The sequence below is a fragment of the Collimonas sp. OK412 genome, from assembly GCF_900112135.1.
GTDB classification, from domain to species: Bacteria; Pseudomonadota; Gammaproteobacteria; order Burkholderiales; family Burkholderiaceae_D; genus Collimonas; species Collimonas rhizosphaerae.
Map to the genome: position 1 here is coordinate 1 of NZ_FOLC01000018.1, position 57,671 is coordinate 57,671.

At 56.3% G+C, this 57,671-nt stretch carries 37 protein-coding genes and 1 pseudogene; 4 read left to right on the plus strand and 34 right to left on the minus strand.

Annotation, left to right across the window (positions count from 1 at the left end; translation table 11 throughout):
* A partial coding sequence (locus BM062_RS17625; protein ID WP_139220094.1) for an RHS repeat domain-containing protein occupies nt 1-11,051 on the minus strand: 11,051 nt, incomplete at its 3' end.
* 405 nt (nt 11,052-11,456) lie between these two features.
* On the opposite strand from BM062_RS17625, the gene BM062_RS17630 reads away from it, so the two are divergent.
* From BM062_RS17630 to BM062_RS17640, 3 genes are all read left to right on the plus strand, one after another.
* On the plus strand, nt 11,457-12,635 hold the full coding sequence (locus tag BM062_RS17630) for a tetratricopeptide repeat protein (protein WP_092399214.1): 1,179 nt from the start codon (nt 11,457-11,459) through the stop codon (nt 12,633-12,635).
* A 90-nt stretch (nt 12,636-12,725) separates the two neighbouring features.
* Nucleotides 12,726-13,319, plus strand: a complete 594-nt coding sequence (locus tag BM062_RS17635) for a hypothetical protein (protein ID WP_092399216.1) — start codon at nt 12,726-12,728, stop codon at nt 13,317-13,319.
* A gap of 33 nt (nt 13,320-13,352) precedes the next feature.
* The gene (locus BM062_RS17640; RefSeq protein WP_139220095.1) at nt 13,353-13,730 is read left to right on the plus strand and encodes a hypothetical protein; all 378 of its coding nucleotides are present in this window, start codon (nt 13,353-13,355) and stop codon (nt 13,728-13,730) included.
* 28 nt (nt 13,731-13,758) lie between these two features.
* Here the strand turns inward: BM062_RS17640 and BM062_RS17645 are convergent, their stop codons facing one another.
* The 28 genes from BM062_RS17645 to BM062_RS17780 form a co-directional block, all read right to left on the minus strand.
* Nucleotides 13,759-14,583 (minus strand): sigma-70 family RNA polymerase sigma factor, encoded by an 825-nt coding sequence (locus BM062_RS17645; protein ID WP_092399220.1) that lies wholly within the window; start codon nt 14,581-14,583, stop codon nt 13,759-13,761.
* A gap of 7 nt (nt 14,584-14,590) precedes the next feature.
* Nucleotides 14,591-15,202 (minus strand): flagellar type III secretion system pore protein FliP, encoded by a 612-nt coding sequence (fliP, locus tag BM062_RS17650; protein ID WP_092399339.1) that lies wholly within the window; start codon nt 15,200-15,202, stop codon nt 14,591-14,593.
* Between the two features lie 248 nt (nt 15,203-15,450).
* A complete protein-coding gene (locus BM062_RS17655; RefSeq protein ID WP_175501063.1) occupies nt 15,451-15,810 on the minus strand; it encodes a flagellar biosynthetic protein FliO in 360 nt (119 codons plus the stop codon).
* A 138-nt stretch (nt 15,811-15,948) separates the two neighbouring features.
* Complete coding sequence (locus tag BM062_RS17660; protein WP_254785133.1) at nt 15,949-16,287, minus strand: FliM/FliN family flagellar motor switch protein; 339 nt, start codon at nt 16,285-16,287, stop codon at nt 15,949-15,951.
* 27 nt (nt 16,288-16,314) lie between these two features.
* Entirely contained in the window at nt 16,315-17,229 is a 915-nt protein-coding gene (locus BM062_RS17665; RefSeq protein WP_092399226.1) for a FliM/FliN family flagellar motor switch protein, read from the minus strand.
* A 60-nt stretch (nt 17,230-17,289) separates the two neighbouring features.
* Nucleotides 17,290-18,543 (minus strand): flagellar hook protein FlgE, encoded by a 1,254-nt coding sequence (locus tag BM062_RS17670; RefSeq protein ID WP_092399228.1) that lies wholly within the window; start codon nt 18,541-18,543, stop codon nt 17,290-17,292.
* Nucleotides 18,544-18,579: 36 nt separating this feature from the next.
* Nucleotides 18,580-18,975 (minus strand): flagellar hook assembly protein FlgD, encoded by a 396-nt coding sequence (locus BM062_RS17675; RefSeq protein ID WP_092399229.1) that lies wholly within the window; start codon nt 18,973-18,975, stop codon nt 18,580-18,582.
* Nucleotides 18,975-19,823, minus strand: coding sequence for a hypothetical protein (locus BM062_RS17680; protein ID WP_092399231.1), 849 nt, complete (start codon nt 19,821-19,823; stop codon nt 18,975-18,977). Before BM062_RS17680 ends, BM062_RS17675 begins: the two co-directional genes overlap by 1 nt.
* Entirely contained in the window at nt 19,820-20,338 is a 519-nt protein-coding gene (locus tag BM062_RS17685; protein WP_092399233.1) for a hypothetical protein, read from the minus strand. Before BM062_RS17685 ends, BM062_RS17680 begins: the two co-directional genes overlap by 4 nt.
* The gene (locus tag BM062_RS17690; protein ID WP_092399235.1) at nt 20,335-21,681 is read right to left on the minus strand and encodes a FliI/YscN family ATPase; all 1,347 of its coding nucleotides are present in this window, start codon (nt 21,679-21,681) and stop codon (nt 20,335-20,337) included. Before BM062_RS17690 ends, BM062_RS17685 begins: the two co-directional genes overlap by 4 nt.
* Nucleotides 21,678-22,427: a FliH/SctL family protein gene (locus BM062_RS17695; protein WP_175501064.1), complete on the minus strand. Its 750-nt coding sequence runs from the start codon at nt 22,425-22,427 to the stop codon at nt 21,678-21,680. Before BM062_RS17695 ends, BM062_RS17690 begins: the two co-directional genes overlap by 4 nt.
* Nucleotides 22,428-22,492: 65 nt before the next feature.
* Nucleotides 22,493-23,164, minus strand: a complete 672-nt coding sequence (locus BM062_RS17700) for a hypothetical protein (RefSeq protein ID WP_092399239.1) — start codon at nt 23,162-23,164, stop codon at nt 22,493-22,495.
* The gene (gene fliF / locus BM062_RS17705) at nt 23,161-24,636 is read right to left on the minus strand and encodes a flagellar basal-body MS-ring/collar protein FliF (protein WP_092399341.1); all 1,476 of its coding nucleotides are present in this window, start codon (nt 24,634-24,636) and stop codon (nt 23,161-23,163) included. The genes BM062_RS17700 and fliF overlap by 4 nt, the downstream gene beginning before the upstream one ends.
* A gap of 53 nt (nt 24,637-24,689) precedes the next feature.
* Nucleotides 24,690-24,950, minus strand: a complete 261-nt coding sequence (fliE, locus tag BM062_RS17710; protein WP_254785134.1) for a flagellar hook-basal body complex protein FliE — start codon at nt 24,948-24,950, stop codon at nt 24,690-24,692.
* Between the two features lie 41 nt (nt 24,951-24,991).
* Nucleotides 24,992-25,435 (minus strand): flagellar basal body rod protein FlgC, encoded by a 444-nt coding sequence (gene flgC / locus BM062_RS17715; protein WP_092399243.1) that lies wholly within the window; start codon nt 25,433-25,435, stop codon nt 24,992-24,994.
* Between the two features lie 9 nt (nt 25,436-25,444).
* The gene (flgB, locus tag BM062_RS17720) at nt 25,445-25,828 is read right to left on the minus strand and encodes a flagellar basal body rod protein FlgB (RefSeq protein WP_092399245.1); all 384 of its coding nucleotides are present in this window, start codon (nt 25,826-25,828) and stop codon (nt 25,445-25,447) included.
* Between the two features lie 29 nt (nt 25,829-25,857).
* Nucleotides 25,858-27,006: a flagellar basal body P-ring protein FlgI gene (locus BM062_RS17725; RefSeq protein ID WP_092399247.1), complete on the minus strand. Its 1,149-nt coding sequence runs from the start codon at nt 27,004-27,006 to the stop codon at nt 25,858-25,860.
* Nucleotides 27,006-27,584, minus strand: a complete 579-nt coding sequence (locus BM062_RS17730) for a flagellar basal body L-ring protein FlgH (RefSeq protein ID WP_092399343.1) — start codon at nt 27,582-27,584, stop codon at nt 27,006-27,008. The genes BM062_RS17725 and BM062_RS17730 overlap by 1 nt, the downstream gene beginning before the upstream one ends.
* 8 nt (nt 27,585-27,592) lie before the next feature.
* The gene (gene flgA / locus BM062_RS17735) at nt 27,593-28,612 is read right to left on the minus strand and encodes a flagellar basal body P-ring formation chaperone FlgA (protein ID WP_175501065.1); all 1,020 of its coding nucleotides are present in this window, start codon (nt 28,610-28,612) and stop codon (nt 27,593-27,595) included.
* Nucleotides 28,613-28,622: 10 nt separating this feature from the next.
* Nucleotides 28,623-29,420: a flagellar basal-body rod protein FlgG gene (flgG, locus tag BM062_RS17740; protein WP_092399251.1), complete on the minus strand. Its 798-nt coding sequence runs from the start codon at nt 29,418-29,420 to the stop codon at nt 28,623-28,625.
* A gap of 54 nt (nt 29,421-29,474) precedes the next feature.
* On the minus strand, nt 29,475-30,227 hold the full coding sequence (locus BM062_RS17745) for a flagellar hook-basal body protein (RefSeq protein WP_092399253.1): 753 nt from the start codon (nt 30,225-30,227) through the stop codon (nt 29,475-29,477).
* Nucleotides 30,228-30,267: 40 nt separating this feature from the next.
* Nucleotides 30,268-32,319, minus strand: a complete 2,052-nt coding sequence (flhA, locus tag BM062_RS17750; RefSeq protein WP_092399255.1) for a flagellar biosynthesis protein FlhA — start codon at nt 32,317-32,319, stop codon at nt 30,268-30,270.
* A complete protein-coding gene (locus tag BM062_RS17755) occupies nt 32,319-33,434 on the minus strand; it encodes an EscU/YscU/HrcU family type III secretion system export apparatus switch protein (protein WP_092399257.1) in 1,116 nt (371 codons plus the stop codon). The genes flhA and BM062_RS17755 overlap by 1 nt, the downstream gene beginning before the upstream one ends.
* Nucleotides 33,434-34,204, minus strand: a complete 771-nt coding sequence (locus BM062_RS17760; protein WP_254785136.1) for a flagellar biosynthetic protein FliR — start codon at nt 34,202-34,204, stop codon at nt 33,434-33,436. Before BM062_RS17760 ends, BM062_RS17755 begins: the two co-directional genes overlap by 1 nt.
* A 31-nt stretch (nt 34,205-34,235) precedes the next feature.
* Nucleotides 34,236-34,601, minus strand: a complete 366-nt coding sequence (locus tag BM062_RS17765; RefSeq protein ID WP_371326602.1) for a flagellar biosynthetic protein FliQ — start codon at nt 34,599-34,601, stop codon at nt 34,236-34,238.
* Nucleotides 34,602-34,941: 340 nt separating this feature from the next.
* Entirely contained in the window at nt 34,942-36,192 is a 1,251-nt protein-coding gene (locus tag BM062_RS17770; RefSeq protein ID WP_092399261.1) for a glycosyltransferase family 9 protein, read from the minus strand.
* Nucleotides 36,193-36,575: 383 nt separating this feature from the next.
* Nucleotides 36,576-37,502, minus strand: coding sequence for a hypothetical protein (locus BM062_RS17775; RefSeq protein WP_092399263.1), 927 nt, complete (start codon nt 37,500-37,502; stop codon nt 36,576-36,578).
* 357 nt (nt 37,503-37,859) lie between these two features.
* Entirely contained in the window at nt 37,860-39,110 is a 1,251-nt protein-coding gene (locus BM062_RS17780) for a glycosyltransferase family 9 protein (RefSeq protein ID WP_175501066.1), read from the minus strand.
* Nucleotides 39,111-39,196: 86 nt separating this feature from the next.
* Between BM062_RS17780 and BM062_RS17785 the strand changes: the two are divergent.
* Nucleotides 39,197-39,619: pseudogene (locus BM062_RS17785) on the plus strand (transposase); the annotation flags it as partial.
* A 309-nt stretch (nt 39,620-39,928) separates the two neighbouring features.
* On the opposite strand, the gene BM062_RS17790 reads toward BM062_RS17785, so the two are convergent.
* The 5 genes from BM062_RS17790 to BM062_RS17810 form a co-directional block, all read right to left on the minus strand.
* Nucleotides 39,929-40,528, minus strand: a complete 600-nt coding sequence (locus BM062_RS17790) for a hypothetical protein (RefSeq protein ID WP_092399269.1) — start codon at nt 40,526-40,528, stop codon at nt 39,929-39,931.
* Nucleotides 40,529-40,555: 27 nt separating this feature from the next.
* Nucleotides 40,556-41,119: a hypothetical protein gene (locus tag BM062_RS17795; protein WP_092399271.1), complete on the minus strand. Its 564-nt coding sequence runs from the start codon at nt 41,117-41,119 to the stop codon at nt 40,556-40,558.
* 308 nt (nt 41,120-41,427) lie between these two features.
* Entirely contained in the window at nt 41,428-41,661 is a 234-nt protein-coding gene (locus BM062_RS17800) for a hypothetical protein (RefSeq protein WP_092399273.1), read from the minus strand.
* Nucleotides 41,661-56,057 (minus strand): LysM peptidoglycan-binding domain-containing protein, encoded by a 14,397-nt coding sequence (locus tag BM062_RS17805; RefSeq protein WP_092399275.1) that lies wholly within the window; start codon nt 56,055-56,057, stop codon nt 41,661-41,663. Before BM062_RS17805 ends, BM062_RS17800 begins: the two co-directional genes overlap by 1 nt.
* Nucleotides 56,058-56,208: 151 nt before the next feature.
* On the minus strand, nt 56,209-57,627 hold the full coding sequence (locus BM062_RS17810) for an MFS transporter (RefSeq protein ID WP_371326603.1): 1,419 nt from the start codon (nt 57,625-57,627) through the stop codon (nt 56,209-56,211).
* Nucleotides 57,628-57,671 lie beyond the last annotated feature (44 nt).

A 57,671-nucleotide genomic window follows, 5' to 3' on the forward strand; every position in this document is an offset into this window, starting at 1 on the left:
GTATCTTGCAGAAGGCGATTGTCAGCGTCGAACTGGCTGGCCTTGTTGTAGATGACGGTGCTGCCGTTATCGGCATATTCAGAATAATTCTGCACCCGGCCCAGCAAATCGTTGCCGCGGCGCGAACGCAATACGCCGTTGATCCGCACATCTTCCAGGTAACCGTCGCTGGTGTAGTCGTATGCCTCGCTGTGGCCGTCGGCATAACTGGCGCTGCGCCGCTGACCGGCAACGTCGTAGCCGATCTGCACGCCATTGGCGCCCAGTCCGATGACGCCGTTGCTGAGCTGCCCCATGGTCAGCACAAAACGGTTCTGGCTATCGTACTTGTACCAGAAGTCTTGCGTTGCCGGAGCGCCGCTGATGGCGTCGTTGTAACTGCTCAATACCCGGCGGCGATTGCCGTTGGCATCGTACTGGTACTGGATGTGCGCCTGCGGATCGACATAGTCGACAACCCGGTTCAGTTCATCGTATTTGATGTCGGCCAGCTGGTAGTAAATCCGGTTTGCCGGCGCGTCGGCTGTGGTGTAGGACTCGCGGGTACGATTGCCCTCTTCGTCATACTCGAAATACGACAGCATATTGAGCGCATGGTCGGTGGTGCTCTTCACATAGCCGTTGGCATAATAACTATAGTCGACATTCTGACCGGCAGTCGAACTCTGGTTCTTCAGGTGCGCGGCATAATCGTAACTATACGTCACCACGTGGCCACCAAAATCCTGATGGCTAGTCGTGTGCCCGAAGTAGTCGGTCTTGTCGCTGGCGCTGCGCGAACCGGTGTAGCTGGTGACTTTCACCCAGCCGCCCACCGGCAGGCTGCCGACGCCGAGGATGGTCTGGTCGTAGCTATAGGTGTAGGTGACCTCTTGTCCAGCATAACTGCGCGTGCGGATGACCCGGCCATCGGGGTCATAGTCGGTGGTTTCGCGCTGCTGCATCGCGTTGGTGTGGCTGATGCGGTTGCCCAGCGTATCGTAAGTGTAGCTATCCACTGACGATACGGCTGTTGGGCCAGGATTACTCGCAGTGCCAGGCTGACGGGCCGCATGAACAACCTGGATCAACCGTCCTGCCTGGTCATAGGTATTGGACGTGACGCGTGTCAGCTCATCGGTCGCTGTGCGCAGATCGCCAAAAATGTCATAGGCATTTGTCTTGCTCCCGCCGTCGGCGTGAAACTCTTTCGTGATCCGGGTATTGTTGCCTGTTGCATCGCCAAATCCGGCGAGCTGCGTCATGCTGTTCAGGTTGCCGTTGGCGTCACGTACGCCAACCAGGTGGCTGGAAGCATCATAGTAGTACTGGGTAGTCGGCGTCGCCCGGATGATAGTGCCGTTTTCCAGCGTCACATTGGTTTCAGGGGCCTGCTTACTGACCAGTTGACCCATCGTGTCGTAAGCCAGCATGACGCGGTTGCCACGGCCGTCGATTTCGGAACTGACATCACCGAATGCATTGTGGACCTGGCTGCGATGGATGGCGGCCTGGGTATTGGGGATGTCCGGTGCGGTATTGTTCAAGCCGGTAACCGTCCATTGCAGCTGCCGCACAGCGCCATTGCGGTCGGCGCCGATTTCCAGTGTCCCTTGGGCGCGCGGATTGCCGCCCGACACGGCGACCGGCTGGCCGCTGGCATCCAGCAGGCTGTAAGCATATTCCAGGCTCAAGCTGCCGCTGGCCGGACGAAGCGCATCGACATTCCAGATAAAACTGCCGCCCGCTGTTCTCGACAAGGTGACGCTGCTGTAAGCGCCGGTAGAACCGGCGTTGCGATACTGCAGCACCAGTTGCGCGGCATTCGCCACCGGCGGACTGAAGGTAATGGTGGCGGGCTTGGCGTCGTTCTGGTGCGACAACACTAGGCGATCTGAACCTAGCTGCAATGCGCCATGTGCGGCATTGACAATGGCGCCGCCGGCATCCATGGTCTGGTAATTGTAGTCAACCACATAATTGCTAAAACGGTCAGGCACCAGGCCGCTGGCATCCCAGTTGAATTGCTGGTGGACGGCGTCCCAGGTCAGGTCGGCGCTGCCGCTGGCGCCGCCACGCACCGAGTAATTCACATGCATGGTGGCGGCATTGGCCGGCTGGCTGCCGAAGGCGACGTTTTCCGGGAGGCTGGTCCATGAGGTCAGGTCTGAAACCCAATCGCCGGCAACCAATGAACCGCTGGCGCGATTGAGCATGGTGCCGGTTGCATTGGCGCCGGTATAGGTTTCGATCGAGTACTCATAACTGCCGCTCCAGCCGATGGTCGATATCATGAACCAGCCGGGGGTGTAATGGCTGACCAGGCCGGTGCTGGCGGCGCCAACCACCTGCGTGGTCCAGGCTTCGCCCGAGCCGACATGACGGTAGCGGATCCGCATCGAATTGGCGGCAACACCTTGTTGCGTGATATTGAGTGTGTATTCCGGCCTCACCAAATTGTCCCTGGACAGGAACGCTTGACCGCTGCCGCCAACCGGCTGCGCCTGCTGATACATGCTTGGCGTCGTGCTGCTGGTGTTAAGAGGGCCGGCCTCCGAGTTCAGCACGGTGCCGTCGGCCGCCAGGGCGACGTATTGGAACAGCCAGTTGCTATCCGGCCAGCCGCTCCAGTCGGCGCTAAACCAGCCCGCTATTACGCCTCCATTGCTGTTTTTCATCGGTTGCGGAGTAAACCAGGTCCACGGCTGGTTTGTGCCGAGGGGACGAATCATCGCGATGATCCGATCGGTCAATGGCGACTGCGCCTGGAATTGGATCACAGGTGTGGTGTTGGCCGCGCCAGTGGCCGTGTCATCGTACGAATACGTGCCCGAGGCATGATTCGGCATGGCAATGGTGGTTCTGGCGATCAGGAACTGGCTATTTGGCGCTCCATCGGGGGTGTCCTGGTACACCTCGACCACCAGCGATGTTGCCCCGCTTCCCGCCGTTGTCCAGGAGGCGTGAGATTGCGTAAACGTGAGTGTCCCGGTACTGGCGGAAACAGCGGCAGCATATTCCCCTCCGTTAATCTTGACGTGGAGATTGCCACCGCCATAACGCAGCGAGGGAGGTACCGTGATGCTGTAAGAACGCGTAAATACCGTCGGCTGGCCGACGGTATCCATCGTTTCTTTGGTGCTCCTGAAACTAAAATTCACGGTTTCCATCTTGCTAATCGCGACTGCCCCCTGTACTGCAGGCGGCGCCGTCGCCTTGCTCTCGGTCGCTTTGGTCGGCCCCAGGGTCACACTACCACCACTGAAATTGCTGCCGGCCTGTTGTGTCAGGAACTCCTGTATCGTGGCCAGGTTGTGAGCGCTCTGCATGGTCGGCTGATAGGTGTCGACCAATTGGTTGCGCCGGTCGTAGACACTCACCGTCATATGGATGCCGCCAGCGGCAATCGCCGCCTGCACCACAGGATCGGCAGACACACCCTGCGTTTGGCTGATCGCCAGGATCTGCGCCAGTGTCATAGTGCGCATGTCGGCGCCGGCCGACTGGATCAGGACCGTGGCGTTGCCGCTGGCGTCATACAGGTAGACCTTGGTGGCGCCGTCGCCGGCATTGGTTTTCCAGAGTCGGCCTAAGCTGTCGTATTCGGCAAATTCTGCCGTGCTGCCGTTGATGCCCTTGCCGACGACTTCACCATAGGCGTTGTAACGTACTTGATGGGTGTCACTGCCGACAAATTGCTGCTTGCTTGGGTCCCCACCCACAGCCGTCACTTGCTGCCGAGATAGCTCATGATTAGTTGCATCATAAAGAATCACGGTGGCGTCCCAGCGGTTTCCACCATCGGAATTTTTACTTAAGACGCGCGCCTCAGTGACATTGCCCACCGCATCGTAGAAGTATTCGTAAGAGCCGTCGACGCCCTGCGTCGACTTGCGGCCCAAATGACCTGCGACATCGTAGGCGAAGTTGGTGACACGGTCATCCGCGCTGTTCTTGCCACGCACAATCGATTGTTGGACGTTGCCCAGGCCGTCATACACCGTGTCGGTGGTCGGTCGCACCGAGGCGCCCTCAAAATCAATAAAACTGGCGCCTTGCGCCCGCGTCTGCCGTCCCATCGCATCAAAAATCCAATCGCTGACATCACCGTTGGCTTCGGTTTTTTCGATGACATTGCCCAGGCCGTCATAGGCGTAACGCGTGGTCGCGGCGCCCGTGGCTGTCACTAATCCCCCAGATCCATTGATACTGGAAGTGACCAGGTTGAGCCTGCTCTGCGTCAGCAAACGATTGACAGGGTCGTAACTGGAAGTGGTGATGCGATCATTACTGTTGCTGCCGGCATTCTGTGCCAGCTGGCTGACAACACTGTCAGTAGTAGGCACAATAGATAGCCGATTGGCGTAACGGTACTCCACGGTGACGCTGTCATTCTGGTCGCGTGTCCAGACTGTCAGATAGTTTTCGGCGTCGACTTGCGCGATCTTCTTGCCCACCTTGTTATAGTAGGACAAGGTTTGATTACCCATGCCGTCGCTCTCGACAATCACATTACCGAGTGCATCGTATATACGCGAAGTCGTAATCGAACCGGTATAGATGTTCAGGCTGGTGCCTCCGATCGGCCGCTGCGCAAAGGTAGCCCCATCGATCAACGTTTGCACCTGGCGATTGCTCTTGTCGTAGCTGTAATTCGTCTGCCGATAATTGTTTTGGTTGACGGCAGTAGGCAATGTGCCGCCGGCCGGCAAAACCACCGCATCGCCATAAACCCGGGTGCTGGTCATATTGCTGGCAGCATCGTAGCTCCACACCGACAGCGTGCCGGCGGCGCTCAGCTCGGCAATCTTGCGGTTGGCGGCGTCGTAGTACCAACTGGTGCGATTGCCATTGGCGTCCGTGTAGGAAGTCTTGTTACCTGCCGCATCATAGGTCCAGTGCTGGGTCGGACTTCCAACCGACCATCCCTTGGCGTCGCGGATCGTGACCGCATCGCCGCTTTGGGTGATCAGGCGGTTATTCTGATCGTAAATGTAGTTGGTGGTACGCTGCTCCGGCAACCCTGCCGCTTCAATCATTTGCGTACGGTTGCCGCGTGCATCGTAACTGTACTGTTTCACGACAGGCACCAGTACCCCGGCGCTATTGCGCGAAGCGATCGGCAGGGTTTCGCTCAACAGCAGGCCGCGGCCGTCGTAAGTGCTGGTGGTAACACCGCCTACCTTGTTTTGATAACTGATGCGGTTTCCCGCGCCGTCATAACCGAACAACTCGAAATTGCCCTCCGCATCTGTACTCTTGACCAGACGATCGTTCTGGTCATATTCCAGCTTGGTAGGCGCATCAGCCGCGCCGGCAGTCAGCGCAGGCTGGGCTGATGTCGACAACGGGCCGTTGACCGGTGTCGCGTAACGCACCACCAGACTTGGCTTGCCCGAGGCGGTATAACTGGTCTGCGTGGCATAACCCAGCGGATCGATCTGCAGCACGACGTGGCTGTCCTGGTCGTAGTAGAAGTAACCGGCATTGCCCAACGGATCGATGATCTTGACTGCATTGCCGAAAGCGTCGTATTGCGTCGTCGTTACCGCATACTGCGGCGTCTTGCCGTCCGCGCCGTCATTCAAGGGTACGGACGTGGAGACTTTTCTGCCCAGGGAATCGAATTGCTGGGTCGTGGTGTAGCCGCGTTCGTTGGTGATGCTGATGGCGTTGCCCATGGCATCGTAGCCATAGATGACGGTGCCTGAAGCAGCTGTGCCGGCGGCCTTGGTTTGCTGGATTACTCGGCCGGCGGCGTCGTACACATAGACCGTAACGCTGTCATCCACTGCAGGAGCGGTTATAACCGGGATAGCGACGGATTTCGCATATCTGACGGTTTGCGTCACATACCCATTGGCGTCATAAATCTGCTGCGTGACAGCGCCCATGGCGTCGACGCTATAGATTCGCCGATTGGCCGCGTCGTACACATAATTGCTTGTTTGATCAGCACTGCTGGAAGAGACTGCGGCCAGATTCGTCGTTGCCGTCAGCGGCCCTGTCAACAGGGTTACATAATCAGTCCGGCGCACCACGTTATTGTTGTTGTCGTAGCCAATCTGGCTGGCTGCCCCCGCCGCATTGGCGGTATAAATCAGGCGATTGGCGCTGTCGTAGACATTCACGATGTGCCCATCGTGGACAGGATCAGCAATGCTTGCCAGTTGCTGTGCCATATTCACCATCGTCGCCGGCTGCCCCACCGGGATCGTCTTGGCATAGGTAATCCGTTCGACGCTATTGCCGTTGCCGTCGTAGTGCTGCTCGACGACCGCACCGCTGGCATCCACGATGTAAATCGCACGCCCCAAGGCATCGTAGGCAATCTGCGTAATCCTGTCGTGCGCTGCATCGGTGGCTGGCGCCGGCACCGTTGCAGCACTTGCCTTGAGAGCGGCAAGATCGTTTGCGCCAAGGCGTGTCGCATAAGCGAGCCGTTTGACGACATTGCCATTGGCGTCGTAGCTGTTCTGCGTCACGGCGCCAGTGGCGTCGATGATCCACGTCAAGCGGCCGTCGCGGTCGTAACGACGCAACTCTGTCGCGTCCGTTGCATTGCTCGCCAGCCTCGATTGGATGTCGGCCGGCACGGGTGCCGCCGACAAGCCGGCGAGGCTGATCGGTGTCGCGTATCTGGTGGTTTGCAGGACACGGCCGTTGGCGTCGTACGTTGTCTGCGTCACATCGCCTTGCGCATCGACAGTGAAGGCCAAATGGTCATTTGCATCGTACACATAACGCGTCACATTGCGGTTCGGATCCGTCACCGTGACCGCATTGCCTTTTTTGTCGTAACTGGTGTTCGTCGTCAGGTTCAAACCGCTGGGATCGACATGCTGTTCGATGCGACGCCCCAGGTTATCGTAGACATATTGCGTTACCGTGCCGCCAGGGCTGGTCACGGTCAATACGTTGCCGCTACCGTCGTAGCTATATTGCGTCGTCAGCTTCAAGCCGGCTGGGTCGAGCGTCTGACTGAGCGCCTGCCCTTTCAGGTTAAAACTGATCTGCGTGGCCACGCCATTGGCGTCCGTCGTCACGACTTGCTGGCCCTTGGCGTCGTACTGGTATCGCGTGATCAGGTTCAAGCCGTTCGGATCCACCTGGCGGGTGAGCACACGATTGGCCGCATCAAAGCTGAAGGCTGTGATCGTGCCCCTGGCATCGATGGTGCTGATCAGACGATTGGCGTGATCGTAGGTGCCGCTAGTGGTTGTCAGCGGGGTTACTGTCGACAGCAGGTTACCGTTCTTGTCATAGCTGTATTGGGTCACATTGCCCAGGCCGTCAGTGACGCTCTGCGTCTGGCCATTGCGGGTCTTGACGGTCGTCACCACCACGCCTTCCGGCGTGGTCAAGGTGGTGCTGCGCGCCGTCGTGCTGTAGCTGTAGCGCGTCACATTGCCCAGGCCATCGGTCTGCGTCAGGGTGCGATCAAACGCGTCATACGTCGTCGAACGCTGCGCATTCAACGGCTCCACCGTTTGCACGATTCGCCCCAGGCGATCATAGCTCTGGCTGCGCACGTTGCCGTTGGCGTCCACGCTGCGGATTATCCGCCCGAACGCGTCGTATTGGGTCGACGTGGTCGCGTTCACGCCCAGCGGATCGGCGACGGTTGCGACTACCAAGCCGCGCCGGTCGTAGCTACTGGTTTGCGTCAAGGCGTGAGTCGCATCGATATTGGTGGTGCTGGAGACCCGCTCGCCAAAGGCATCGTAGCTATACGTGGTGATGTTCTTGAGCGCATCGGTGCTGGTGGCCAAGGTGCCGTTGGCGTTGTACGTAAAACTGTTGACACTATCCAGACTGCTGTTGCGCACGGCGTTCAGTGCGCTGGTCAATGCTGCGCTTACCAGCCCGCCGGCCAGGCCGCTGGTGCTGATCCGAGTACCGTACTGCACCGTGGCGACCAACTGGCCCAGGCTATTGTATTGTTTCTCCGACACCTCGCCCAAGGCATTGACTGTCTGTGTCAGGCGATTGTCGACGTCGTAGAAGAACAGGGTTTTATTGCCGTTCTGGTCGGTCGTGCTGGTGCGCCGTCCAGCTGCATCATAGGTATGGGTCAGGCCATAGCTGGTCCAGATGGCGTCGATCTGCGCCTGCGTCTGGTTGCCCGTCAGCTGTGCATTGCCTTCAGCGCTCAACTCTCCCGTCAGACGGCCCTGGATGTCATAACGGGCACTGATGGCGCGCACATCGCTGGTGCCTGCGGCACGGATAGTCTGGCTCAGGTTGCCGGCGTTGTCATACATGTACTGCGTGACCGTGCCTTCCGCATTGGTTTGCTGCTTGATGCGGTTCAAGGCGTCATAGTCTGTCGCCGTCACATGATCGTCGGCGCTGGCCGCAGGACGTACGTCAGCTACCGTCGTATTGGCCGCTACCGCTGCCGTCACCTTGTTGGCGTAACGCACGGTTTTAACGACATTGCCGTTGCCGTCGTAGACCTTCTCGGTCAGATAGCCTTCGCCATCGATTTCTCCGGCAATCTGCCCCTTGCCGTTTAACAGCAGTTGCGTGACGATATCGCCGGTACTGGCCGCAGGCAGCAATTGCGCCAGCGTCCCGGCAGCGCGCAGGCTGGCATCGACCTGCGTTGCATAGCCCACCCGGCTGCCCACATGGCCCGCGCTATCGTAACGCTGCTCTGTAAGATAGCCTTCCGCATCCAGTGTGGCGCGTAACAGCCCATCGTTGTCATAGAAACTGCGACTGGCCCGGTCTGCATCCGATGCGGTTGGCGCAATGCTGTTCGCACTCGGCGCACTACCCAGATTGCTGGTATCGACCAGGCTGGCATAACTGATGGTACTGACCAGGCGAGATGCGCCATCGTAGCGATATTCGCTCACCAATCCCGGCTGGCCGTCAACCGTCTTCGATAAGCGATTTGCACTGTCATAGGCGCGCCAGGTCTTGTGGTCGGCGCTGCTTGCAGCAGGACGGACCGTCGCCAGTGTGGCCGCCGTCAGGTTGCCCGCCGCGTCGGCCAGTTGACCGATATCGATGGCGGTTGCATAGGCAATGGTTTGGGTGAGCTGGTTGTCCTTGTTATAGAGGTATTCCGTCACGCTGCCGTTGCCGTCGATATCGGCTACCTTGCGGCCGTCATCGTCGTACAGGATGAAGCTGCGCACGCCCGTCGGGTCCTGCGTCATGCGCAAGCGGTCGTCGGCATCGTAGACATACTGCGTCGTGCCCAGCACTTGCCCGGCATTGCTTTGCTGGACACTGACCAGGCGGCCAGCCTGGTCGTAGGCGCTGATGGTCGACAGCCCGTTGGCCTGCGTCACCGTGGTCTTGTGATTGGCGTCGTCGTAGCTGCTGATGGTCAACTGGTTGGCGGCATCCTTGCTGGTCAGGATCCGGCCCAGACCATCATAGGTAGCTTGCGTGAGTCCGCCGCGCCCATCGGTCGTATTCAACAGCAGCCCAGCCTGGTCATAGACGTACTGGATCACCGTCTGGCTGCCATTGGCCACGCCATTACCTTGGGCATCGACCGCACTCCAGCTGGAGGATGTCTGCAATTGCCCACGTGCATCGTAGGCCATGTCCGTACGGGTGATCTGCGTTGGATTCTGGCTGCCTGCCCACGTGTTGAGTGCCGCTTCAGTGGGCACATCAATTACGGCCAGATTCGCTACCCCATATGTTGCACCGGCATATTGGATGCTGCTGGTACGCTCGCCGTAGCTGTTGTAACGGTATTCGGTGACGCGCCCTTCCGCACTCACCACAAAGCGCAGCTGGTTGTGGTTGCTGCCGTCATAGATATAGCGTGTCGTCAGCGGTATGCCTGGCTGCCCCGCGCCGGCGCCATCCGGATCCGGCACCAGATAAGTCGTTTCCGTCACCAGCTGGTTGTTGCCGTCATACGTCCGCGTCACCGTATTGCCGGCAGCGTCGCGCTGCAGGATCTGGTTGCCGTTGCCGTCGTACTGCATGTCGATGGCGTGATTCTCGCCATCGACCACCTGGATCACGTCGCCTGTAGCGTTATAGCTGAAACTGGTGCTGGCCGTCACGCCAGCCAAGGGTGGTGTCGTGATGCGGGTCAGCTGACCCTTGCTATCGTAGTCGTAGAGTGTTTTAAGGCCCAGCGGATCGATCACCGTGGTGCGGCCGCTGGCCGTATCGTAGTTATAGCTGGTGACATGGTTCAGGCCGTCCTGCACGGTCGCGATCCGGTAATCGGCGCCGACCTGGACATAGGTAAAACTCTGGCTGCTGCCATCGCTCTGCGTCACGCTGGCCATCCGCTTGCTGTTGCCGTCGTAGGTATAGGTCGTCCGGTAGACCTGGTTGTCGGAGATGGCGTTGTCGGCTGGCGTCAGGTCCAGCGTCACGGTCGATAGCCGGTTGCTGGCGTCGTAGCTGTAGCGCACCCGGGTAAGGGTGTGGCCGTCGGCAGTGACGGTGCGGATCTGGCTCAGGTTCGTGCCGTTGTAGTCATAGTATGTGGCTTCGCCTGCGGCATCCGTCACGCTGGCCAGCAAACCGTTGGCGCCGTAACTATAAGCGATGGTATTGCCGTTGCTGTCGGTCGACGACAGCAGCCGGCCCGAACCGCTGCCGTCGTAGGTTTCCTTCAGGCCGCTGCTACCGTTAGACCAGACCAGCTGGCCGTTCCCGGCATTGACGCTGATCGTATTGTAAGCGCCGCTGCCGTCGGTGCTGACATACAGCTGGCGGGTGCTGTCATACAGATAAGTCGACTCAGAACCGTCGCGTCCGGTTCGCACGATACTGCTGCCTGCCGTCGACAAGCTGCCGTTGATCCGCAGCTGCTGGCTGTAGACGCCATTGGACCAGTTATCGCCGTTGTCGTCGGTGAACTTGCCCTGGCTGTTATAAGTGCGCAGCGCCGCGATATCGATGCCGTGGTTCACCAGCATGTCGTCGCGGTCTTGCAGGACCAGGTTGCCGCTGAAGACATTGACATAGGTCAGCTCGCCATTACGGCCCTGGGTAGCCACTCCTTGCACGCCACGCTGGCCCAGCGTGTTCATCGAAGTCAAACTCACACCGAGGCTGTTGCCGCTGACGATCGCTACCATATGTCATCCTGTCTTCAGAAAGTATTGTGCGTATGCCTCAGGAAACCAAAAAAAACAGTTCCTGACGCTGCTCCTGTCCAATACATCCTTGCTTCACAGAATTTGTTTAGCGTTTTTTAAAATATTTTTACGTATTTCTCTTTAGGACACTTAAAAATGACATTTTTGCAAAATTCCAGCAAATAACGGACAGCGCTAAACTTTTCTGACTACGGCTGGATATATTAAGTAGACAGCGCCAAACAGGTGGCAGCCCCCCCCCCTGCGAAAATACTCAGATATAGGTGGAAACCTCTGCAAATATTGGGCAATTCACTGTTTGCCGTTTTACAATGAGTACAGAACAGAATCGATATTGTGATTTTTGCAATTTCGGTCAAGCCATAGCCAACAGCAAGGAAGTCAATGAGCGCAATTCTTTCCCAAACCAGTCAAGCCAACTCTGAAGGCAGCAAGCGCCTCGACCGGTTGCTGGGCTTTCTGCATAGCGATCCGCAAAACGAAAACTTGCGCGCCGACGTCTTCGAACAGGCGTTCAGCCTTGGCAATGAAGAAGTCGCCGAACAACAGATCGCCGTCGGCCTGGAGCTTGGGCGCGACCCCAACGCATGGCGCTTCCGCGAAGCGCATTTGCGAATGGCGCAAAGACGTTTTGAAGAGGCCGAAGAATTGCTGGCCATATTGAAGCAACAGATGGGTCCGCACCCGGCAATCTCGCATAACCTGGGGTTCATCGCCGCGTTGCGAGGTGACTACAAGACATGCTTCGAAGAACTGGAACCCTGGACCAGCAAAGATCCCGACGTAGAAGTTGATCCTGCCATACAGACGCTGTGGCTGAAAAGCCTGCATCATTTGAGCAAGCTGGACTTCGCCTTGCAATGGGTGGGCCAAAGGCGGGCACTAGTCAAGCTGACGCCGGCGGCTATCGGCGTGGCGAGCCTGATCGCCATCGATGCCGATCAAACCTTCAAGGCGAAAGAACTGGCTGGCCAGGCCCTGGCGGCCGGTGATGCCAGCCTGGAAACCCTGCTGGCGCGCTCTGCCGTGGCGCTGGCTGAACGTGATACCGCGGGCGCCCACCAGTATCTGCTGCAGGCTATGCACAGAGCACCGGACAACGGCCGCTGCTGGTCGACCTTAGGGCTCACGCAAATGCTCGAAATGAATATAACGGCGGCTCGCCAAAGCCTGAAAAAGGCAGTCGCCTTGATGCCCGGCCATATCGGAACCTGGCATAGCCTGGGCTGGGCCTGCCTGGTGGACAAAGATATCGACGCAGCGCAACAGGCGTTCGAAGCAGCCATGCAGCTGGACCGCAATTTTGGCGAAAGCCATGGCGCCTTGGCAATCATCGCAGCAATGCGCGGAGAGAGAACCAGCGCTATCGAACAAATCAGGCGCGCTACCGGCCTGGACAAAAACAGCTTGTCGGCAGGCTATGCACAAGCCGTCTTGAACGGCGAGACCGCCGATCCGCGGTCTTTGCAAAACGCCATGCACGGGCTGCTGAGCACTCGCCTGGCCCCGATGGGTGAACCCATGCTGGATTTGCTGCCGACTCTGCCGAATATCAGAAAATAGGCCCTTCGAATTCCAGATTTCCGCTTCCGACCATCCGCAAGCGGAATATTTTCTGCAACGACTAAGCAACGCTTAACTTTGAGAAGCCTTATGCAGCCCCAATCTCCCCAACTCCATCCCCTGGTGCAGCAAGCCATCAACGCTAGCCAGGCGGATGACAGCGTTACCGCCCTGAATCTGCTTGAACAAGCCAGCAAGGAACAGCCGGATTCGCCTCTGCCGCATTTTTTGGCTGGCGCAGAACTGGCCCAACTAGGGAGAATGGCGGAAGCGGAAGCAGCATACGCCCGGGCGGTCGTGCTTGCACCTGACTTTTCCATCGCCCGCTTCGAGCTGGGCGTGCTTCAGTTCGTCACCACGCGGCCTGCTATCGCCCTGGTGACCTGGCAGCCATTGCTGACACTGCCGGATACTGATCCACTGAAGCTTTTTGTGCTTGGTTACGCGGAGCTCATGCAGGATGCATTCGATGGCGCCTTGCATTATTTCGAGCTGGGCATGACTGCAAATACAACAAATGCTGCATTGAACGGCAATATCCAGCTGCTGATCGCGGAAATTCACCGAACCCGCGGAACGCCGGCGCCCGATCCGACAGTCGCTTCCGAGAAAACTGCGGATCAGGAAGAACCTGGCGGCAATCACTTCCTGCTATCCAACTACAATCAAAGCCGGCTTCATTGATTCTGCGCCAGTCATTTGAAGAAAGAATGCTGGATGACCTCGATTAACGCCTCAGCACAGATCGCCGCCCTGATTCGCAGCCAGGTAGCTTCGCTGCGCAAGCCGTCCGGCCCCACTGGCGCAAAAAAACAGGCAAAACAAGGAACGCTGCAGGAAGAACGCGATATCGCAGGACTCATCGCGCAACGCGTGCTAGTCATCGATCCTGATGATCCTCAACGCGAACGCAAGGCTTTCAGGATTTTCCTGGAATCGGTATTGCTGGCGGAATTGGGGGACGAGCTGATCAACGATCCGGCTTTTTACCAGATGGTTGAGGATGTGCAGCTGCAAATGGAGGGTGATCCTGAACTGGCTTCTGCGATTTCCCAGGCAGCCAAGCTATTGCTCGCGCCACAAAAAAATAGCTGACGCAATATAGCCTGTGCATTCAAAGCATTCACCAGAATACATCGCTGGTCTTTTGCTCTCGCAGCGCGTCTCGCAAAGAACGCAACGCTTTACGATGAATCTGCGCAATGCGCCCTTTGCTGAGTTCCAGCGCTTCGGCGATTTCGTCGAACGAAATTCCCAGCAAGTAGTGACGATGAATCACCTGCCGCTCCTGGTCCGAAAGATCATGCACCATGGCGCGCACCCGCTGCTGCAATTGCTTGAGCTCCAGGCCGCGATAAACCGGCATCATCTCGGTTGCAGTCTCGGCGTCCCTATCGATCATGCCGGTATCCGCCAACAGCCAGGTCAGCGCCAGCCCAACGCCGATTTGCGCCAGGTCACGAAACAGCTCGGTTGAGGTCTTGCCTGCCGCCTGCGTCAATTCGTCGCTATCGAGGTTTTTTACCGCGGCCAGCCGTTCGTTCAATAAGCGCTGGCGAACCGCAATCTGCTGCTGTTTGTCGGTGAGGTGCTCGAGGCCGTTGAGAATGGAACCATGCATCCGGCGTGCGGCATATGTTTTGAACTGGGCGCCAAGGCCCGGATCATAACGATCGATTGCCTCCATCATGCCGACCGACGCCAGCTGCAGATACTCTGCGAACTCGATTTCGTCATGAAACCGTTTCGCAAAATATGATGCCGCCACGGTCCGCGCATAAGGAAGATAATGGCGAGCCAGGCTGTCTCGCGCCACGTTGTCGCCGTGCTCGCGCCAGCGCTGCCACAGCAGGGATTCCTCCTGATTTCCAGCCGTGCCTCCAGCCGTCTCGTCCTCGTGAGATTGCAGATGGCTGGCGAACGGGCGCGAAATACTCACGGCGGCCACCGGTTATTCAGTGGAACGAACCAACCAGCGCCTTCAGAACCAGGCTCCAGCCGTCGATCAGCACAAACATCAGGATCTTGAGCGGCAAGGCGATCGTGGTGGGCGGCATCATCATCATGCCTAACGCCATCAGGATGCTGGAAACAATCAGGTCGATCAGCAGGAACGGCAAGAAAATGACGAAACCGATCTGGAAGGCGGCGCGCAACTCAGACAACATGAAAGCCGGGATCAGCTGGACATTGCTGATATCGTCCATATTGCGGGGAGCCTTGGCCTTCGACAGTTCCACCATCAACGCCAGGTCTTGCTCGCGCGTCTGCCGCACCATGAACTCGCGAATCGGCAGAATGCCTTTGTCATAGGTAGTTTCCATCGACAGGCTGCCTTGCATGAATGGCTGGAAAGCGTCTTGGTTTACTTTTTCCAATACCGGCGACATGGTGATCATGGTCAAGAATAGCGCCAACCCAATCAACACTGTATTTGGCGGCGTCTCCTGCATGCCAATTGCATGGCGCAGCATCGACAGCACGATGATAATGCGCATGAATGCTGTCAAGGACATCAGCAATGCGGGCAGGACCGCCAGCATCGTCATTCCTATCACTACCCGCATGGCCAGCGAGGTATCGCTGGATTTGCCAGCGCCGCCGTTAAAGCGGATTTCCACTCCCGGTGCAGAGGAGCTTGTTTTCGGTGCAATGAATTTGGCTACTGGTGCAGAAGATTTCGATTCAGCCAACGAGTCCGATATGGTTGCAGCACTCTGCGCGGAACCCGCTTCCGCCTGTGCCAAGCCGAACGTCGCACACAAAATAGTCAATACGCAAATACGGACAATCAACAAATAGAGGGATTGCAGTCTCAAGATAAATCCTCGGGCAAGCGATCCTGAAGCGCGGATCCGGCGTCGCCCGACGATGCCATACCGGCCAGCCGCACTACTCCCTGCTCACCGCATGCAACCAGCAGTTTGCCGCCCTCCCACTCAACCACATGCAAGGAGTTGCGGCCCGCCAGACGCGTGCTGGCGGTGACCTTGAGTCCGGCGCCAGGCACTGGCGACGGCATCCAGGCCAGCCATCGGGATTTATTCCGTTCGCCACCCTTGCGGCGCCAGCTTGCGTAGATAAAACACAGCAAGACAGCCGCCATCAAAAAAAAGAGCAATACTCCACCTGCTGCCGGAAAATCGATGCCGCCGGCGTCCTGCTTGAACGGCAAAGCGCTCGATGCGGCAACCGCACTGGCTTGAGCCTGTACGGAACCCGGCAACAAGAATACCGCGGCTGTCAGCAAAGGCCCAAAAGCAAGGCGTGTACTGCCGAGACGGCAGCATGCAATCTGATAAAACATGTCGCCTCAGGCTTTCAGCGGAATCGGCAGCTCGGTAATGCGCACGGCAAAATGCTCATCCACCGCAACCAGCTGCCCGCGCGCCACAACGCGCCCTTCCAGCAACAGATCGACGGCTTGTTCGACATGGCGATCAAGCCGTATCACTTGATGTTCTTTCGCATTCAACAGTTCGCCCACGGTCATGACCGCTTCACCGACGCATACGCTCAAGCGCGCCTTTATCTGGTGCAATGGGTTCAGGGTGTCGACGACGTTTGCTTGCGACGCGCGATCGGCATTGTTCAGCTCACTCAAGGCAATGACTTGGGCGACGGGCTGATGGCTTGCGAATGATTCACTCATTTTGTTCATGTCAAATGATCGTTAATATTAAAGGGTGGGCGTTTTGCCGGAAAAACCTTCTGTAGCAGAACGGAATAGTTCAATCGCACGCATTCCCTGTTGCTGTCCCAGGTACGCCGTACACAAGGGAGGGCCATCTTCTGCCAGCACCTGCAAGGGCTGGTCCAGCCTGTGCGGCAACGGTATTACATCTCCCAGGACCAATGCTTGCAAACTGCCGAGGTCAAGCTCAACTGCGGCAAGTTCAAGCCTCAAGCTGGTGGTCTTCTTCTCGATCGCTTTGTGCAGCGGGACCAGCGGAACATTGTTGCCGGCACGCGTTTTGGCGGCTTGCACTCTTTCACCCGACTGCAACAGCGCGGCGACACGGCCGGGTCCGATGTGCAGTTTCAGCAGCAAGCCATGCCAAGGCAAGGTAACGTTCACAGCCCCCGACCACGCCAGCAACTGATGAGATGGCAGTATGTTGTCGATCCCGCGATGTAAACCAAACGGCAGTTGCGGGCTATCGTCGATCCGATCCAGGCCGTCTTGCGCCAGGGATTTGCGCAGTTCTTTGATGCAATCATACCAGGCGGCATGAATCATTTCCGTCGCAATGCCCGGAACATTCTTTGCCGATGCAGGCTGCTTCACCTCGGTCCCAAGCAATATCGCCTGCAAGATCGCACTGGAAACCGAACTGGTATCGACCCATACCTGGGAATCGATCGCGGCAGTAGTATCGGTGACTTCAAGTTCTGGAAACAGGGCCTGCCACTCAGACTCTTCTGCGGCCGCAGCGCCATCCGCCAGGTGCGCCAGCACGCAGCTGACGCCGGCATTGGCGCTGTCTGCAGATGCCGGCGCCAGGCCGTCCAGCCACTCCGAGCGCCACCGTTGCCACGCAAGATCAAGACTCTTCGTCAATTGCAAGAGATCGGCTTCCGACCACCAATTCATGGTACGGAATCTTTGCTCAACTGCTTTGCTCTGCGCGTTTTCTTTAAGCGCACCCATCTATCATTTACCCTTCATTGAAAACAATTCCTGCAACATCTCATTGGCGGTGGTGATTACTTGCGACGATGACTGATATCCGCGCTGCATCACCACCAGGTCGCTGAACTCCTGCGACAAATCAACGTTTGATATCTCGATCTGTCCCGCGCGCACGGCGCCGAATCCATCAGCGCCGGCATGCCCGAGCTGCCAGGCTTGTGTGCCGGTGGCGTTGAACTGGTTGTTTCCGGTCGCGGTCACGGCATCAAGCGAATCGAAGCGGCTCAGCGCCAGGCGGGCCGCCTTGCTTGTTTGTCCATTTGAATACGTCAGCACCAGGTTGCCGTCAGCGTCGAAAGTCGCCTTGCTCATGGCTCCGGGACCGTAACCGTCTTGCGATGCCACCGCCAGCGTTGAAAGCGTGCCGCCGGCGAACGACGTTACATCGCCGCTGAAATCCAAGGTAATCGGAATCGGCGCCAGATTCCCAGCCTTGTAGGTCATGGAAATTTTGGCCGTGGCTGGATCAGGCTTGCCATCCTGGAACCTGATGGTGCCGCTACCTACGACCCTCGTCCCGTCCATCAGATCGACATTCCAGAAACCGGGTGTGGTCGGCGTCGACGGAATGGTCGGTATCGTCGGCAAGCCAGGTATGGTAGGCGTTCCGGGTGTTGTACCGGTGACGCCGGTAAATTTCAGGCTCAACGCATGTTCAGCGCCGGCAGCGTCAATCACCTTCAGTCCGGTGACGGTCTGGTCGGTGGTGCTGCTGGAAAGATTGCCGCTGAATTTAATCGTGGTGGTTGCCGATCCGGCATGGGTCCTTAATCCCACAAGGCTGATTTCCCCCAGCACGCCATTGGCATCCAGTCCCAACACTTTAGCGTTGTCGCTGCGGTTGACCAGGATGCCGTCGTCGTTGAACTGGAATTGACCGGCGCGGGTGTAATGTATGTTTCCAGCGTCATCTTTGAGATTAAACAGCCCCAGGCCGTCAATCGCCGCATCAAGGTCGTTGCTGGTTTGCCGCAGCTCTCCTTGACGAAAATTCAAGGTCGTCCCTTTGGTATCGAGACCGTAGCCGATCTGTCCATAATTTCTGCCGTTGCCGCCGCTTCCCAGGTTGCTGTTGGAATAAAACAGATCTGCAAATTGCAGGGTCGATCCCTTAAAACCGGGAGTGTTCATGTTAGCCGTATTATTGGCAATCACTTTCAAGCCGCGCGAATAACCCAGCAGTCCGGTCATACCGAGATAGATCGATTCAAGCATGGTGTAATCCTCCTAAAGATGCGAACGCTTCCACGATCACCGTACGGTGACAATCTGCGACAAGCTGATATTTGCCAAGGTCACCCCTGCCGTGGTCTGAATGGTCAGCTGCGGTGTGTCGCCGCTCAGCGCCAATGCTTTCACGGTGCCCGTCACTGCACCGCTGCTGGTGTTGATATCCACCGTGCGGCCGAGCAACCCGACTGACTGCAATGCCGATTGGGTCGATATCAGTTGATCCATCTTGGTGTTCAATTGCTGGCTCTGCTGGAGCGTGGTGAACTGCGCCATTTGCGCCATGAACTGCTGGTTATCCATTGGTTTCAAGGGATCCTGATAAGTCAGCTGCGTCAGCAGCACTTTCAGGAAATCCTGCATGTTCAAGCCGTTGGGCTGCAAATTACTGGAACCGCCGACTGCGTCGATAGCCATCATGCCTCCTGCGAATCAAAATATGAATAGATGGGAGAAAAAACTGAAGTTGAGGATTTTCCCGGTTGTGATTGTTCGAATGCCGTTACAGTTGCTTGCGAGGATCCGGAACGCATGGCGTCCGGCGCCGCATGGACCAATTGTCCGTTGCATGTCACCGACAGCAGCCGTGCTCCCTGTGCATTCAGCCAGGATTGCGATTCACGCACAATCTGCGCAAGTTCAGAAGATGACAACGTCCGCTGCCCGTCGACACCAAGCCACAGCTGAACATCCTGTCCGCTCCATTGCGCATGAATGCGCAATGGCTGCCGGGGTTCCTCAGAAGCCGCCGCACCATCCGGGCCCGGACCGGGATGCAATTGCTGGCGCCCCTCGATAGCGCTATCAGCGCGAGCGTCAAATCCAGCCTGGTTCAACACCGGCGAGGCCAGGCTCAGGCGCAGCTGTCGCAGCAGCTCCTGCGACAGCTGTGGTTCGCTGCTCGATGCCTCGCTACTCTTTCCTGGAACCGCAAGGGGCATCTGTGGCCCCAGCAGCATGTTCGCCGGTTCCACTATTGGGGTGGCAGCCACCGTCTTTTGCGCTGAAGCACTTGGCAACGAAACCAATTGCCTCGGTTTCAGCTGGTCTTCTGGCGAGCTCCCGCTGGCGCGCGACAGATCAATTTGACGATGCGGTGACGCTGACGAAGCTGGATGCTTTAACCAGTCCTGCATCTGCACCCGCTCCATTTCTCGTTGCCACGCTGATTGCTGAGACGGGCTGTCAGCGTCTTGCCTGCCCTGTTCCGGCGCCGTCCGGGCAAGCAATGGGAGCACAGAAGTCAATATGGGAATCGATGTCATGCCTTTCCTTCCAGTTTGGGCATTACATGTATTTGCGGCGCGTCCATGCGTTCTTTCCAGACGCTGCGGGCAATCCAATCGCCGTCCGCCTCGTTGCTCTGGCGCACCTGCTCCACCGCGATGTAATCCTCCAGGCAGCGCAACCGGTGCTGTTCCGTCAGTTCAAGGCGCTGCTGTTGTTTAATGCATTCCTGGCGAATTTCCTGGCGTTGTTCGGCTAATAGCGACAAGCGCTGCTCTTGTTCCTGGATCTGGCCATTGCATTGCACCAGATAGGCAATCGAACGCTGGTGCACGAGCGGATTCATGCGCTGCTGCAGCGCCTTTGAAATGTGCGCTGCCTGCACGGCCATTTGCTGCTTCAGCTCGTCAAGACGCCCTTGTTCCGCCAACAGCTCAGCCTGTACCGCTGCCAATTTTCCCTGCAGAATATCCAGCTGCCATTGATATCGATGCTGGACCGACGCCAGCGGATATACGAAGCCGCGCAAATCGGTAGCCATGCCGCCGCTCATTGCGCAACTCCAAACACCTGCATCAGCTTCTTCAGCGCTTCTTCGCGTCGGATTCCACCCAGGTTCTGGCGCAGAAACTGCAGTAATTCCGGCTCCACGGCTAGTGCGCGATCGAGCTCGACATTGCTGCCGCGCTCATACGCGCCAATATCGACCATCTGCCGATTGCGCTCCAGCAGAGCCAGCATCTTGATGGCGTGCACAGCCAATTGCCTCTGCTCCGGCGTAGTCAGGTCAGGCATCAGGCGGCTGGCGCTTTTCAGGACATCCAGAGCGGGGTATTGGCCCTGATGCGCCAGCTGACGGGTAAGCACCAGATGGCCATCGAGGATGGAACGCAAGCTGTCCGAAATCGGTTCATTCAGGTCATCGCCTTCTACCAGCACCGTCAATAAAGCCGTGATCGCGCCGCCAGACGGCGCGGTGCCGCAGCGCTCGCAAATTTCAGGCAATTCGGCGAACACCGACGGCGTATAGCCGCGCGCGGTAGGCGGCTCTCCCGCGGATAGGCCTATTTCACGCCGCGCCATGGCGAACCGGGTAATCGAGTCCATGGTCAATAGAACCTGCTTGCCCGCATCCCTGAAATGCTCGGCAACCGCAACCGCGACATAAGCCGCTCGCACCCGCGCCAGGGCCGGCTGGTCGGAGGTGGCGACCACTACGACCGAGCGCTGCAGACCTTCTTCGCCCAATTGCTTGTCGATGAATTCACGAACCTCACGCCCGCGTTCGCCGATCAGGGCGATGACATTGATGTCTGCCGTTACATGCCTGGCGATCATTCCCAACAGGGTGCTCTTGCCTACGCCGCTGCCAGAAAAAATCCCCACCCTTTGTCCCTGGCCTATCGTCAGCAAACTATCGATGCTGCGAATACCTGTTTCCAGCACCTCGGTTATGCGAGGCCGCTGCATCGGATTAATCGGCAGTCCTTTCAAACTGCGCCTGATGCCGGTCACCGGATCAGGCAAGCCGTCCAGCGCATGGCCAAAACCGTCGATAACGCGTCCCAGCAAAGAATCGCCGACACCGATCTCGGTCCTGGAACCGTCGGCAACCACCTCGCACCCAGCCGCAAGGCCTTGCACGGAACCGTAAGGCATCAGCGTGACTTGCCCGGATTTGATGCCCACCACTTCCGCCAGGATTCCCGTGCCATGAACCAGCCTTCCTGCAGGTTCTGCTGCGGCGCCAACACCGCGCGGGAAAATCCTGCAGATTTCGCCGATAGCGACATCCGGCCCGCTGGCGTTGATCGCCAGGCCGGTCAATTGGCGCACGTAGCCGATCTTTCGAGTCAGGTCGGTTGCGCGCAGGGCATCAAGATAAGCGGCTCTCACGACGGATTTTCCTCCTGCCGTGCAGGCAGCGACGGCTCGGCCGCAGTATCGGCGGCTGCCGAATTCCGTACACGCAACAGCAAATCGGTAAACTGCCTAAGCTGGGTTTCCAGGCGTGCATCGAGGGTCCCTTGCGGATAGTCGATCAGACAGCCGCCCAGAGCTACCTGGCCGTCAGATACGCAAGACACCTCCCGGCCCGGCAACAAAGAGGCAGCATCGGCAAATAGCTGATAGTCGGCCGGATGCAGCCGGATCACGACCTGCCCGCCGGAACGCAGCTGCTCCATGGCCTGCTGCACTATCTGACGCACGCCGTCCGGCGCAACAGCGGCGCTGCCCACGATGCGGCATACAGACGCATGCGTCAGGGCGACCATGTCGTCCTCGGCTCGCGCCAGGCAATCGGCGATGCGTGCTGGAATGTCTTTCAAGAGAGATGCGAGCTGGGTTTCGCGCTTGTGCAGTTCAGCCTGGGCAGCATCGATTGCCTTTTGTACAGATTGCAGACTCTCTTTTTCGGCGGCGGCAAGACCTTCTTGCCGTCCGTCGCTAAATCCTTCCTCTCGGCCGAGGCGGCTCCCCTCTTCCTGCCCCTGAATCAAGCCTCGCTGGTATCCCTCTTGCCATGCTTGCTCCTGGATCTCGGCCGGAGACGCGGTCGCTACCGCCTTAGGGCTTTGCACACCGGATTCCGGTGCGCGCGCCAAAACCGGCGCCTCGGACAAAACATGCGGACGCGACAAGACCCGCGGCAAAGGATGCAATTCAAGCCGATGCAAAACTTGCTGGGAATGCGAGTCCTTATCCATTACCTGGCGCCTCGTTTAAGGCTGGAAAACTGTCTTTGGAGCTTGAATGCCGTCAGCATTTTTTTTATCCGCCCAGCCGGCTGCACAGCCGGATCCCTGGCATTCGCCAAACGCGGCTGCTTTTGCATTTGCGTGGAAGTTGGAAACTGCGCGACACGTGCAGCCACGGACTGCAACAAGACTTCGCGCAAGCGCGGGGGACAAGCCGAAAAGGAATGTGCAAGGCGCTCCACCTGCAAGCGCCTCCCTGAACCAAGTTTTTCCAGTACGCCGTCGCGCCACTTCCAGTCGTGACAAGCCAGGAAACGCGCGATCAGCTCTGGCGGCTCTTCGCTTAGAATTTGCGCCAATGTGGCAGGCGCTACGTTTGTCAATTGGGCAATGGCGCTGTCAAGCGCGCTTGCCGGGAGAACATCCGCCCCGCTTTTCCGTTCCGCATTCAACGACATACCGGAAGACTTGGCCGCACGGGCCGTCGGCGTAATGTTTTCGGCGGCGCGATCAAGCAACGCCTGGTCTGCCGGGATACCCAATGCAAGCAGCTCGTCCAGCATCGTCCTTAAAATTGCCGCTGCCTCACCGCCCAGCCGGGCCAGCATCCAGTCGCGGTCCGCAACCGACATCGCATGGAGCAGCAATGCCGTGCGGCGGAAATCAAGGGTATCGTTCACGTTTTTGCCTTTGAGGAAGCGCCGCTTACCGCAGATGGTTCCTGCATCCAGCTACGTATCTGCTGCAAGACAACCTCTCTTTGTTCCTCGGACAAAGCCGGTGCATCAGTCGCAGTTTTGCGGTGGCCTCTCAGGCTTGCCACGCCGAAAATGCTTACCGCCACCAGCAACAGGGCCAACAACAGCAACGGCACCAGTTGGCTGGTCCTGTCCGATACGCTCGAAGCAATACCGTTACTTGCCGGAGCGGCAGACCGATCGGCATCTTCATGTACATTGCCGTCTCCAGCCGCGACGCGATTTCCGCCTGCAACATCGCCGGCGCCAAATGCATTCAAGGGCTGGACTACCACCGTATCCCCTCTGTCCCTCGAAGCGCCTACCGCTGCCGCGACAACATTCCTGATACGTTCCACTTGCGCTTCGTCGAGGGATTTGGGAACCACGGCGACTACCTGAATCCGCCGAATCGAACCCGGAACGGCAACCACCTGCTCGACCCTGCGCCCTACCGAGTATTCGACTTCACGCTGCGAACCGCCGCTGGCGCCGGTCGAGAACTTGTTGTCCAATGGAGCGCCGCCGTCGCGCATGACTTCACGTTCCCGCACCACGACCCCGGTCGGCGTTTGTCCGTTTCTTCCAGGCGGCGATACGACATCTTCGGTAGTGGTGCGCACCTGGTCCATGTTCAGGACGACATCCACGCTGGCGAGCGCCTGGCCGACGCCAAAAGTCCGTTCCAGCACCTCATTGGCCTTGTGGCTGAGATAGTTCTCGGTTTCCTTTTTCAACTCCAGGCGTGACGAGGTCGCGTCGACATTGCCTTCGCCGCGTCCCATGTGGGTCAATGCCACCCCATGCTGGTCCACAATCGTCACATCGGCGATGGCAATCCCGGGCACCGCTGACGAAACCAGGCGCTGGATCCCGCTTACCTGTTCGGGACGCAGTATCTTCCCTTCTTTCATCGTCAGGGTAATCGCTGCGGTAGCTACATTATTGCTACGCTTGAACAAACCTTCTTCCGGCAGCGCAAGATGCACGCGGGCGGCCTGGATTTCAGACAGGGACAAAATGGTGCGGGTAATTTCTCCCTGCAATGCACGCTGATAATTGATCTTCTGCGCAAACTCGGTCATGCCGAAATCTGTGTTGTTAAAAAGCTCGAAACCTATCGTGCCATGTAGAGGCAATTCCTTGCTCATCAGCTTAAGACGGGTCTGATGAACGCTCTCTTTATCCACCAGAATGGATGCGCCGTTATCCCCCAGTTTGTAGGGTACTTTCATGCGGTCCAGTTCGGCTACCATGGCCGCCGCATCTTGCGGCGCCAGGTCTGAGAACAGCACCTGGTATTCGGTCCGTAACGACCAGATCCCGAACGCCAGGAAGGCGACGATCAATAACACGCCCGTCACCAGGCCGATACGCGCGGAGCGGCCCAGGTTTTTCCAGAAAGCGTCAATCACGGTACGCTCCGGCAACGGGAAAATCTTTGTGGCTTTTCATTAAACATTTCATCTCACACTGACATTTTCATTACATCCTGATAGGCTTCCAGCACCCGGTTCCGGACTTGCATCAACAGCTGAAAGGACATGCGCGCCTCTTCCAGGTTGATCATCACCTGATGCAGGTTCTGAACGTCGCCGACAGCCAGTTTTTGCAAATCGGTCTGGGTCGACAACAGCTTCTGGTTCACTTCGTCCAGGCCCTTTGTCACCATTTGGCTAAAACCTCCCTGCTGCGCCGCAGCGGCCGGGCCGAGTGCAGGGTCCGTCATTGAAACATTTGCTATGCTGGCGATACTATCGATACTCATGCTTATCCCCCAATATCCAAAGCCTTGAGCGCCATGGTGCGTGCCGCATTCATCGCCGCCACGTTGGCCTCATAAGAGCGCATCGCCGTCATCAGCGACACCATTTCCCGGGCGGGATCAACACCGGGATAAGAAACAAAACCTTGGGCATTGGCAAAAGGATGGCCAGGTTCGTACACCTGGCGCGGACTGGCGCCGGATACTTCAACGCTTGCCACCGGCAAATCGCGGGTGAATTCGCTTGCACCTTGCATGCCCTGGCTGATCAACTGGTTGAACGATCCCTGGTCAGCGCTGTGTGCGATCACTTGCAAAGGCTGGAAATTCTTGCCGTCCGTACTTTGCACGGTCTGTGCGTTGGCCAGGTTAAGCGCGGCAACATCCACGCGCGCGCGTTCGACTGACATGCCGGCGGCGCTGATTGCAAAAGTATGTGTGTAATCCATCGGAGTCTCCTATCGCTTGCCGTCGCTGAATGCACTTTCCAAAATGGCAAAGTGCTTGTTCAGCCCTTTTGCCAGAACCTGGTACTGCATCGTGTTTTGCGACAGCGCGGCAACTTCGGTGTCAAGCTGGATCGGATTCATCTGTCCGCTAACGCTCTGCATCGCCTGCATTTGCAGTTTGACGCCAGCAATCGCAAACGGATCTATTTTCCCCTGGGTCCGCAAACCGCGGCGCGCATCTTCCAGCTGTGCCTCGAAGCTGACTCCTTGCGGCACGTACCCGGCCGTATTGGCATTCGCAATATTCGCTGCAATCGCCTGTTGCCGCAGGCTTGCCGCATCCATTGCCAAACCGAGGATCGCCGTCGTTACCCCTTCCAGTCCTTGCGTCATCTGCACTCTCCCAAAATTTTCTATTCGATTTACTGGACTACCAGCTCTGCGTGCAGCGCTCCCGCGGCCTTGATCGCTCGCAGGATGGAAATGATGTCGCGCGTATTGGTCTTCAGCTTGGCCAGCGATTCCACCAGGTCGGCTACCGTGTCGTTATTCGGCGCCAGATAACCGGGGCCGTTCTGTTCGTCGACGTCCACCCTGCTATTGGTGACAATCGCGGTGCGTACATCTGCTCCGCCGCGTCCGATGATCAACGGCTGCGAGGCAGTATTTTGCGTGGCGATAGAGATCTTCAGGTCGCCATGGGAGATGGCGACCTTGGAAATGCGCACGTCGCCGCCCGAAACCACTGTCCCGGTGCGTTCATTGATCACCACCTTGGCGCGCCGGTCCGGCTCGACCATTACGTTTTCGATTTGCGTAAGATAATTCACCAATTGCTCGCGATTGGCGTCCGGCACGTGGATTTCAATGCCGGCGGCGTCACGCGCCTTGGCCAGGCCGGAACCGAGCTGGCGGTTGATGGCGGCCGCTATCCGGTTGGCCGTCGTGTAGTCCGGCTCGGCCAGGACGAAAGTGACGTTCTGGTCGGCATTGACTATCTGCGCGGTTACGCCCACCTCGACGGTAGCGCCGGACGGCACCGAACCGACGGTCGGATGATTTTTCTGGACCACGTTGCCGTTGGCGTCGTAACGATAACCGCCGACCGACAACGGCCCTTGCGCGAGGGCGTATACGCGGCCGTTTGCGGCCTTGAGAGGCGTCATTAACAGGCTTCCGCCAACCAGGCTGCGCGCATCGCCGGCCGAAGTAACCGCGATGTCCAGCGTATCTCCCTCACGGGCAAAGGTCGGCAGAGCGGCGGTCACCATCACGACAGCCACGTTACGGCTTTGCACCTGTTCAGGCGCAACCGTCAGGTTGAACTGGGAAAACACATTGGCCAAGGCCTGGCGGGTGGTGCGGTTGGTCGGCGAATCGCCGGTGCCGGCCAAACCCGTCACCACGCCATAACCGACCAAAGCGTTATCGCGCCAGCCGCGCATGCGCCCCAGATCCTTGACGCGTATGGAATCAGAATCACGCGCCCAAACAGCAGGGTTGCCGGTCAACAGCACCGCAGCAGCCAAGGCGAAACTCAAACAAGCAAATAAACGAGAGTGCGTCATCATTAAAATCCCAACCAGTCAACCACGCTGCGCCACCAGCTGCGTCTTTGCCGGTCCGACAAATCGCCTTCACCCACGTAAGTAATCTTGGCCTCGCTCAAACGGCTGGAAACAACCACGTTGCCATCGGAAATGTCCAAAGGACGCACCCGCCCCTCCAGCTTGACGCTCTGCTGCTCGCCATTGACCAGCAAGGCTTGCTCGCCAGCGATACGCAAGTCGCCGTTAGGCAGTATCTCGGTTACGGCAACAGTCAATTGCGCAAGCAGCCTGCTGGCGCGCTGAGTCCGGCCGCCGCCGTCAAAATCGCCGCCGACATTGATGCCGCCGGTGATGGTCGGGTTGCGGGTCAGGCTCAAATCCGCATTGATGCCGTTCTTCCGACGCGTGGTGGTGTCGGCATTGGTTGTGGCGCTGGAATTTTCCAGGACCTGCACCGTCACCACGTCGCCAATACGAAACGCTTTATTGTCGCCCGCCAATGGGCGATACGAATTTTCCTGATACAGGCTTTCCGCCATTGCCGGAATACCTGCCAGCAACAGGAAGCCAAAGCACAAGTGCACACCGAAACTACGCATATATTCCTTCATCGTTCAGTGATCTCCACCATCCCGGGGCCGGCGACACGCGCCATGACCGAACTTGTTGCCGCTGCCGCCCTGACCCTCACCATCTGGCCGGGATACCCATCTTGCAGCGCCTCTACCCGCCCCTCCAGCGAAACCAGCCCAGTATGCGTACGCAAGGTGATTTGCTCCCCTCGGGTTACCGCTGGCGCCGGTTCCACCTGCGAACGCAAAACTGGCTGTCCTTTGTTCAGGCTATGACGGACACGCCATAGCGTGCTGTCGCTCTGGTTTTTGACGGCAACGGCATTTTCATGGGCAGCATCAGCGACATCGACTTCGCGCCGTTCAAAATTTGCCGGATTGACGATGCTTCCTGCCACCAGGTCCTGCGCTGCCACATAACCATCCTGATAGGCCCGTACCTCAAAACTGACCGGAATGGATCGAGAGAAATCGCGATCGATCCAGATATCGACCCAGACCAGCATGCGCCTGCTCGGTAATCCGCCTTCGAGCAAAGGGCGTACTCGCAATTCGACGTTTCCCTGGGGCAGGGATACATCGCGCGGCTCGCTGATTTCGCTGATCTCGCTGCGCGCCACTCGCAATTTCAGCCAGCGCGACAATTCTTCGCGCGCACTTTCAATTACCCTCTCGCCGGCAAGCGTCTGCTCAGATGCGGAAACCAGCACACGCTCCGCTCCCGTCCATACTGCCGTACCTTGGCCGAGCTGGCGCGAACGCACCCAGCGCTCAAGTTCGGTCCGCTCAAGGCTGACCATATTGCCGGCGCGCGGCGCCGTGCCCAAAGGCAGCTTCATCCATTGGTACAAGGTAGCCAGATCTCCAGCGCTCAAATTGGCCACGTCACCCAGCGTCACCTGCATGTGATTTACCTGCACTTTTGCCCGCACCTCGATTTTCACAGGCCGCGTCTTTGCATCAGACTGCGCAAATGAAATGGTTCCGGCAAAAGCCAGGACCATGCAGCACAATGCCTGCAGCAAGCGACGATGGAAAATTGCCGTGATTGGCATAGTTTTATATCTATTTACGCAGGTTGTTAACCATGCCGAGCATCTCATCGGATGCCTGCACTACTTTCACACTGGCCTCGTAGGCGCGTTGAGCCACCATGAGGTTAACCATCTCCTCGACCATCTTGACATTCGACCCTTCCAGAAATCCCTGTTGCAGCAATCCAATGCTGTCTTCAGCCGCCCTGCCGGTGATAGGCTCCCCGGATGAGTCATTGGTGCGATACAAGTTGTCGCCCTGTGCGCTAAGCAAACCAGGGCTGGCGAACCGGACCAGTTCCAGCTTTCCCGCTTCGACCGGAGCAGACTGCCCGGGGATCTGGAGAGTCACGCGACCGTTGGGGTTGATCACCATGTTTTGCGCGTTATCGGGAACCGTGATGCCGGGGCTCAGGGGATAACCGGCTTGCGTCGCCAGCAAACCGTCCGAATTGACTTTCAGGGTTCCGCCGCGGGTATAGGCGCGCGAACCGTCGGGCATCGTCACTTCCAGGAAACCATCGCCCTGAATCGCCACGTCCAGCGCCGAATCGGTTTTCTTCATGTCGCCGACGTCAAACATCTTCGAAAGATTCGCAATCCCAACTCCTGAGCCCAACTGGGAAGCACCGCCTGGCAAACCGATTTCGCCGTCGGCGGCTTTGGACAAAGCCAACTGGCGCGTGCCTATCATCATCAAGTCAGCAAAACTGATCCGGGCTTTTTTAAAACCGGTGGTATTCACGTTGGCCAGATTGTTGGCAATCGTGTCGACGTTCAGTTGCTGCGCCTGCATTCCGGTGGCGCCGATATAAAGAGCATCAAGCATAAAATCCCTATCTCAAACTTGTTTATGGTTAACTCGGATAATCACGGCATCCTGTTACAGATCGCCCAATTTGCGGATGGCGGTTCCGAGCATCTCGTCATATCCCTGCGCCACCTTTTGCATGGATTCAAAATGACGCATGGTCTGGGTCAGTTCCACCATTTCGTGCATGGAACTGACATTCGCGTTCTCCAGATAGCCCTGCTTGACCTGTATCTCCGCGTCCTGCAATTGCGCCATGCCCCCGCCGGCGGCAACCAGCCCGTCGCCAAGCCGTCGCAGGCTGGCCGGTTTATCAAACTGGACTATCTTCAACTGCCCGACCGGCAATTTGTTCTCGGTAATATTGCCGGCCGCGTCGATGGACGGCTGCGAAGTATTCAGATAAATATCGCCGCCCTTGCCCATTACCGGATAGCCTTGCGCGGTCACCAGCCGTCCGCGTGCGTCCATGCGGAAATTGCCCTGCCTGGTATAGGCAGCGCCATTGTCAGTCTGTACCTCGAAATACCCGGGCCCGGCAATGGCAAGATCCAGGTTCTGTCCAGTCGACTTGAGCGTGCCTGGGCGCGTATCCGACAGCACTTCTACCTGGTTTTCCGGGACATTGCGGGACATCGCATCAGCCATGCCGGCATCCAATAAACGTGCGAACGAATTGGCTTGCGATGACGACTGTGCGCGCACCACCGCCACCTCGCGCTTATACGCGGGAGTCAAGGCGTTACTCAGGTTCATGGCGACACGATCGACCCGCGCCATGTCTTGCTGCATGCTTTGCAGGGCAATTCCCAACAGTTCTTCCATGTTTATCTTTCACGCCAATGAGGCATTGATGAAATCAAGTTCACAGGGTCACCACGCTATATGATTTGAGCTCTATCGTTTGCGGGATCTCGGTCATCGAAAGCACCCGCAGATGCGGCACCACGCGCTCGGACAGCATGCGGATATGCCGGCGCAATTCGGGAGAACACAACAGCACCGGCAACAAATTGCTTTTCATCATGCGCTCAGCCTGCTGCACCAGGCGCGCGATGAATTGCTCGGCCAGTTTCGGCTCAAGCACAAAAGGCTGTGGTCCGTTCGCGGAATGTATGCTGTGCATCAATTGGCTTTCAATCGCCGGATCCAGTGTCATCACATGCAGCGCATTTGCCTCTCCCACCAACCCTTGGCATATTGCGTGGCCAAGCCGGTGCCGCACTGCTTCTGTCAAATAATGGCTGTCCTTGCTGGTTCGGCCTGCATCGTTCAGCGTTTCCAGAATCGCTTCTATATGGCGGATACTTACTTTTTCCCGCAACAGGCTCTGCAGCACTTTCTGCACATCGCTGATCGCCAGCACTGTAGGGATCAAGTCTTCAACCAGGCTGGGCTGTCCCTGCCGCACACGGGCCAGCAAACGATCCGTTTCGGCGCGCGTGAGCAGGGTTGAGGATTCGCGCCGCAGCACTTCCGTCAGGTGGGTCATGAAAACTGTCTGCGCATCCACCAAAGTAAACTTGGCGGCTTGCGCGGCAGCCCGTTGCGACTCCTCTATCCACAGCGCCGGCAGGCCATAGGTCGGGTCACGCGTCGCTTCGCCCGGGATGGTTTTAGTATCTCCGCCCGGATGTATCGCTAGCAGGCGATCGGCGCGCGCCTCGCCGCGTGCCGTCAGCACGCCGTCAAGATGGATCTCATACTGATCTGCGCCGAGACGGGACGTGTCCTTGAAACGAACGCGCGGCAAGACCAGGCCGAATTCCTGCGCATGCTGCTTGCGAAATGTCGCAATGCGCTCCATGAACAAGCTGCCAGGCTGGTTCACCAACGGCACCCAGTGATGCCCTACGTTGACTTCGATCGGCTCGACTTTCAGCAAGGCATAAGGATCGTCATCGTTAGCTGCGGCGCCATCGGCAACCTCACTATCTTCAGGCTCAGCCAAGGTTTTTGTCCTTGCCACCCGATAGGCGAACCAGGCTGCAATCAATACGCACGATCCCAATGCCAATACCGGCATGGCGGGAATTCCCGGCATCAGCAGCAAACCGACCTGCGCCGCCGCCACTATCAGCAGCGTTTTCGGGAACGAGGTCATCTGCCGCGCAACTTCCTGGCTGAGGTTGGCGTCCGAAGCTGAACGGGTAACGATAATCCCGGTTCCCAATGCGATGACCAGGGCAGGCACCTGGGTCACGATACCGTCGCCGATCGTCAGCAACGTATAGGTCTGCAAAGCCTGCCCCCATGGCATTCCGTGCTGCATGACGCCGATCACCAAGCCGCCGACGATATCGATCAGCAAAATGATGATGCCGGCGATGGCATCGCCTTTTACGAATTTGCTGGCGCCGTCCATGGCGCCGTAAAACCCCGCCTCTTTACTCAGGTTTTTCCGGCGCAGCTGGGCTTCAGCCTGATCGATGAATCCCATGTTGAGGTCAGCATCGATGCTCATCTGCTGACCCGGCATGCTGTCCAGCGTAAAACGCGCCGCCACTTCCGAAACCCGCTGGGCGCCGTTGGTGATGACCACATACTGGACCACGATCAAGATGAAGAAGACGATCAGGCCGATCACGTAATTGCCGCCCACTACATACGAACCGATAGCTGCGATCACCTTGCCGGCATCGCCATTCGACAAAATGAGACGCGTTGCCGCCACATTGAGCGACAGGCGAAACAAGGTAGCAATCAGCAGCAAGGACGGGAAAGTCGAAAATTCGACCGGCCGCGCCATATAAAATGTCAGCAGCAGGATCAGGAAGGCAAAGCTGAAATTGGTGAGTATGAGGAAATCCAGCAGCGGGCTCGGGATAGGCACGAACAGCACCACCAGCACGCCCAGCACCAGTACCACCATGACGATGTCGCTATGCTTGCCGAAAAACCGCCGCAGCATATCCATCACGCCTTCCCGCCCGCGGCTGCATGTTGCAGATCATGGCTGCGTTCAGTTTCGCGGGCCTGGCGCATTGCGAACACCCAGACGATGATGCGCGCCACATCGGCATACAAGGCTGGAGGCACCTGCTGGTCGACGCCGACTTCATGGAACAGCTTGCGCGCCAAAGTACGGTTCTGGACTATCGGGATGTTGTTGCGCGCGGCAATTTTTCGCATGGCCGCGGCGATCAGTCCCGCGCCTTTTGACACCATTTGCGGCGAGGTCATCTCGCCGTGGGTGTAACGCAGCGCCACGGCAAGATGGGTGGGATTTGTGATCAGGACGTCCGCGCTGCCGGTTTTACCCAAGGCCAGACTACGCTTGAGCATCTCTGCCCGCAACTCGCGCAAACGCGCTCGAATCCGCGGATCGCCGTCGCGATGCTTGGATTCATCGCGCAGATCGCGCTTGCTCATGCGCATTTTCTTGGAAAACTCATGCTTGGTGTAGAGCCAGTCGAATGCGGCGATAATTCCCAGCATCAGGATTATTTTCATGCCGATCGAACTCATGTCGCCCAGCATGGCGCGCAGGTAGCCCTGAGGCGAATAACCTGCCAGGCTGTAAAATTGCGGCGCCAGGCTCTTCAGCGCACGATAAACCACCCACACCAGCAACGTCAGCTTCAGGCAGGCCCTGAGGCCGTCGAACAATGTTCGCATGGAAAACAGACGTTTGAAGCCATTGGCCGGATTGACCCGATCCCAGTCAGGACCGAGCGGTTTGGTGGAAAATACCGGCCCGATCTGGATCAGATTGGCGACAATCGCCGCCAGCATGATTGCAGAAAAAAACGGCGCCAGCAGCATCAGGCTATGCGTCAAGCCATGCGAGATCAGCTGCCATAAAACCGCCGGCCCGGCATCGACGCGTCCTGCCAGATTGAACAGAGCCTGATCGAAACGAAACTGGTCGCCAAAATTTTCCCAGCCCTGCCAGTTGACATAAATTATCGCCACGGCAAACACAATGGCTGAAATGACATCCGGGCTTTTGGCGACCTGCCCTCGCTTGCGCGCTTCATTAAGCTTGTATTGAGTGGCGGCCTCATTACGATCCAGATCTTGCTCGGCCATTATTGCGCGCCCCCAAACATCGCATTCCAGGTCTGGAAAATCGAGGCGTAGATGCGCGAAGTCACGCTTCCCGCGCCCGTCATCCAAAGCGACAATGCACTCAGGCCGACCACGATCTTGACCGGTATCCCCATCGCGAACATGTTCATCTGCGGCAAATTGCGCGCCAGCACGCCCAAACCAAGCTCAACCAGGAAAATACAGAACACGATTGGCGCAACCAGCGCAAATCCCAAGCTAAACATGCCGGCCACCTGTTTGAATACAGGACCCGCAGCGCTCGCCAAAGGCCAGGTGCGCCCAGGCGGAAAGCGTTCCAGGCTGTAGGCAAATCCGCGCATTAACGCGTGATGGCCGTCAAGGGCGAAGAACACCACGACCGCCAGCTGATTGAAGGCGCTGGTGAGGATAGGAAGCTGGCGCCGGCTGACCGGATCAAAGACCTGGGCAATGCCGTAACCGATCTGCACATCAAGCAGCGCACCGCCCACCGAAAATGCGGCAAACCCGAGCATTACTCCCAAAGCCATGGTCGCGCCCAGGATCAATTCGATGAAAGCCGCCTGCATCAACTCGCCGACGCCAAGCTCGGCTGAGACGCGTATATCGGGAAAGCCGACGGCGAGGGCAATGGAAAGGGAGATCACCAGGAGCACGCGCACCATGGCGGGCATGGAGAAGGCGTACATGACCGGCGTCATCAGAAATACCGCAGCCAGCCGCAATGACAGCAGGAACACCGTAAGCAGCCAGGACATATCGACGAACAATGCATTTTGGGGTCCCATACATTTCCCCAAACTAGAACATCGACGGAATATCGGACCAGAGCTTGGTCGAGAATTGGGCCAGCTTATGCAACATCCAAGGGCCAAACACCATCAAGGCGACACCAGCGGCCAGAAGTTTCGGCACGAAGGTAAGCGACATTTCTTGCACTTGTGTCACGACTTGCAGAATGCTGACGATCAGGCCAACCAGCATGCTTAACGCTAAAACCGGCATACATACCAGCAATCCCGTCCAAAACATGTCTGCCATCATCTGCAAGGCTAAATCGGCGTGCATAGAAACTTTCGGTACTCGTATCCCAAAAAACAACGCCTTACAGGCTCCCCTTGCAAAACTCTTTATTTTGTCACGCGTGTTTTTGTCATCAGTTGTCATTTTTCCGCTATGAAATCTATAACGGAACATGTAACTTTATATTATTGCGCGTAACATTTTGTGGAATATTAACAAGTTTCCAAGGTCTAAGCAAAAAAATTACTCTCTACAACATTTACAAAAAGATCTTGAGGGGTTCTTGAGAAATGGCTAGCAATAAGGCGTATCCAGCATTCCCATCGAACAAATTTCCATAAGGAAATTGTTTTATGAGGAACAAAACCAGCCGCACGCAAAGAACGAAGCATGGTTTTCCACATGAATCCCGGGGAGTTGCACAAAAGAAACAACGGGGAGATAGGCCGTTATTTAGAGCAATGCGATTCTTGTCAATCGCAGATCAATTTTGTTGGGCAATCAGTGATTTCATCATTCCATCAATCACCGGTCGCCAATCTCCGAGCATGGTTTGGCGATACAGACGCATGGACGAATACCATGGAGTGTAATGCTGGCAGTCATACCATCGATGATCGCATGCCTGTGCCAACATGACCCATACGGGCATATTGCAGGCGCCAGCCAAATGCGCTGGCGCTGAATCAATCGTAATCACAAGATCAAGATGTTTCATGACGTGGGCGGTATCTTCGAACGACCCCAGGTGCGCGCCCAGGTCAACCACGCCATGAAGTTCCAACAATCCTTTTTCTTGCTCGGTGAGATTACCGACCTGGAGTGAAAAAAACTCGGTGGCATCGGTTTCCAGAAGTGGAACTAAAGTATTGAGCTCCATGGACCTGAACGGTTCATGCCGTGCGCCAGACTCGCTGCGCCAGACCAGCCCTATCCGCCTGCAGCCTCCTCGACGTCCAACCAGCGTTTGTTGAATAATTTCCGGCAGGCTGTATTCATCCGACAACGTCAAATAACCCTCTACCGCACTTGGGAAATAAGGTGTCTCTTGGTAAATGGCGCTCAATGAAAAAGGCCACGTGATGTAATCGAAATCGATCGCCAGACTATCGACAAGCGTTATTGGCAGGGAACTGTTTTTGAAGAGCCCATGAAGATAATGGGGCGCCTGGCAATAAATAGCGGATGCCCCATCCCGATGCAAGATTTCGGTATAACGCAGCAGCTGCAACAGATCTCCTGCGCCACCTTCGAGCGCAATCATGATGCGCTTGCCGGCAACTGGCTGCCGCTCCAGGACTTTATCCAAATGCGGCAAGAGCCAAGTATTGTCTTTGTTGGGCGACGATAGCCGGCTCCACACCTCGCACCATTCTGCGGAACGCATCTTTCTATACAAGGGGTGAGCGTCCTGGAATTGCCCCAGACAATATCGTGTCAATAGCAATTCTGACGCGATCAAATAATAGTCGTATGGATAAGCAGTCCATTGCGGCAGCACTTCTTCCAAAAGTGGGGACGCCTGCTTGAACATGCCGAGATAATTCATGTCAATGCCAAGCTGCGTCCGCTGCATCAAAGTATCCACTTTTGCAGACCATTTGACGGCCAGCTCGATAGCGTCCTCAACCTTTTGGCAGTTCCTCAATTTCCGAATCAGATTTAGAGCAGTGTCATAATTTGTTTGACTTTGATATGTGGTGTAGGCTGCCGTGAGATCAACCAAATTGCTCATGTCATTCGCTTTGCTTAAAGTATTTACAACTATATAGAGATCGAATTATCGTTTGTGAAAGTAATCCGAATTTGGGGTGGCTGCATACCATGTCCAAAACACGATTTCTTGGGTGCGTTGGATCAGATCTCAGAATAATACATTAGCAACAACTCGACTCCAAAAACAAACGAAGATTCATAAATCTCTATGCTTCATTGCAAGACCCCATAATTTTTCGCTGCCTTCACCATAACTTAGCTCACGCACCACGCTTCGCGAACGAGTGTCCAACCTCAAGTCGAAGTTTGATGCAGGCTGGGTCATATCTGCCAACCCATAATTTGCTTGCCGCGAACCTTTATGCGCTTTATGGCGCCTCATGCGTCTGCAGACGGTTTGCGCTATAGGCGCTGACGGACTGCAGCAACATAACGGTGCATTGCGCCAGCCAAAATCTCTTTCTGTGGCGTCAAGCCAAGCAACGCGAGAGGGCCGGCCTTCTCGAGCATGCGCCGCCGCGGAGCATCGGCCAGCAGCGCATGCACCCGCTCGACGAGTTCATTGTACGAGCAGCCGTCGACGGCGTCGCGCAGCACCTGCGGTATCTCGGAATGCGGATAAAGCTCTGACACGACAGCTTTGCGGTTGCGCAACAGGATGGACAAGCGCGGCAATTCCGCAATGTTTGTGTGATCGGCCTTGCGCATGTTTAAGGCGAGCTTTGCACGCGGCAGCAAGGCATCGCGCTGCGCGGGCGTCCAGGCCTTTCCTATCGGATAGACTACCCGCAGCCCGTGCGACTCTAGCTCGCTCAAAATGGAAAGCCGGCGGGGCATGGTTTCACCGAAGAAGATGACATCGATGTCCTGCTGGTCATCGTTCAGCACTTGCTCTTCGGATACGATGGGTGTCGCCATCGGCTCAAAAGTCAGGGGTACGTAGTCAGACCTGAGTATCCCCAGAGTTTGATGATGCTTCAGATTGTCAAGGCTGTACTCCCAGACCCATGCGCGCTGGAGCAAGTGGCGATAGCCGGGCATTTCTGCCAACAGTTCAGGCAGGCCAGGCTCAAAATTGACCACGATGGCGTTGAGCGGCAGCTCCGCATCGGAAGGCAAGCCAAGACCCATCGCGAAAAAGAAAAGGTTGATGTCGGCGTTGTCTACGCTGGGTGCGGCTTCGATGCTGGTTGAGTATCCCAGCTGCTCGCACGCAATGCGAAAGCTCTCCATAACCTCCGTCACGTTCTCGTTGCCCAGCGTACAGAAGCGCAGATGCGGCCGGAACGGGAAGTCTTCCGGCCAGCCTGCCGGGCCTGTTGTGCTCACAGGCTCGCCTTCACCGGGGCAATGTCACCAGGAATAATTGCCACTGAGTTGAATCGCAGTCGTTCCTCCATTCGGTAGGGTTGCTGGACTTCTAAACCTAACGGCGATTTCCAATCGTTTGCATTTAATCCCATGATTTGTTCCTCAATATTTTTATGGGAAAACATATTAGATTTACAATATTGCATCGATGAATTATTTTCTATTTAATAATTCATCAAACATTGCATTCAAGAATGAAAAAACTTGGGATCAGGTCTAGCATTGACACCTCTATCCAAAATTAGATTTCGAGATTGAGGATGAATTTCTTCACGCTATGTATCAATGAAAGACCTGCCCCCCATACTCTTCCGTTCAATGCGACAAATCGGCGCTCATAGCAGCAACCACGGAACTCCAATCGCCAAGCTCGACCTGCCGGTAAAGGCGCATCGAGGAATACCAGGGAGTAAAACGCTGGCAGTCATACCAGCGAGAGTCGCAGGACTGCGCCAGCATCAGCCATACTGGACGCTGGCGGGCACCGGCCAGATGCGCCGGCCCTGAATCGATACTCAACAGCAGGTCCAGCCGCTCCAACACATGGGCGCTGTCTTCGAATGAACGCAACTGCGGTGCCAAATCAACGACCTGGAACTGCTCCAGTAGTTGCTTTTCAGCATCACTCAGAGTGCCCACCTGCAGCGAAAAGAAATCGGCATCGGCGCTTGCCAGCAACGATGCCAGTTCTTGCAAATCCATTGAACGGAAAGGTTCGTGACGCACCCTGGTTTCGCTGCGCCAAACCAGCCCTATGCGGCGTCGGCCACCGCTACGCTCGGCGAGTTTTTCCTGGATGCCCACAGGTAGGACATAATCAGCCGCCAATCCGAGATAGGCCTCTGCAGCAGGAGGAAAATACGGACTCTGCTGATAGCGCGTAAACAGCGCAAAAGCCCAAACAATGTAATCGCAATCGGCCATGCCACCAAAGGTGCTGTCAACGATGACAATCGGCAGGCCACTATTCGCCATGAAACCCTGCACCGCAACGGGCGTCTGGCAATAAATCAACGCAGCACCTTCCTGCTGCAGGTTCTTTACGTAGCGGGAAAATTGCAGCAAGTCGCCGACACCGCCTTCGCTGCCGATCAGGATGGTTTTTCCGGCGACAGGCTGGTCGTACAACACCTTGTCCTTGTGCGGCAAGAACCAGCTGTTGTCGCGATTGTTCGAAGCCAGCCGACTCCACACTTCACTCCACCTGCTGCTGTGCAGCGGTCGCTGCAGTTGCCGCGCTTCATGAAACTTGCCCAAGCAATATTTCACAATCGCCAGTTCCTGCCTGATCTGGTAATAAGTTTCATCGTCAGACTCAATTTGTGGCAGTACTTCCTCCAGCATCGCTTCAGCCGGTGCCAGCATGCCTAAGCAACTCATATAATAAGCCAGCTGCGCGCGTTCTATTGGCTCTTTCGCTTTGTCCGACCACTTCAATGCCAGGGAGATGGCATCCTCAGCCTTGCCGGCCAAGTGTAGTTGACGGATGAGATCTAGCGCGGTCCGGATATTGGTCTCTTGTTGATAGAGAGTGTAGGCAGTGGTCAGGTCGTTCAGAGATGTCATATGGGCTTGGGCGAATTCTATGGATAAATATAGTGCTTCAGGTGGAAGCATTGATTGGAGAGGTCGCCCTGCAGTTCTAAAACGCAATCGAGGAAACTATCCGCGGCAAACCGCCAGATAAGCGCCGATCCGTTCGCCAAGTTCAGGCCGTTCCGCTGTTCGATGCCATGAAGCAGCGGTTCGATACAACGCTGCCCACGCTTTCCAGAAAATCGAACACCCGCGGCGCGTTCCGGTATGCGCTCAATCGCTGGCCGGCACGCGCCTGCTACTGCAGCGATGTGCAAGCTGAGATCGATAACCTGCTGGTCGCGCGGGCGTTGCGTGGTATCGCCAACGGACGACGGAAATATCTGTTCGCCGGCACCGACTCTGGTAGAGAACGGGCAACGGCGATGTATAACCTCATCGGCTCCGCGCGTCTGAACGGCATCGTTCCCGAAACATACCTACACTACGTCATCGGACGCATTACGGAACATCCAATCAAGCGCATCGGCGCACTCTAGTCCTGGAACGTCGCTCCTTTATTGCTGGACAACGCCAGGATCAATCCTCTTCGATAGCGGCTCACCCTGTCTTGGTCAAACCGTTTCGGGATGGTCCAGATTAATTGCTTACGCTATCGGAAACTTGGGGTCATGCAGAAACTTGAGGTCAGGTCTTGCATTAACACACCTCGCCAAAATTAGATTTCGAGATTGAGGATGAATTTCTTCACGCTATGCGTCAATGCAAGACCTGCCCCCAGGCTCCTCCTTCGCACTATTTGACAGTGCAAGACCTGACTCCAGGCTCTTTTCAAAATTGGCAACGCCCTATTCCTGTGAAGCACGCAACTCCTGTGCGCCGAGTAAAGCCGGCTGCATCTTCAACAAGGCATCTTCCATTGCACGTCTTCCGGAAAGAGAAAATCCCTCCTTGAACTCGGAAAATTCTGCTTGACCTTGTCCATTGACCTTTTTGGAGAACAATGGATTACCGTTCGCATCACTTATATCGCATGTCATTTCAACACTGAACTGCGTCGGCATCCACGTTAATACGCTTGACGACGAAGAGTTGGTCACCAGCTTTGGAGTGATCACATAATCAATTTTATTTTTCTCGATAGATGCCTTGTCATTTGCCGTATTTAATTTTGTGACAGTGACAAAGACATTCGACAGCATTTTATAAAAACCTGTTTCCATATCGCGATATGGGCTATAGGCCACTCTATCACCGCCTCCGCCAGGCGTTTCGATTTCTCGCGCCAGCATCTCGTCAGAGATGTAATACGCCACGCTCTTCTTGATCGGCGACTCTGCGGCGGATGGTTTTATGTTGTCAATATTTGGTGCGATCCTGATGGGATGCGCGCAGCCAGCCAAAGCCATGATGGTCGCAATAGATGCGATAAATTTAGTAATATTCATCTTTAAATAGCTGTAGTCATGGACGAATTATTTCAGTGCATCGAGGAAATTTTGATCTGCATAAAGCGAGGTCAATAATTTTTGCACCAAAGTTGGGTATTCCTCAATTGCGCGCGGAATGGCAACGGCGCCGACAAAGGAAGAAGGCCATTCGTGATGGACCGACTTCACCTGATCATACAAAATTTGACCACTCTTCTTTACGATAAAACGCGCTTCTATGTCCCCGGAACCTTTGGAAAATCCAGTCGCGTCCAGATCATTTTTCAACAACGTGCCCGTAACTTCCACATCCGCATTTGGCGCTCCACGATTAGCCAGCGAAAGTTCCTGCTTGATTGCTTCCTCTACATATTTTGAGTAAGAGTCTTGATACGGCGATTTCATTGAACTGCCACGGATGGAAATCGGATTGGCATTTCCCTGGTCCTTGCTGGAAGCAAAATCTCCGACCTTTGTCATCTGAGTTCCTGCTTCTTTGAGCTTTTGAACATTGGTAATGGACGCAGAATAAGGTGGTGCCATGACAGAACAACCGGCCATCAGGACTACGGAGAAAAAGACCAAAAAAAATACTCGAAAATGATGCATGTTGAATTACTCCCTTATTAATTATTATGAATTTCTTACTAAAAAACTCGATCCGGCCTTGCATTAATACATCTCTCCAAAATTAGATTATTAGATTTCAAGATTGAAGATGAATTTCTTCGCGCTATGCGTCAATGCAAGACCTGACCCCATATTTCCGTGGTTTTCGACAACGCCAACTCCCTTCGAAGTAATCTTGACGTTGCCATTTGAAAGTTCACGAAGCGGACCACCAGACGCAACTGGATCAACACCAAACTCAACTCCGCCAGTACGGGCACCTAACATTCTTTCTGTATTTGCCCCAACTAACTCGTTATTCCAATGGTTTCAATTCCCTTTTGCGTAATTACATACTGTACATTCACGCCAGCTTCTGGCTGTTGTAACTCAGCCAAGTGCTCCTCTACAAAAGAATGCAGCACCGCTTGCAAATCATAAGGCGCATCGGGAAATCCAAAGCCTCTAACTAGTTGGTAAAAGCTTGCACCTTTAGGACTGCGGCCGATAAAAGCCAAAATTTCTTTGATTTGCTTGTCCATTATTGACCTTCCATTAAGCGAATTGCATCCGGATGATATAGCGCACGAAGTGACTGATTGTAATTTTGTGGCTGAATCCCATACTCACGAAGTGCTGCCGAATGAGCATTGTAGTAAATGTCACTTGGTAACTGACCTGTTTCGTATCCTAGACTCCGAACGCGGGTAAATTCTCGCAATTCGTGTGTATAGAAGTTGTAATCCGCTACTGTTCCATTCATTTCACCATTGGAAATTCCTCGTAGGCGATCAATCATGAGTTGATTTGCTGCGTCGTCGCCGAAACGCGATACATGGTTTTCGACAACGCCAACTCCCTTCGAAGTAATCTTGACGTTGCCATTTGAAAGTTCACGAAGCGGACCACCAGACGCAACTGGATCAACACCAAACTCAACTCCGCCAGTACGGGCACCTAACATTCTTTCTGTATTTGCCCCATACGTCGCCCGAGTCGCCGACAGCTCCGCCGCTGTCATTGTCGTCCCTGAACGTACCGCGCCAAATGTCCCAAAACTCAGCAACGTTAGTCCTGCCTCACCAAACGCCTTAGCCTCATACAGCGCCGCAGTGCCACGGTTACCTGCATTCCAGTTAGCCTTGGCCGCATCGGCACTTTGTCCACCAATCATGCCATATCCAAAATCAGCGAATGAATCTCTTACCGCCCCCACCAAACGACCATTGTACTCAGCCGCAGTCATTGGAGGCTCCATAATACCGCGCGGTGAATTACCTAGATGGTAGCCATTCACAAAATCTTTAACCGCAATGTCATCGCCTTTATTCCAGAATGCACTTGTTCCAGGAACAGACTGAACAGATGGATAATTATCTGCAGGAATCTGACTGGCTTGCGAAACATAACCAGCGTCCAGTGGGCCCGCCATGTATGGGTTATCAAGTGTTCGTACATCTACCGACGGCATAGGAACGGCATAACCTATCGTCTCTGTTTCCGCGTTATAAACTATACCCGGCCCATAAGCACGGCCTGGTTGCATCGCAATGTCCGACTGGCTTGAAGCTCTAACGTAAATCGGATCGGATGCGCCTGTGCCATTTACAAAAAGTGGCCCTCTTGCGAGTCTCGACTCCATGTCCGCCTGCCCTTGCAATCGCGCAACTTCTAGTGTGCGCTGGCTCGAACCGCTCTGATCAATAAATCCGGCAGCCGACATATTTCCGTCTTCTAAGCCATAGATTTTCTGGGTACTGGATGCTGCTATTTGGTCAACCACCGAGTTGCCAATTGTGCTGGCCACCGCATCCATCGTCACAGCACCGATATTGCGGCCCAAACTACCACCGCGTGCAACAGCGCTAGCCACGCCCCCCGCGAACCCTCCCACCAGCTTTGCATCCGCCCGGTTGTAGCCCGCGGCGTACATTTTCGCACCGACGCCTTGACCTATTCCCTGTGCAATCGCCGAGACGGCAATCCCCTTCCAGTCAAAGCCATGCTGCAAGCCAGCGGCGACACCAATACCTTGCGTGAGCACACCGCCAGCAGCACCTTGCAGTGCGCCATTGATAAAGGCATTACCGGACATCCCCGGCAGATTATAGCCAACTGCACTCCCGATAGCAGCCATGGCTGCGCTCTTCCAGTTAATCCCATTTTGTTCCCCAACGGCAATCATCACGCCTTGCCCGGCCAGCGAACCGGCGGCACCGCCTACTGCCAGGGCAGTTGTTGCGCCAGTAGTACTGATCATACCGATCGTATCTCCTGCAGCAACACCGGCACCAACTGTCGCTCCTCCTCCCGCGACACCAGCACCAGCTCCGACAGTTGTTGCACCTGCAGCGGCACCGCCCACTGCCCCCTCAGCAGGCCCGAAGGCAGACATCCATGCTTGTGCTGCATATTCTTGCGCGAAGAACGTCGCCACGATAGCGACCACAAACGCCAGCATCGGGCCGAAGCCACCACACGCCCCGTCGTTAGCCGGTGGCGGCGGTGGCGTTGGCAAGGTTGGTTGCGTATTGCCTATCGCCAGGCCTGGATCATACGGTTTGAAGGTATTGGCCGTATTGTGCAAATTGGTAATGACGTTAGGCACCGTCAGCAACTGTCCGGCTCGGAGCGCCTCGTCACTGCCTTTTAAGCCATTGGCGTCGGCCAGGAGATACCATAACGTGCTATCCCCCCACAGCGCCGAGGCAATGCTCTGCAGCGTATCGCCCGCCCTGACCGTCCAGCTGCTTCCATTCATGCTCGGGTACTGGCTGCTGATCTTCATGTAATTTTCATCGAAGTCGACGGCACTGACCGGCTTGAATATCTTGTACTTGTCGTCGCCGCCCTTGTCCAGCTTGCCTGCCAGTTCCTGGGCATAGTCGATCTTTTCTATGCCGTCGTTGCCGACGTTGCCGATACGATGGCCATTGAGGTAATAGAAATTGTGGATACGGCCGCTGACGGCCCCGGTGATCTGATTATTGGCGTCGATGATCACGCCGCCCAACTCATTTCGCCTCAGCACTTGTCCCTGCTGATCGGTCTCGTAACTGAACGCGCGCTGCTTGGCTGCTTCGCCGCCGCCATCGTCAAATACCGCCTTGAGGTTCCCGTTGACGTCGTAGTTATATAAGCTGCTGGCCGGCTTCCAGCCGGGCGCCATCGGATTGCTGCCTTGGGCGGTGACCTTGCTTTGCTTCGCACCATCCCACCACTCGTAGCTGTAATCCATGGTCATGGCGGTGCCCTTGTCGGCATCGTCCGGCGTGACTTTGACCTGGCTGACGGTTCCGTCCGCCAATCGGGCATAGGTTGTCGTGCTGCCGTTGAGGCTATCGCGCTCGGTCTTTTGCAGACCATCCGCGTCATAGGTCTTGACCAGATTGGTGACCTGTTTGCTGCCATCTGCCAGCCATTCGGCATAGTTAGTCACCCGTCCCAACTGATCGTTGGTACGCTCGCTGGTTTTAACGCCATTGATGGTTTGCGTAGTCAAATAGCCCAAGGCGTCATAGCCGTATAACTCGGTTCGGCCGTCGCTGGCATAAGTCGCCAGCTTGCGTTGCCCGACTGCGTCATAGGCCAGGTACACGCCATCGCCACCCCCTGCCCCCAACACGACTGAGACGCTGGTGTCATCCGCGCTCGTAGCGCGTGCTCCCGACAACTGCCCCATGGTGAGCGTAAACCGGTTCAAGGCGTCATAGGCATACCAGTAATCCTGGCTCTGCTTGGTGTTGCCCACATAATCGTGATAAGTGGCGGCCATGTGGCGGCGATTGCCCACCGCATCGTATTCATAGCTGACGCTATAGAGCAGGTCCTTGATGCTTGTCACCCGATTTAAACTGTCGTAGGAGACATAAGCCTGGGTATAGACGTACGAACCCGTCAGCGAACGATAACTTTCGTAGGTACGGTTACCGTCGCCATCGTACTCATATAACGCCTGGGTGCCCGTGCCGGTATCGTCGATGCCTCGCACTAAACCGTTGCTGTAATAGCTGTAAGTAATATTTTTTCCGGCGCTGCTGATCTCACTCGCCAACAAACCTGCCCAGTTATATGCGTAACTGGTGGTGCGCCCGCCCATGTCCTGATGCCAGGTGACACGGCCGAATGTGTCGATATTGTCGGTCAGCGTATGGCCGTTGGCATCCGTGGCGATCTTTTGCCAGCCGCCGCTGACCACACTGCCTACACTGACGATGCTGCTGTTCCAGGTATATTGATACCAGACAGCGCGTCCTTCCGCGCTGACCGTATGGATGATGCGGCCCTCACCGTCATAATAGGTGCTGGTTATACCGGTCAGGGTGTTGGTCACCCCAATGCGGTTGCCGGCAGCGTCGTAATTATATTTATCGATGCTGGTCTGCGCACCGCTGCCGCGCGTAACCACTGTCAACTGTCCCAGCTTGCTGTAATCGTAGGTGGTCTTCTGCTGCAGTTCATCGAATTGAACACGCAGGTTGCCCAGTTGATCGTACTGCGACGTTTTATAGTTATGCGCGGCATCCCAGCTGGTGTCGACCTTGCCGGTGCCGTAATTCCAGCTCTGGGTGGTCAGATTGCCATTAGCGTCTTTCAGGCCCAGCAAATTTCCGGTGCGGTCATAATAAAACAGGGTTTCTGGACGCATCACCTGCTGATAACCATTGGCCAACGTGATCATCACTTCGGCCTGCTGCTTTTTGATCAGCTTGCCTTGGGCGTTGTAATATAAATCGTTCCAGTTGCCGCGGCCGTCACGCTCACCGCTGACTTCTCCGAAGGCGTTGTAGCGTTCATAACGATCAACCGTCATGTCCTTGTTCGTTTCCGTAATCACGCCAATGATGTCGGTATTGGTCGCCGGATTGGAACGGGTGCGGGTGTCGAAATAACTGTGCCGCTCCACCAGCACATTGCCGCTGGCGTCCAAGGCATCATAGCGGTATTCGTATTCCGAGTTTTCCGGCAAGCCATAGTCGCTGGTGTTGAACAGGAAACGCCCTTCCCCATTACGGGTGAGCTTGACCAAGGTATACGGGACATCGAAGTCGGCCGGATTCTTGGGGCTCGGACGGTAATACAGATTGATTTGTGTCGCCTGGTTCAAGGGTTGGCCAGGTGTTGGACCATTGATGTTGTTCGTGTCCGCATTCGGCACGAATTCGATTACCACCGGCCGCTCGCTACCGGTCAATGTTACTCTGCGGCCGCCGGTAGGCTCGACATCGCCTCCCAACGTGACCGTCCCCTTGCTCATCGATAGCGGCGTGCCGTAGGCGTCATAGGCCGTATAGACAATATTGTAGGTGTATGACTGTTTGGGATCGGGTATCAGGCCATCGTCGCTTGTTGCCCAGATAAATGTCCCGGCGCTCAGCTTGTCGAGACGCTTGTAGACGGTCTTGACGACACCATCGACCGTCATATCGTATTTGATCATCAGATACGTGGTATTTGGCGGCGGGTTAAACGTGATCGACGTTTTTTGATCCTGCAGGAAGCTGAAGTTCAACACAGGCGTCTGGCTGCCAGAGAAACTGGCTGGCGCGCTAAGGATGTCAATTATTTGACCATTCTTGTACAGCACCAGCGATACATCCTGATCGGTGCTATTGCCAGCAAAATCGATCGTGAATGCACCGGTCGCTGCATCGCGGCCAACCGGGCCGGAGGTATAAGTCCAGGCAGTGCTTCCTGTAGGACGAGTGCGTACAATCAGACCGTCGGGCACGATGCCGGTAGCGCTCTGTAGGTTATACGCGCGCAGGCTTTGCGGTGCCTGCCAGATGTAAGTGCCGGCAGCGCCGTATTGGAAGCCAGTATTGTTGTAGGCAGCGTCCAGCGGAATGCCGGCGTCAGTGATCGACGATCCCGTCGCGCCATGCGAAATGGTGACCTGGTATTCGTTGCGCCGCAGCAGCGTTCCGGCGGGGCGACCATCGCCGCCGTTGCTGACAGCAATAAACACCACATCGTAATTGCCCTCAGCCAAAGCCTGGCCATCGACGATATAGGAACCCGGCGTACTTAAAGCGCTTTGTGGCAATACCTGATACGCGCCCGTCGATCCTGCCGGGCGATAGTACGCCATGCTGGAGGCATCATTGGGCAGCGTGGAATTGGCAAAGCGGATCTGACTTTGAATCGGCGCGGCGACGTCAATAGGTGCGCTGGCAACCCAGGACGAAACCTGATTTCGCATGTATCCGTTTGTGCCTGTTCCGGTCTCGCCGAGAGATCCCCTGGGATCAACCCCCGACGTAATGTCATTAGTATTAGCGGAAAGACTCCCTAATACAATGCTGTTGGTAGGATCGCTTAGCGAGGTTAAGCGCACAATCGCCGTATATTTATCTACAGGAATAGATTTGCCTTCGTTACTCAACTGAGTAGGCAGCTGTACCGTTACGGTCTTTGGGGAGTTGCCGATTGCAGGGGAATTTACATGGCCATCGATGTAGTATGGCTGGATGTCGTTCCCTTGATAGCCAAACCACCAATAATAAGACGAATATGTCACCTCAACTGAGATACTGTAGTTGCCATAGAGTGCACTGAAATCAGGCAAGGCAATGGTGAGTTCGGGAGTGCCGTAGTCGGGTATCGGTCCATCTCGCCCCTGAACGGTGCCTTTTCTGATCGTCGCACTCATCTCCTGATGTACACTGCCGCCAGAAATGCCGATATCAGCTACACCCGACAAGGCCGGTTGCCTCACGGGCACATTCGAGACACTGGAGCCGCCTATCCACAATTCCGTATTGGCGAATTTGCCGCCATCAATCGGAATATCGATCGGCCTGAAAGTGATCTGCGGAGCACCCGCAGACACTTTAGGCTGCATGATCTGAAGCACTTGATTGCGCGCGTCATAGCGCGTGAATGTCTGGTTCAGTTGCACCTCCTGCACCAGCTTTTGCAAATCGGCGACGGTCGCGATCACGGCGTTACGCAAATCGGTCGTCATCGACTCCATTTTTAGGGTCGCGTTGCCGTTCTTGTCGTACATGTACAGATGGCTGATGCCGCCGTCAAAGTTGGAACGCACTACCCGCCCGGCATTGTTGTACTCAGCATACTGCTGCCACAGGCCATTCGCGCCGCCGCCGTTGGTGCGACGCCCGGTGACTTCACCGAAGGTGTTGTATTGCATCTCGGTGGTGGTGTCGCCATACAGCAGCCTGCCGGTATCGGGATCCGTACTTTGCGTGTTGCGCGAAATTTCCCGGTTGGCCGCATCGTAGCTGAAGCGCGTCGTGTCCTTGATCTTGTTGCCGCTGGCGTCCAGCCGTACAAAACTGGTTTGTACGGTGTTGCCGTTCACATCGAAGCCGTAGCTGGTGACGGTACCCACCGCATCAGTTTTGCTCACCAGGCGCCCTTCCGCGCCGTAGATGTAAGTTGTAACGCGGTCTTCGGCAGCAGTTTGCCCTTTTTGGGTCTCCTTGCTAACGTTATTCAGCCCGTCGTATTCGAATAAGGTGGTGCTGCGCACCTGCTTATTCAGGGAATCCACAAACTGCGGCAACATCTGGCTGCTCATGCGCCCCATGACATCGTAGGTAAAATCCCACTGGCTGCCATTGGCGTCGGTTTTATGCAGCAGATGGCCGTCACCATCATATTGATAACTGGTAACGGCATTGCCCCCCTTGACGTCGGTCATGGCACCGTTACTGTCCACCGTCGCATAATCGACGCCTGTGCGAGTTTCACTTGTGAGACGGTTGTTGCGGTCCCAGGTATATTGCGTGATGCGATCGTCGCTACTGCGCGCCCATGCCTTGATGATGGCTTGTGGATCGCTGCTGCTAGTAAAAGCGTCGGTATAACGCAGTGCATACTGACGCTGTTCGGATACATTGCCGTTGACGTCACGGACCCACACCGTGCCATAACCCTGGGCATCGATATCCAACACTTTCTTGCCGTTGGTATCATAAAAACTGAAGGTTTGATTGCCATTCGGATCGATGCTGCTGATCGCGTTGCCGCGCGTATCATATGTCCATGTGCGGACAATCGTGCTCGCGTTGTCGATGTAATACATCCCCGGACGGCCCGGATTATTGGGATCCTTGGCATCTGCGTAAAATTTGCCTGTCCCCACATTCATGATGCGCGACTCGATCAAACGGTTGCTGGCATCGTAGACATTGTTGGTTTCGCGCATATTGACCAGATCGGTCGGCGCCGCCGGCATGCTGCCGGGCGTGGTGGCCGTGACCGGCACCGCATACACGCGCGTTGTTACTACATTGCCGGCGCTGTCATAGACATAGCTGGTGTAGGTGCCGGTCGCACTAATATCGACAATTTTGCGATTTAGTGCGTCGTAATACTGAAAGCTGACATTGCCATTGGCATCCGTGGCACTGGTCTGGTTGCCACGCGCGTCGTACGTAAAACGCTGTATCGGCGTCACCATGCTAGTGCTGCCGTCAGCCGCAGTCACCGTCACTGGCCGGCCCGCGATGGCTATAACGTGGCCGAGCTTGTCGTATGTATATCCCGTTACGCGAGAATCACGCGTATCGTTTTCCAATTTTCCTGATAGATTGCCAAATGCATCGTAGTGATAATTGTTGATAGTGCCGATCGGCAGATATTCTGTCGTCAGGTGACCGGCACCATCATATTCATAACGGAACAAGCTGCCTGATTTATTGGTGTAGCTGACGCGCTTATCTAGATGGTTATATGCGTAGAGTTCGCTATAGCCCTCTGCATCGGTGGATTTGACGAGATGACTTAACTTGTCGTACTCCATCTGTGTCACGGCATCATGGACACTTGTTACCGGGATCGCTCCGGGTGCCGCAGCGTTATAGTACTGCGTGACCGTTACCGGATCCCCAAAGGCGTTGTAGGCGGTCTGCACGACCGCACCATCTCCCGTCGTCTGCAGCGTATTCTTGTTGGACTTGTTATAGGCAAACGCGGTTGTGCGCGCACCCTGCGTCACAGAGGCGACGTTACCAAAAGCGTCGTAGGAAGTCGCGATGCCTGACGGATCTGTTGCCGTCCAGGTGCGCGCAACACGGCCCACTGCATCGTAGCTGGTCGCCTTGACATAGCGATTCATCAGCAACACTTTTTGCGTCGCATCCAGTGCTGCCGCCCTTAAGCCATTCCCGCTGGCGTCCACCAAACCGGCCGCTTTGCGCTGAGATAGTGCCCAATCGGTATCCTGCTCCGCCAGTTCGACCGCCCGCGGATCATATTCGGCTGTCAGCGATCCCTGCGCGTTATAAACATAACGGCTGGTGCTGGCGATCGCAGTACCCCAGGCACGCGTCTCTTCAACCTTCCGGCCTACCGCATCATAAACAGCGCGGGTGATGGTTTGTGCTGTCGTGCCGTCTGCAATATACGTGTTGACGATATTACCCAGGCCATCGAGCTCATAACGCGTCGTGACTCCCATGGGGTCGGTGACCCCAACGGCACGGCCAGCGGCATCATAACGATAATACGTAAACGTAGACTCACCCGGTATGTAGGGCTGATTGGTGGTAGTCCATTGCAGGTAACTGTTGTGGCGCCAGGGGTGATTTCCCCAATACCGATATGACGCAATACGTATAACCTGGGTGAGGCGGCCATTAGCGTCGTAGCGATTTTCTGTGACGTAGTTCAAAGGGTCCATCACGAAACGCGGACGATTCGCACCGTCATAGATCCAGCTAGTCGTCGAGGGATCGATATTCCCAAAAAAATCACTAGCCTTTTCTTTGATCCAAGCCTGCAAATCTGCCGGGGTCGGATTAAGGGTTTTTGTGTACGCAAAAGCATGCCGCGTCTGGTCGGTTAAATTGCCGTTGGCATCGTAGGTGTTTTGTGTGATGTAACCCAATGCGTCGAGGCTATAAATGGCGCGGTTGGCGGCGTCGTAGATGGCATAGGTTCTGCGGTCCGCCGCATGCGATGCTGGCGTTTGTACAGCGAGTGCCGCAGCAATGGCCGCACTGTCAATCGCAACCGTCGCCGCGATCGGTGTCGCATAGGCAGTCGTGCTGACGACATTACCGACCTTGTCATAGACTTGCTCAGTAACGTAATTCATGCCGTTGACCGTATAACGCAGGCGGCCATCGGCTTCGTACGCATACTGCGTCACATGATCATCAGCACGCACCGACGGCGATTGCAGCGCAATCAGACCGGCAATGTCTTGCGCAGATGCCGCGCCGGCCGGCAGATTGATGCTCGCGGCAAGCGTTGTTTTTGCAATCACGCGTCCCGCAGCGTCGTACCCCGTCTGGGTGACTTCGCCGTTCTGATTGACCACATACACCACTCTGCCTACCGCATCGTAGGCATAGCGGGTCGGCACCGGCTCATTGTTTTGACGCACCAGGACCACATTGCCGTTACCGTCGTATTCGTATTCAGTGAGCAATTTCAGATTCACCGGATCGATGGTCTTGCTCGACAGCCGTCCCACCTTGTCGTAGACATACTCGGTCACTCTAGGCAGCGTACTGCCCGCACCCTCAGTGACTGTCAACTGATTGCCTGCTCCGTCATATGCAAAGCTGGTCGTCAGATTGAGCTTGCCTGCGCCCGCATCCACGATGACGACGATCTTTTGTCCCAGCTTGTCGTACTGGGTCGTGGTGAGTACGCCATTGGGGTCCGTCACGCTGACCGTCTGTCCCTTGGCGTCATAGCCGTAGGTTGTCTTATAGTTTAAATCGGCGGTATCGAATGTCCGTGTCAACACCCGGTTGGCGGCATCGTAGGTATAGGTGGTCTGGATGCCCCGGGCGTCCGCCGTGGCAATCAGATGACCGGTTCCGTCATAAGTGCTGGTCACCGTCGCGGCAGCATCGGTGCCTGCCGCTTTCGTACAGCTGGTGAGTTTGCCGTTATGATCGTATTGATAAGTGCTGCTGATCCCGCGGCCGTCGGTGATCTTGATGATGTCGCCGAATTCGTTCACGCTGGTGGTCGTGACGATGCCTTCCGCTGTCGTCACCGTCACATCGCGCTTGAACGGACTGTATGCGTAGGTCGTGGTATGCCCGGTCTTGTCGGTGCTGGTCAGCACGCTGTTAAACGCGTCATACGTCATTTGCGATTTATTGCCTAGGCCGTCGGTGACGACAACAACGTTGCCCTGGCGATCATAGTCTTGGCTGCGGACAGCGCCATTGGCGTCGATAGTCTCTATAGTGCGGCCAAAAGCGTCGTACGAAGCTTGAGTGATCAGGTTCAATCCTCCCGCATCTTTGGCTTGCAAAATGATCTGACCCAGACGATCGTAATCGATCTTGTCGATACGCTGGCCGCTTACACCATTGGTCTTATCCGTATTGATCGTCGTTGAAATCCGTTGACCGGCACTGTTATAGCTATACCTGGTCTCCACGCCGAGCGCATCGGTCTGCTTCACGATCTCGCCGGCATTGTCATATTGATAGTCGGTGACGCTGGCTGAATTGTCGGCGCCCAGTGCCGTAAACTTCGCCTGCAGCGCCGCCGTCAATTGGCCGCCGCTGAGCTGGGCCAGGGTGACTGCATCCAGTCGCGTGCCATAGACCGTTTGCCGTGTGCGTTCGCCGAAGGTGTCGTAGTCGAACTGCACCACCTCGCCTAAGGCATTGACGGTATGGCTGATATGACCGCTGATATTGTAATAAGTGAGTGTGGTATTACCGCTGGGGTCCGTCTGAGAGATCAATCGATCGCTGGCATCATAGCTGTAACGGGTGCCGTAGCTGGCCCAGATGGCATCGACCTTTTCCTGGCTATAGGCGTCGCCCATTGCGGCCAGGGCGGAAGAACCTTCGCCGGAGAGCAAGCCGATCAAACGATTCTGCGCATCGTAGCGGCGATTGCTGCCGCGCGTGGTGATCGGTCCGCCTATCGCGTCCATGAGCAGATTGCCCATGCTGTCATACCAGTAGCTGTCCCTGCCGGCAAGATTGCCGGAGGCCATGTCAAAGCTGGTGCGACTTTGGAGCGTCCCATCCGAGTTATAACGATAATTGGTCTTGCGCAGTTCGCCGCTGCCGGGACCCATTGCGATGTTGCGGATTGCGGCCCAATCGGGGCCGCCCAGCTGTACGGCAGGGACAACTTGGCCATTGCTGTTGACGTTGCCGCTCAATAGCAAGGCTGATACGTCCACCTTTGTCGCGCTCTGAATGCGTTGTGTGATGGTTCCGGCGCCGTTGCCGTTGCCATCGCTGTTGCCGCCGGCGTAGCTGTAATTGTATGTGGTCACAGCGCCTTCGCCGTCCACTTCAGCCAGCAGCTTGCCGCGACCATCGTACTGGTAATACTGACGAATATCGCTGGCGCTTGAATGTGGCCGGATATCGGCCAGCGTGCCTACATTGAGGAACTCCTCCGACGAGGCAGCGGCATAGGCAATAGAGGCAACTTTCCGGCCGGCGGCGTCATAACGGTATTCCGTCACATAGCCTTCGGCATTGCGCACTCCCTGCAGCTGGCCATCTTTGTCGTAGAAATAACGAGTGGTGCGGTCATTGGCAGCATCCGCTGCCACAGTCGATGTTGATGGATCAGGTGGAGTGCTGACGTCAAGACGGTTGGCATACAACGTCATCGACACAACGCGGCCATTGCCGTCGTAGCGATATCTGGTCACGGCGCCATCGGCATTCACCGTATGATCAAGTATGCTGCCTCCGGGATCGTTCTCGGAAATACCACGATAAAAATTCCATTGCGTGCGATCTTGCACGGACGCCGCAGGCCGTACTCCGGCATTGTCCAGGCTCGAACCCGGCCCGGCCACATCCACCGGCCGCCCGGCGCCATCAACCAGCGCCGCCAACTGCGCCGTGCTCAGCGCAGTCGCAAACGTGGTCGTGCTGACCAGGTGACGCTGCTTGCTGTCGTAAACATATTCGGTGAGCGTACCGTCAGGATCAATCTTGGCCACACGCTGCCCACTTTTGTTGTACAGATAGTGCGTTCTCACTCCGTTGGCGTCTACATCCATGCGCAAGCGGCCGTCGGCATCGTAAGCATGTTGAACCTCGGATAGCAAGGTCCCCGACGATGACTGTGCCAATGCAATCAATTCTCCCGCGCCGTTGTAGGTCGAAGTTTGCGTCAGCCCGTTGCTGAAAGTCACAATCGTCTGGTGTTTGCCATTATCGTATTGATAGCGCGCTGAATAACCGCCGGCGCGTGTAGTCAACAGCACCCGGCCCAAGCCATCGTAGCTATAACTCTCTCTATCGATCCCTACTTTTTGCAACAAGCGGCCGGACTGATCGTAGATATAGTTGGTCTGGGTTTTTCCGCCATCGCCGGTCCCGGCATCCTTGCCGGCGACATATCCTCCCGTGAAATCTTGACTGCCATCGGCTAGCAACGCGCCATATTCCGTGACCGTGGCGACATTGCCACGGAAATCGTAGGCGGTATCGATCCGCATTGCGCCCGATTTGTCGGTCAGGCCGGCAACCCAGGCGTTCAATGAAGTTTCGTTTGGAGCAACATTGGGTTGAAATGTACTGACGTCATAGAGCGACGTGCTGTACCGGATTTCCGTTTCTTTTTGACCGCTTGCGTTATAGCGATATTCAGTAACCCTACCTTCCGCGCTGATCGCAAAACGCAGATGGTCGTGCGAGTCGTAGGCATAGCGCTTCGTGGTCGTTTGCCCGCCTAGCGAATCCGGGGCCTGCACTGTTTCTGTCAACAGCTCATTGTCAGCCCCGAATGTACGCGTGGTGACGGTGCCTTGGTGATCTTTGACAACAATCAGGTTGCCATTGCCGTCGTAGGTAAAATCGTCCGGCGGCGTGTCGCTGTTTACAACCTGCGCAACATTGCCGCTATCATCGTATTTGAACTGTTTGTATTCCGTGTCCCCAGGTCCGGATGCCTGGATCAACCTGCCCTGACTATCGGAGATTAAGGTCGTCTTCAGGCCGAACGGATCCGTAATCGTTGTCGTGCTTCCGGCCGGATCCCCATTCGATGCAAAGTTATTGCCGTATTCCAGCGCGGTGAGCCGCACAACGCCTGCATCGCTAGTCTGCGCAATAGTAGCAACACGATAGTCGCCATTCGTCAAAACATAGGTAAACGCCACCTGCGATCCGTCTGACTGCGCAATCGAGGCAATCCGGTTACTGTCGCCATCGTAGGTATACGTGGTCGTGTAGACCCCGCGGTCGGGCGGCGGAGGCGCATCCGGGGCTGGCTTTTGCGTTGGATTTGCGTCAAGCGTTACTGTGCTGAGACGGTTTTGCGCATCATACGTATAGCGTGTGGCCGTGAGGATAGAGATGACTTGCCGTCCGTCAGCGATATCCTGATAGGCAGTACGGATCTGCGTCAGGTTGTCCCCGCTGTAATCCAGATAGGTGATCTCGCCAGATGCGGTAGTCACCTGCGCCAGCTTGCCAGCGCTGTTATATTGATACACGACATTGTTGCCGTCGCGGTCGCTCTTGATTGTCAGTCGTTGCAGGCTGTCGTAGGTTTCGTTGATCTGGTTTTTGCCGTCGTGATATGTCCAGTTGTTGCTCGCGGCGTCGAAAGCGAGTGTCGCCCGCGCGCCTGTGCCACTGGAAGCGAAGTAACTATTTCTGCTGGCGTCGAAAGTATAGGTAATGGCGCTGCCATCCCAGTCTATCCTTTGGATGGTGCTGCCTGCAGTATTGACGACACCGGTCAGCAAAGACAAAACTGGTGCCGCCCCGGGTTGCCAATTGTCGCCGGTAAGCTTGCCCTGGCTGTTATAGCTCCGGAAAATCTCGCTGTTGACACCGGTCCCGCTCAAGAACTGATCGCGGTCCTGCAGCAGCAGATTGCCGTTACTGGCATTAACATAGACCTGCTCGCCGGATTGCCCCAAGGCGGCATTGCCTAATTGGATTTTTTGTCCAAGACCCGACGCGGTACCGGACTGCAGACCCAAACCATTACCAGTGACGATGGCGACCATGTTTTAATCCTCGAGAATAATTTCCATTGAGCAATGACGGCCAGCAAATTAGTGCATCTTGCATGCCTCTACCCAATACATCCTCGAGAATCAGATTTTGTTTAGCGTTTTTTACATTTTTTTTGAAATATTTCTTGCTCGGCGTATCTGGTCATTTTGTTGCAACCGGCCGCACCAGGTAACCCAGCCCCGCAGCCGCCAATAACAGCACCGTCGCCGTCCACATGGCGATCCTGACGCCGCCGACCATGCCCCCGCCAAAACCGTCGCTGACCAAAGCCCCGAATACCGCCACCCCAACCGCGCCGCCGACCTGCCTGGCAGTATTGAGCACCGCCGACGCCGTCCCCGCCCGGTTTTTTTCCACGCTCGACAATATCGAGGTCGTCATGGCCGGCACCGCCAGCCCCATGCCGGCCGGGATCAGTATGAAACCCGGCAGCATCTGCAGGAAACTGGCGTGGCTGGCGATGCCGATAGTGCCGAGCAAACCATAGCCCAAGGCGCCGACCAGGCCGCCGAGCACCATCGGCAGCCGTATGCCGGCGCGGCCGATCAGCCAGCCGCTGGCCAGGTTGGAGAATATGAAGGTCCCGGTCAAAGGCAGGAACGCCAGTCCCGCCTGCAGCGAGTTGTAGCCCTGCACTTTCTGCAGGTAAAAGCTGATCACGAAGATCACGCCGTAGTATGAGAAGTTCACCAGCACGCCGAACAGGACGGCCGCAGTAAAACTGGCCTGGCGAAAGAAGTTCAGCGGCAGCATCGGATGCGGCACTTTCTTTTCCACCATGATGAAAGCAGCGCCCGCGACCAGGGCCACGCAGAATCCGGACAATACCAGCGGATGCTCCAGCCCTAGCGGATGCAGTTCGATCACCGCGCCAACCAGCCCGGTCAGCGCGACAATCGCCAGCACCTGCCCCAGGAAATCGAAGGAATGCACATGCAGCTTGCTTGCCATGGCCGGCACCACGCACAAGGTCAGCAAAAACCCCAGGATGCAGATCGGGATATTTACCCAGAAGATGCTGCGCCATCCCGCGGTCGCCAGCAGCAGGCCGCCCAGCACCGGGCCGGCAGCAATCGAGACGCCGCCCGCCGCAGTCCAGAGCCCGATCGCCTTGGCGAGCAGTTTTTTATCGTGGGCGCAGGCACGGTTCAGGATCGCCAGCGAACTGGGCACCAGCAGCGCCGCGCCTATGCCCTGGACGGCGCGCGCGACGTTCAGGAAAGCGGCATTCGGCGCCAGCCCGCAGGCGGTCGAAGCCAGGGCGAACAACAGGAATCCAGCCAGGAACAAACGCTTGGAGCCGAATTTATCGCCCAGGGCGCCGGCCGACAGCAGGAACACGGCAAAACCGAGGGTATAGGCATCCACCACCCATTGCAAAGCCGAAACGCGCGCCCCCAGGTCAGCGCCGATCTGCGGCAGCGCCACGTTGACGATGGTGATATCGAGCTGGACGATGATAAAAGCGAAACTGCTGGCAGCAATGGTCCAGCCCGCGGCGGGCATGCCCGCTTTCGCAACAGGTGTGGCCGGCGCTTGCGCCAGTTGGTGAGATGTCATTGCAGCAGCTCCGTTGCTTGAGTGATCAAGGCTCAATTCTGGGC

Coding starts and splice junctions, on each gene's coding strand:
- flgB (WP_092399245.1), bottom strand. CDS start 25,828: ATGACGCAAGGACTGGAAGGGGTAACGACGGCGATCCTCGGTTTGGCA.
- fliE (WP_254785134.1), bottom strand. CDS start 24,950: ATGACGGACCCTGCACTCGGCCCGGCCGCTGCGGCGCAGCAGGGAGGT.
- BM062_RS17630 (WP_092399214.1), top strand. CDS start 11,457: ATGAGCGCAATTCTTTCCCAAACCAGTCAAGCCAACTCTGAAGGCAGC.
- flgG (WP_092399251.1), bottom strand. CDS start 29,420: ATGCTTGATGCTCTTTATATCGGCGCCACCGGAATGCAGGCGCAGCAA.
- BM062_RS17665 (WP_092399226.1), bottom strand. CDS start 17,229: ATGAATTGGTGGTCGGAAGCCGATCTCTTGCAATTGACGAAGAGTCTT.
- BM062_RS17790 (WP_092399269.1), bottom strand. CDS start 40,528: ATGAATATTACTAAATTTATCGCATCTATTGCGACCATCATGGCTTTG.
- flgA (WP_175501065.1), bottom strand. CDS start 28,612: ATGCCAATCACGGCAATTTTCCATCGTCGCTTGCTGCAGGCATTGTGC.
- BM062_RS17660 (WP_254785133.1), bottom strand. CDS start 16,287: ATGAGTGAATCATTCGCAAGCCATCAGCCCGTCGCCCAAGTCATTGCC.
- BM062_RS17670 (WP_092399228.1), bottom strand. CDS start 18,543: ATGCTTGAATCGATCTATCTCGGTATGACCGGACTGCTGGGTTATTCG.
- BM062_RS17730 (WP_092399343.1), bottom strand. CDS start 27,584: ATGCGTAGTTTCGGTGTGCACTTGTGCTTTGGCTTCCTGTTGCTGGCA.
- BM062_RS17780 (WP_175501066.1), bottom strand. CDS start 39,110: ATGACATCTCTGAACGACCTGACCACTGCCTACACTCTCTATCAACAA.
- BM062_RS17805 (WP_092399275.1), bottom strand. CDS start 56,057: ATGGTCGCCATCGTCACTGGTAATGGTTTGGGTCTGCAGTCCGGTACC.
- BM062_RS17745 (WP_092399253.1), bottom strand. CDS start 30,227: ATGGAAGAACTGTTGGGAATTGCCCTGCAAAGCATGCAGCAAGACATG.
- BM062_RS17800 (WP_092399273.1), bottom strand. CDS start 41,661: ATGGACAAGCAAATCAAAGAAATTTTGGCTTTTATCGGCCGCAGTCCT.
- BM062_RS17795 (WP_092399271.1), bottom strand. CDS start 41,119: ATGCATCATTTTCGAGTATTTTTTTTGGTCTTTTTCTCCGTAGTCCTG.
- flgC (WP_092399243.1), bottom strand. CDS start 25,435: ATGGATTACACACATACTTTTGCAATCAGCGCCGCCGGCATGTCAGTC.
- BM062_RS17810 (WP_371326603.1), bottom strand. CDS start 57,627: ATGACATCTCACCAACTGGCGCAAGCGCCGGCCACACCTGTTGCGAAA.
- BM062_RS17725 (WP_092399247.1), bottom strand. CDS start 27,006: ATGATGACGCACTCTCGTTTATTTGCTTGTTTGAGTTTCGCCTTGGCT.
- BM062_RS17765 (WP_371326602.1), bottom strand. CDS start 34,601: ATGACAACTGATGACAAAAACACGCGTGACAAAATAAAGAGTTTTGCA.
- BM062_RS17635 (WP_092399216.1), top strand. CDS start 12,726: ATGCAGCCCCAATCTCCCCAACTCCATCCCCTGGTGCAGCAAGCCATC.
- flhA (WP_092399255.1), bottom strand. CDS start 32,319: ATGGATATGCTGCGGCGGTTTTTCGGCAAGCATAGCGACATCGTCATG.
- BM062_RS17755 (WP_092399257.1), bottom strand. CDS start 33,434: ATGGCCGAGCAAGATCTGGATCGTAATGAGGCCGCCACTCAATACAAG.
- BM062_RS17770 (WP_092399261.1), bottom strand. CDS start 36,192: ATGAGCAATTTGGTTGATCTCACGGCAGCCTACACCACATATCAAAGT.
- BM062_RS17640 (WP_139220095.1), top strand. CDS start 13,353: ATGACCTCGATTAACGCCTCAGCACAGATCGCCGCCCTGATTCGCAGC.
- BM062_RS17685 (WP_092399233.1), bottom strand. CDS start 20,338: ATGAGCGGCGGCATGGCTACCGATTTGCGCGGCTTCGTATATCCGCTG.
- BM062_RS17680 (WP_092399231.1), bottom strand. CDS start 19,823: ATGACATCGATTCCCATATTGACTTCTGTGCTCCCATTGCTTGCCCGG.
- BM062_RS17675 (WP_092399229.1), bottom strand. CDS start 18,975: ATGGCTATCGACGCAGTCGGCGGTTCCAGTAATTTGCAGCCCAACGGC.
- fliP (WP_092399339.1), bottom strand. CDS start 15,202: ATGCGGGTAGTGATAGGAATGACGATGCTGGCGGTCCTGCCCGCATTG.